49 protein-coding genes and 1 riboswitch (1 of these 50 running past the window's edge) are annotated in these 56327 nt (G+C 73.2%); of the genes, 21 read left to right on the top strand and 28 right to left on the bottom strand.

Going from position 1 to position 56327, the window contains the following annotated elements; translation table 11 throughout:
* Together ACFQSB_RS35945 and ACFQSB_RS35940 are read left to right on the top strand one after the other, a co-directional pair.
* Window positions 1–707, top strand: the 3' portion of a protein-coding gene (locus tag ACFQSB_RS35945) for an AAA family ATPase (RefSeq protein ID WP_380831441.1). The gene continues 601 nt to the left of window position 1, outside the view; the window shows 707 of its 1308 coding nt (coding positions 602–1308); the start codon falls outside the window, past its left edge; it ends in the stop codon at window positions 705–707.
* A 175-nt stretch (window positions 708–882) separates the two neighbouring features.
* On the top strand, window positions 883–1689 hold the full coding sequence (locus ACFQSB_RS35940) for an SDR family NAD(P)-dependent oxidoreductase (protein ID WP_354846612.1): 807 nt from the start codon (window positions 883–885) through the stop codon (window positions 1687–1689).
* 132 nt (window positions 1690–1821) lie between these two features.
* Here the strand turns inward: ACFQSB_RS35940 and ACFQSB_RS35935 are convergent, their stop codons facing one another.
* The 5 genes from ACFQSB_RS35935 to ACFQSB_RS35915 form a co-directional block, all read right to left on the bottom strand.
* Window positions 1822–2940, bottom strand: coding sequence for a 5-methyltetrahydropteroyltriglutamate--homocysteine S-methyltransferase (locus ACFQSB_RS35935; RefSeq protein ID WP_380831439.1), 1119 nt, complete (start codon window positions 2938–2940; stop codon window positions 1822–1824).
* A gap of 27 nt (window positions 2941–2967) precedes the next feature.
* Complete coding sequence (locus ACFQSB_RS35930) at window positions 2968–3570, bottom strand: hypothetical protein (RefSeq protein WP_380831437.1); 603 nt, start codon at window positions 3568–3570, stop codon at window positions 2968–2970.
* 159 nt (window positions 3571–3729) lie between these two features.
* On the bottom strand, window positions 3730–4662 hold the full coding sequence (locus tag ACFQSB_RS35925; RefSeq protein ID WP_354846621.1) for a Ppx/GppA family phosphatase: 933 nt from the start codon (window positions 4660–4662) through the stop codon (window positions 3730–3732).
* Window positions 4663–4752: 90 nt separating this feature from the next.
* Window positions 4753–5502: a glycoside hydrolase family 25 protein gene (locus ACFQSB_RS35920; RefSeq protein ID WP_380831435.1), complete on the bottom strand. Its 750-nt coding sequence runs from the start codon at window positions 5500–5502 to the stop codon at window positions 4753–4755.
* A 10-nt stretch (window positions 5503–5512) separates the two neighbouring features.
* Window positions 5513–5659: riboswitch (cyclic di-AMP (ydaO/yuaA leader) on the bottom strand.
* Window positions 5660–5935: 276 nt separating this feature from the next.
* Entirely contained in the window at window positions 5936–6613 is a 678-nt protein-coding gene (locus tag ACFQSB_RS35915; RefSeq protein WP_380831433.1) for a TetR/AcrR family transcriptional regulator, read from the bottom strand.
* An 85-nt stretch (window positions 6614–6698) separates the two neighbouring features.
* Between ACFQSB_RS35915 and ACFQSB_RS35910 the strand changes: the two genes are divergently transcribed.
* A complete protein-coding gene (locus ACFQSB_RS35910) occupies window positions 6699–7283 on the top strand; it encodes a TIGR03086 family metal-binding protein (protein WP_380831432.1) in 585 nt (194 codons plus the stop codon).
* A 174-nt stretch (window positions 7284–7457) separates the two neighbouring features.
* Here ACFQSB_RS35910 and ACFQSB_RS35905 read toward each other — a convergent pair whose 3' ends face one another.
* Window positions 7458–8318 (bottom strand): NlpC/P60 family protein, encoded by an 861-nt coding sequence (locus ACFQSB_RS35905; RefSeq protein WP_380831430.1) that lies wholly within the window; start codon window positions 8316–8318, stop codon window positions 7458–7460.
* Window positions 8319–8627: 309 nt separating this feature from the next.
* On the opposite strand from ACFQSB_RS35905, the gene ACFQSB_RS35900 reads away from it, so the two are divergent.
* Entirely contained in the window at window positions 8628–9155 is a 528-nt protein-coding gene (locus ACFQSB_RS35900; protein WP_380831429.1) for a vitamin K epoxide reductase family protein, read from the top strand.
* Here the strand turns inward: ACFQSB_RS35900 and ACFQSB_RS35895 are convergent.
* Entirely contained in the window at window positions 9152–10168 is a 1017-nt protein-coding gene (locus ACFQSB_RS35895; protein ID WP_380831427.1) for an SDR family oxidoreductase, read from the bottom strand. The genes ACFQSB_RS35900 and ACFQSB_RS35895 overlap by 4 nt on opposite strands.
* A gap of 237 nt (window positions 10169–10405) precedes the next feature.
* Window positions 10406–12016: an MDR family MFS transporter gene (locus ACFQSB_RS35890; protein ID WP_380831426.1), complete on the bottom strand. Its 1611-nt coding sequence runs from the start codon at window positions 12014–12016 to the stop codon at window positions 10406–10408.
* Window positions 12017–12142: 126 nt separating this feature from the next.
* Here ACFQSB_RS35890 and ACFQSB_RS35885 point away from each other — a divergent pair, with 126 nt between their 5' ends.
* Window positions 12143–12712, top strand: a complete 570-nt coding sequence (locus ACFQSB_RS35885; RefSeq protein WP_380831424.1) for a TetR/AcrR family transcriptional regulator — start codon at window positions 12143–12145, stop codon at window positions 12710–12712.
* Window positions 12713–12758: 46 nt separating this feature from the next.
* Here ACFQSB_RS35885 and ACFQSB_RS35880 read toward each other — a convergent pair whose 3' ends face one another.
* On the bottom strand, window positions 12759–13526 hold the full coding sequence (locus ACFQSB_RS35880; protein WP_380831423.1) for a TetR/AcrR family transcriptional regulator: 768 nt from the start codon (window positions 13524–13526) through the stop codon (window positions 12759–12761).
* Between the two features lie 152 nt (window positions 13527–13678).
* Between ACFQSB_RS35880 and ACFQSB_RS35875 the strand changes: the two genes are divergently transcribed.
* Window positions 13679–15268, top strand: coding sequence for a sensor histidine kinase (locus ACFQSB_RS35875; RefSeq protein WP_380831421.1), 1590 nt, complete (start codon window positions 13679–13681; stop codon window positions 15266–15268).
* Here ACFQSB_RS35875 and ACFQSB_RS35870 read toward each other — a convergent pair.
* Window positions 15198–17210, bottom strand: a complete 2013-nt coding sequence (locus tag ACFQSB_RS35870) for a beta-galactosidase (RefSeq protein ID WP_380831419.1) — start codon at window positions 17208–17210, stop codon at window positions 15198–15200. The genes ACFQSB_RS35875 and ACFQSB_RS35870 overlap by 71 nt on opposite strands.
* 187 nt (window positions 17211–17397) lie before the next feature.
* Here ACFQSB_RS35870 and ACFQSB_RS35865 point away from each other — a divergent pair, with 187 nt between their 5' ends.
* The 4 genes from ACFQSB_RS35865 to ACFQSB_RS35850 are packed head-to-tail and all read left to right on the top strand — an operon-like array spanning window position 17398 to window position 21540.
* Window positions 17398–18723 (top strand): ABC transporter substrate-binding protein, encoded by a 1326-nt coding sequence (locus ACFQSB_RS35865; RefSeq protein ID WP_380831417.1) that lies wholly within the window; start codon window positions 17398–17400, stop codon window positions 18721–18723.
* The gene (locus tag ACFQSB_RS35860) at window positions 18720–19646 is read left to right on the top strand and encodes a carbohydrate ABC transporter permease (protein WP_380831415.1); all 927 of its coding nucleotides are present in this window, start codon (window positions 18720–18722) and stop codon (window positions 19644–19646) included. Before ACFQSB_RS35865 ends, ACFQSB_RS35860 begins: the two co-directional genes overlap by 4 nt.
* Window positions 19643–20530, top strand: a complete 888-nt coding sequence (locus ACFQSB_RS35855) for a carbohydrate ABC transporter permease (RefSeq protein WP_380831413.1) — start codon at window positions 19643–19645, stop codon at window positions 20528–20530. The genes ACFQSB_RS35860 and ACFQSB_RS35855 overlap by 4 nt, the downstream gene beginning before the upstream one ends.
* Before the next feature lie 5 nt (window positions 20531–20535).
* The gene (locus ACFQSB_RS35850; protein ID WP_354846664.1) at window positions 20536–21540 is read left to right on the top strand and encodes a LacI family DNA-binding transcriptional regulator; all 1005 of its coding nucleotides are present in this window, start codon (window positions 20536–20538) and stop codon (window positions 21538–21540) included.
* Between the two features lie 108 nt (window positions 21541–21648).
* Here the strand turns inward: ACFQSB_RS35850 and ACFQSB_RS35845 are convergent, their stop codons facing one another.
* The 5 genes from ACFQSB_RS35845 to ACFQSB_RS35825 form a co-directional block, all read right to left on the bottom strand.
* The gene (locus tag ACFQSB_RS35845; RefSeq protein ID WP_380831411.1) at window positions 21649–22146 is read right to left on the bottom strand and encodes a S26 family signal peptidase; all 498 of its coding nucleotides are present in this window, start codon (window positions 22144–22146) and stop codon (window positions 21649–21651) included.
* Entirely contained in the window at window positions 22143–23972 is a 1830-nt protein-coding gene (locus ACFQSB_RS35840) for an ABC transporter ATP-binding protein (RefSeq protein WP_380831409.1), read from the bottom strand. Before ACFQSB_RS35840 ends, ACFQSB_RS35845 begins: the two co-directional genes overlap by 4 nt.
* Window positions 23969–24481, bottom strand: coding sequence for a TlpA family protein disulfide reductase (locus tag ACFQSB_RS35835; protein WP_380831407.1), 513 nt, complete (start codon window positions 24479–24481; stop codon window positions 23969–23971). The genes ACFQSB_RS35840 and ACFQSB_RS35835 overlap by 4 nt, the downstream gene beginning before the upstream one ends.
* A complete protein-coding gene (locus tag ACFQSB_RS35830) occupies window positions 24481–24987 on the bottom strand; it encodes a MauE/DoxX family redox-associated membrane protein (protein ID WP_380831406.1) in 507 nt (168 codons plus the stop codon). Before ACFQSB_RS35830 ends, ACFQSB_RS35835 begins: the two co-directional genes overlap by 1 nt.
* Window positions 24988–25057: 70 nt before the next feature.
* Complete coding sequence (locus ACFQSB_RS35825) at window positions 25058–25216, bottom strand: hypothetical protein (RefSeq protein ID WP_354920783.1); 159 nt, start codon at window positions 25214–25216, stop codon at window positions 25058–25060.
* A 284-nt stretch (window positions 25217–25500) separates the two neighbouring features.
* Here ACFQSB_RS35825 and ACFQSB_RS35820 point away from each other — a divergent pair, with 284 nt between their 5' ends.
* Both ACFQSB_RS35820 and ACFQSB_RS35815 read left to right on the top strand, forming a co-directional pair.
* The gene (locus ACFQSB_RS35820) at window positions 25501–26514 is read left to right on the top strand and encodes a ketopantoate reductase family protein (RefSeq protein WP_380831404.1); all 1014 of its coding nucleotides are present in this window, start codon (window positions 25501–25503) and stop codon (window positions 26512–26514) included.
* A gap of 37 nt (window positions 26515–26551) precedes the next feature.
* Complete coding sequence (locus tag ACFQSB_RS35815) at window positions 26552–27313, top strand: MOSC domain-containing protein (protein WP_380831402.1); 762 nt, start codon at window positions 26552–26554, stop codon at window positions 27311–27313.
* A gap of 63 nt (window positions 27314–27376) precedes the next feature.
* Here ACFQSB_RS35815 and ACFQSB_RS35810 read toward each other — a convergent pair whose 3' ends face one another.
* From ACFQSB_RS35810 to ACFQSB_RS35800, 3 genes are all read right to left on the bottom strand, one after another.
* The gene (locus ACFQSB_RS35810; protein ID WP_354846688.1) at window positions 27377–27610 is read right to left on the bottom strand and encodes a hypothetical protein; all 234 of its coding nucleotides are present in this window, start codon (window positions 27608–27610) and stop codon (window positions 27377–27379) included.
* A complete protein-coding gene (locus ACFQSB_RS35805; RefSeq protein WP_380831400.1) occupies window positions 27597–27845 on the bottom strand; it encodes a DUF6400 family protein in 249 nt (82 codons plus the stop codon). Before ACFQSB_RS35805 ends, ACFQSB_RS35810 begins: the two co-directional genes overlap by 14 nt.
* Before the next feature lie 170 nt (window positions 27846–28015).
* Window positions 28016–28552, bottom strand: a complete 537-nt coding sequence (locus ACFQSB_RS35800; RefSeq protein ID WP_354846694.1) for a MarR family winged helix-turn-helix transcriptional regulator — start codon at window positions 28550–28552, stop codon at window positions 28016–28018.
* Between the two features lie 304 nt (window positions 28553–28856).
* Here ACFQSB_RS35800 and icmF point away from each other — a divergent pair, with 304 nt between their 5' ends.
* Window positions 28857–32081: a fused isobutyryl-CoA mutase/GTPase IcmF gene (icmF, locus tag ACFQSB_RS35795; RefSeq protein ID WP_380831398.1), complete on the top strand. Its 3225-nt coding sequence runs from the start codon at window positions 28857–28859 to the stop codon at window positions 32079–32081.
* Between the two features lie 139 nt (window positions 32082–32220).
* Here the strand turns inward: icmF and ACFQSB_RS35790 are convergent, their stop codons facing one another.
* Window positions 32221–33045, bottom strand: coding sequence for a DUF1206 domain-containing protein (locus ACFQSB_RS35790; RefSeq protein ID WP_380831396.1), 825 nt, complete (start codon window positions 33043–33045; stop codon window positions 32221–32223).
* Between the two features lie 119 nt (window positions 33046–33164).
* Here ACFQSB_RS35790 and ACFQSB_RS35785 point away from each other — a divergent pair, with 119 nt between their 5' ends.
* The 4 genes from ACFQSB_RS35785 (at window position 33165) to ACFQSB_RS35770 (ending at window position 36492) form a co-directional block, all read left to right on the top strand.
* Window positions 33165–33995: an ABC transporter permease subunit gene (locus ACFQSB_RS35785; RefSeq protein WP_380831395.1), complete on the top strand. Its 831-nt coding sequence runs from the start codon at window positions 33165–33167 to the stop codon at window positions 33993–33995.
* Window positions 33992–34690 (top strand): ABC transporter ATP-binding protein, encoded by a 699-nt coding sequence (locus ACFQSB_RS35780; protein ID WP_380831394.1) that lies wholly within the window; start codon window positions 33992–33994, stop codon window positions 34688–34690. Before ACFQSB_RS35785 ends, ACFQSB_RS35780 begins: the two co-directional genes overlap by 4 nt.
* A 161-nt stretch (window positions 34691–34851) precedes the next feature.
* Window positions 34852–35004 carry a hypothetical protein gene (locus ACFQSB_RS35775; RefSeq protein WP_380831393.1) on the top strand — a complete coding sequence of 51 codons (153 nt, stop codon included), beginning with the start codon at window positions 34852–34854 and terminating at the stop codon, window positions 35002–35004.
* A gap of 93 nt (window positions 35005–35097) precedes the next feature.
* Window positions 35098–36492: a HAMP domain-containing sensor histidine kinase gene (locus ACFQSB_RS35770; RefSeq protein ID WP_380831392.1), complete on the top strand. Its 1395-nt coding sequence runs from the start codon at window positions 35098–35100 to the stop codon at window positions 36490–36492.
* A gap of 28 nt (window positions 36493–36520) precedes the next feature.
* Here ACFQSB_RS35770 and ACFQSB_RS35765 read toward each other — a convergent pair whose 3' ends face one another.
* Window positions 36521–37864 carry a lanthionine synthetase LanC family protein gene (locus tag ACFQSB_RS35765; RefSeq protein ID WP_380831391.1) on the bottom strand — a complete coding sequence of 448 codons (1344 nt, stop codon included), beginning with the start codon at window positions 37862–37864 and terminating at the stop codon, window positions 36521–36523.
* Between the two features lie 376 nt (window positions 37865–38240).
* On the opposite strand from ACFQSB_RS35765, the gene ACFQSB_RS35760 reads away from it, so the two are divergent.
* Window positions 38241–39581, top strand: a complete 1341-nt coding sequence (locus ACFQSB_RS35760) for a translation initiation factor eIF-2B alpha/beta/delta subunit family protein (protein WP_380831389.1) — start codon at window positions 38241–38243, stop codon at window positions 39579–39581.
* A gap of 28 nt (window positions 39582–39609) precedes the next feature.
* On the top strand, window positions 39610–40650 hold the full coding sequence (locus ACFQSB_RS35755) for a nucleoside hydrolase (RefSeq protein ID WP_380831388.1): 1041 nt from the start codon (window positions 39610–39612) through the stop codon (window positions 40648–40650).
* 94 nt (window positions 40651–40744) lie between these two features.
* Here ACFQSB_RS35755 and ACFQSB_RS35750 read toward each other — a convergent pair whose 3' ends face one another.
* Genes ACFQSB_RS35750 through ACFQSB_RS35725 form a run of 6 tightly spaced genes read right to left on the bottom strand, consistent with a single transcriptional unit; the run spans window position 40745 to window position 50962 of the window.
* Window positions 40745–41956 carry a tryptophan 7-halogenase gene (locus ACFQSB_RS35750; RefSeq protein WP_380831386.1) on the bottom strand — a complete coding sequence of 404 codons (1212 nt, stop codon included), beginning with the start codon at window positions 41954–41956 and terminating at the stop codon, window positions 40745–40747.
* Complete coding sequence (locus tag ACFQSB_RS35745; RefSeq protein ID WP_380831384.1) at window positions 41953–43683, bottom strand: LodA/GoxA family CTQ-dependent oxidase; 1731 nt, start codon at window positions 43681–43683, stop codon at window positions 41953–41955. The genes ACFQSB_RS35750 and ACFQSB_RS35745 overlap by 4 nt, the downstream gene beginning before the upstream one ends.
* A 17-nt stretch (window positions 43684–43700) precedes the next feature.
* Window positions 43701–44945 (bottom strand): ferritin-like domain-containing protein, encoded by a 1245-nt coding sequence (locus ACFQSB_RS35740; protein WP_380831382.1) that lies wholly within the window; start codon window positions 44943–44945, stop codon window positions 43701–43703.
* Window positions 44942–47269, bottom strand: coding sequence for a hypothetical protein (locus ACFQSB_RS35735; RefSeq protein ID WP_380831380.1), 2328 nt, complete (start codon window positions 47267–47269; stop codon window positions 44942–44944). Before ACFQSB_RS35735 ends, ACFQSB_RS35740 begins: the two co-directional genes overlap by 4 nt.
* Window positions 47266–50736, bottom strand: coding sequence for a hypothetical protein (locus ACFQSB_RS35730; RefSeq protein ID WP_380831379.1), 3471 nt, complete (start codon window positions 50734–50736; stop codon window positions 47266–47268). The genes ACFQSB_RS35735 and ACFQSB_RS35730 overlap by 4 nt, the downstream gene beginning before the upstream one ends.
* Window positions 50737–50773: 37 nt before the next feature.
* Window positions 50774–50962 carry a hypothetical protein gene (locus ACFQSB_RS35725; RefSeq protein ID WP_380831377.1) on the bottom strand — a complete coding sequence of 63 codons (189 nt, stop codon included), beginning with the start codon at window positions 50960–50962 and terminating at the stop codon, window positions 50774–50776.
* 127 nt (window positions 50963–51089) lie between these two features.
* On the opposite strand from ACFQSB_RS35725, the gene ACFQSB_RS35720 reads away from it, so the two are divergent.
* The gene (locus tag ACFQSB_RS35720; protein WP_380831375.1) at window positions 51090–53942 is read left to right on the top strand and encodes a helix-turn-helix transcriptional regulator; all 2853 of its coding nucleotides are present in this window, start codon (window positions 51090–51092) and stop codon (window positions 53940–53942) included.
* Between the two features lie 117 nt (window positions 53943–54059).
* On the opposite strand, the gene ACFQSB_RS35715 is transcribed toward ACFQSB_RS35720, so the two are convergent.
* On the bottom strand, window positions 54060–54290 hold the full coding sequence (locus ACFQSB_RS35715) for a hypothetical protein (RefSeq protein ID WP_354846744.1): 231 nt from the start codon (window positions 54288–54290) through the stop codon (window positions 54060–54062).
* 329 nt (window positions 54291–54619) lie between these two features.
* Between ACFQSB_RS35715 and ACFQSB_RS35710 the strand changes: the two genes are divergently transcribed.
* A complete protein-coding gene (locus ACFQSB_RS35710) occupies window positions 54620–55771 on the top strand; it encodes a baeRF10 domain-containing protein (protein ID WP_380831373.1) in 1152 nt (383 codons plus the stop codon).
* 42 nt (window positions 55772–55813) lie between these two features.
* On the opposite strand, the gene ACFQSB_RS35705 is transcribed toward ACFQSB_RS35710, so the two are convergent.
* On the bottom strand, window positions 55814–56327 hold a 514-nt coding region (locus ACFQSB_RS35705), incomplete at its 5' end, for an anti-sigma factor (protein WP_380831371.1).

The raw sequence follows: 56327 nt of genomic DNA, 5'->3' as shown, positions 1-56327 counted from the left end.
ACCGGCTGCCGGTGTCCTGGCGGCTGCCCGCCTCGGCGGCGCCGGTGGTGTCGGAGGCGTTCTACCCGTTCACCGGATTCCGGGCGGGCACCGCGCCCGGCGAACGGCGGCTGGCGTACACCGCCGACGGCATGCGCACCGCCTACGACCACGCTCTGGAGGAGGCGGCGCGGTCGGGGTGGGCGCTGTACGAGCTGCCGAGCCGGCACACGGTGCGCACCGACGCCGAGGCCGTCCAGGCGGTGGCCGTGCTGGCCACCCGGCTGCTGCAACGCGCGCCGGTCGCCTTCTCCGAGCGCGGCGAGCGGCCGGTGACCCCCGACCGGGTCGCCGTCGGCGCCGCCCACCGCGACCAGGTGGCGGCGATCCAGGCGGCGGGCCTGCCCGAGGGCGTCACCGTGGACACCGCCAACCGGCTGCAGGGCCGCGAGTACGACGTCACGATCATCCTGCACCCGCTGTCGGGACGCAGGGACGCCACCGCCTTCCACCTGGAGTCCGGACGGCTGTGCGTGCTGACCTCGCGGCACCGGCACGCGTGCGTCGTCGTCGCCCGCGCGGGCATCCCCGAACTGCTGGACGCCCATCCCTCCGCCGAGACGGTGCAGCTCAACGTGCCGGTGAAGTTCCCCGACGGCTGGGAGGCCAACCAGGCCGTGCTCGCCCACCTGTCGAAGCACCGGGTGGAGGCGGCCCCGCTCCGCTGACGGCCCTGCGTGAATGGGCGGCCCTGCGTGGGCGGGCGGCGCGCCGGCGCCCGCCGCCTCCGGCGCGAACGCGAGGTCCGGAAGCCGCTCGCATGACAGGGCCGATCGCCGCCGGTCCTCGCACGGGCGTTCGAACTACCTTCGTGGGCGTCACACCGACGAAGGGAATCTCATCGTGGATCTGCAGCTTTCCGGCAAGGTCGCCGTCGTCACCGGCGCCTCCAAGGGGATCGGCCTGGCGGTCGTCCGCGTCCTGCTGGAGGAGGGGGCCCGCGTCGTGGCCGCCTCCCGCAAGAGCGGCCCGGAGCTGGAGGAGCTGGCCGGGCCCCGCCTCGCGCACGTCGCGGCCGACCTGATGGACCCCGGCGCTCCCGCGCAGGTGGTCGCCCATGCCGTCGAACGGTTCGGCGGACTGGACATCCTGGTCAACAACGCCGGCGGCCCGCCCCCCGGCGCCCGCCTGCCGCGCTTCTCCTTCGAGGGGCCGACCGACGCCGACTGGCGGGAGATGTTCGAGTTCAACCTGTTCGCGGCGGTCAGGGCCATCCGGGCGGCGATCCCGCATCTGGTCGCCCGGGGCGGCGGCGCGATCGTCACCGTCTCCTCCGGCGGCGCCCGCCAGCCGGCGCCGATGAACGTGGACTACAACGCGGCCAAGGCGGGGCTCAACACGCTGACCAAGGCGTTGTCGGAGGAGTACGGCCCGCGGGGCGTCCGGGTGAACACCGTCTCCCCCGGGCCGGTGCGCACCGCGTGGTGGACCGAGGAGGGCGGCGCGGCCGACATCATCGCCGCGCAGGCCGGCACCGACCGCGACACCGTGATGGACACCGTCGCGCCGCAGATGATGAAGCTGGTCACCGGCCGGCTCGTCGAGCCGCGGGAGGTCGCCGACATGGTGGCGCTGCTGGCCTCCCCGCGCTCGGCGAGCACCACCGGCGCCGACTTCGCGGTGGACGGCGGCTTCCTCAAGGAGCTGTGACCTCCCCGCCGTCCCGGCGGGCGGCCGACGCGGGCCGCCGACGCGGGCGGCCGGCACACGCGGCGGACCAGGCGGTGGGAGACGCGGCCGGCGTCCGTCGCGGGCGCCGGCCGTTCGCGGCCGCCGGGGCGGTCAGGAGCCCCAGATCTCCTCGGCGGTCTCCACGATCAGGCGGAGCTTGGCGAACTGCTCCTCCCTGGTCAGGGAGTTGCCCTCCACCGTCGAGGAGAACCCGCACTGCGGCGACAGGCAGAGCTGGTCGGCGTCGATGTACTTGGCCGCCTCCTCGACCCGCCGCTTCAGGTCGTCCTTCGACTCCAGCGCGCCGCGCTTGGTGGTGACCAGGCCGAGGACCACCGCCTTGCCCTTGGGCACGAACCGCAGCGGCTCGAACCCGCCCGAGCGCTCGTCGTCGAACTCCAGGAAGAAGCCGTCCACGGCCAGCTCGCCGAACAGGGCCTCGGCCACGAAGTCGTAGCCGCCCGAGGCCACCCACGAGGAGCGGAAGTTGCCGCGGCACATGTGCGTGGTGACCGACAGCCCTTCGGGCTTGCCGGCGAGGGCGTCGTTGATCTGCTTGATGTACCGCAAATGCAGGTGCTCGGCGTCGTCCCCGCGCTCGGCGATCTCGGCGCGCTGCGAGGGGTCGTTGAGGTAGGCGAGGCTGGTGTCGTCGAACTGCAGGTAGGTGCAGCCGAGCGCGGCCAGCCGGCGGACCTCCTCGGCGTAGGCGGCGCTGAGGTCGCTCCAGAACGCCTCCATGTCGCCGTACACCGCCGGGTCGACGGAGGCGCGCCCGCCGCGGTAGTGGACCATGTTGGGCGAGGGGATGGTCAGCTTGGGGGTGGCCGTGGTCGCCTGCTGGCGCAGGAACGCGAAGTCGTCGCCGAAGATCGTCTCGTCCAGGCGCACCCGGTCGTGGACGCGCAGCGCGGCGGGGGCGAACTCGATGACCCCCTGCTCGTTGCGGAACTGCACGTTGATGCGCTCGTCGGCGGCCTGGCCGATGCCGCCGAGCCGGTAGATGAAGTCCATGTGCCAGGACGCCCGGCGGAACTCGCCGTCGGTCGCCGAGCGCAGGCCCACCTCCTCCTGGGCCCGCACCACCTCGCGGATCGCCTCGTCCTCGACCTCTCTGAGCCGCTCGGCGGGGATGGCGCCGGCGGCGAAGGCCTCGCGCGCCTCCAGCAGGGCGGCGGGACGGAGCAGGCTGCCGACATGGTCGGCGCGGAATGGGGGTCTTGTCCGCATGGCGATCCTCCAGATGATCTAGCGCGACTACCGTCCTATCAGCTTTTGAGCGGTTTCGCCGTAGCGACGGAGCGGATAAAGCCATGCGTCGCGCGCGTAGGCCACTCCGTGCGGCACCCATCCCGGCCGGGGCATCCCGAACGGCCACAACAGCCGCTGCCCGCCCTCCCGCCCCGTCCTGCCGGCTCCGGCGTCCGGCGTCGTCCCCCCTCCCCCGGCGCCGCGCCCGGGGACGCCGGGCACCGGACCGCGGGCGGGCGGCTCAGGGGCCTTGGCCGGCCTCGGAGCCTCGGACGGCTCAGTAATCGCGGAGGGCCGGGGAGCCTTGGACGGCCCAGAAGCCTTCGACGGCCTGGGAGCGGCGTCGGACGGCGTGGGAGCCTCGGAGGGCGCAGGGGTGTCGGACGGGCGGGGAGCCTTGGACGGCTCGGGGGTCTCGGACGGCTCGGGGGCGGCGGCCGGGGTGCGGGGGACCGGGCGGCCGTCGGCGCCCAGTTCGGGCTCGGGGCTGGTGGTCGAGGCGAGCAGCGCCAGCGAGATCAGCCCCATCACGGCGATCAGCACCAGAGCGAGTCCCATCAGCGCCAGGACGACCAGCAGCGTGTAGACCGCTCCGATGAGCGCCATCATCGCCGTTCCTCCTTTTGTGCCGCCGCGGTGGACACCGTGCCCGGGACGGGCATGGTCACACGTTTCATCACGCAGGTGGACGTATCGATTCTCCCGTGTGCGCGGAGCGATCGCGCACACGGCCGGGCACGGTGACCCCGGCGGCCGTGATCGCGGACCTCAGGCGCCGGGCATGGTGTCCAGGCGGCGCAGGATCACCCCTTCGCGCAGGGCCCACGGGCAGATCTCCACCTCGGGGACCTCGAACAGGTCCATCGTCGCGTCGGCCACGATCGCCCCGGCGAGCAGTTGCGGGGCGCGACCGGCGGAGACGCCCGGCAGGCCGGCCCGCTGGGCGTTGTCCATCGTGGCCAGGCGCCCGGTCCAGTGGGAGAGGTCATCCTGGCGCAGCACCCGCTTCACATAGGACCCCTCGCTGGAGGGCGCGGCGCCGGCGATGCGCGCGAGCTGCTTGAAGGTCTTGGACGTGGCGACCGCGTGGTCGGCGTGCCCGTACTTCACCACATCGCCCACCACCCTGCCGATCTGCGCGCGCACCTGCCGGCGCATGCCACGCACCTCCTCGGCGGGGGGCGGGGCGCCGGTGAACCACTGGCGGGTCATCCGCCCGGCGCCCAGCGGGAGCGAGATCGCCACGTCGGGCTCCTCCTCCATGCCGGAGGCGATCTCCAGGGAGCCGCCGCCGATGTCCAGGACCAGCAGCCGCCCGGAGGACCAGCCGAACCAGCGCCGCACCGCCAGGAACGTCAGCCGCGCCTCGTCCTGCCCGGACAGCACCTGCACGTCGATCTCGGTGGCGGCCCGCAGGCGGTCCAGGACCTCCTCGCCGTTGGCGGCCTCCCGCACGGCCGAGGTGGCGAAGGCCATGATGTCCTCCACCCCCTTGTCCTCGGCGATGCGCAGCGAGTCCTCGACGAAGCGGCGCAGCTCGCGCTCACCCTCGGGGGACAGGACGTCGCCGTCGTGCAGGTGCTCGGCCAGCCGCAACTCGACCTTGTGCGAGTAGGCGGGCAGCGGCTGCGCGCCCCTGTGGGCGTCCACCACCAGCAGGTGCACCGTGTTCGAGCCGATGTCGAGAACGCCGAGTCGCATGAGCAGACGCTACTACCCGCGCCCGCCCGGGAGATCCTCCCGGTCCTGCCGGTCCTGCCGGTCCTGCCGGTTCCGCCGAGGCGCCGTCGCTCAGGGGCGGCCGAGCGCGCGCAACTGGCCGGTGGTCAGCGCGGAGACGTTCTGGTCGATGGGGACGTCGGTGTACTGGTGGATCGCCCAGCTCTTCCAGTCGGCGGGCGGGGTGACGTCGCCCTTTTCCCTGCCGTAGTAGGCCACCCACAAGGGGTACTCGGCCAGGCCGTGGCCGTAGGTGTCGGCGAAGTTCCAGCCGCTGTAGAACAGCGGGGTGACGCCGGTCTCGTCCTTCACGTGGGCCAGCCAGGTCTTGGCCCAGGCGTTGACCTGCGCGACCGACCGGCCGTCGCTGGTCTCCAGGTCCAGCACGAGCAGGTCGCCGGTCTCGGCGGGCTGGGCGTCCACCACCGACAGGAAGTGGTCGGCCTCGGCGATGGGGTCGTTGCCGGGGTGACCGTAGTGGTAGGCGCCGCGCACGATGCCCTTCTTGCCGAGTTCGGCCCAGTGGCGGGCGAACGCGGAGTCGCGGAAGGTCAGGCCCTCGGTGGCCTTGATGATGCCGAACTGCGCCTGGCTGGCGTTCCAGTCGTGGTCGGACTCGTAGGCGGACACGTCCTGACCGTAGGGGCGCTCCGAGGAGGCGCTGCTGGGGGCGGCGTCCGCCGGGCCGGTCACCACGACGGCCGCCACGATGGCGAGCACGGCCACGATCACCCCCGCCATGGCGGAGTAGAGGCGCGCGCCGGACAGGTCCAGCCGGTTCTTGAGGTGGGAGAAGATCGAGGAAAGCCGGTCGATGGGCATGAAGGGCTCGCTCCTTGCTTCCACGCGCCTACCGGGTCGGCTGATGGGTTCGGGCGGAAGTGCCCTGTGGGTCCGTCCCTTCGAGGGCCGGTGCTCCGATTCACTCCGCGAAGGGGGTCCCCGGTTCCGCGAGGTGTGGATGAGGCGGGCGTGTCTCCGCGGCGGGACGCCGTCCCGCCGGGTACGCGCGATGTGGGCAACGGACGGCAACGGGCACGACGGCGTGGGACCATCGGCACGCATACCGCTTCCCAACAAGGTACATACCACATCAAAAGAGCACAAATGCGACAAAGTACGCGCCGTCGGCGTCACGCGGGCGGACACGACCGGCCTCCCCCGACGTGATCACCCCGAGGAAGCGCATCCGGCCGGAAACGACCCGGTCAGGCGTCCCGGTCCCGGCGGGCCAGAGGCGCACCCGAGGATCCGGTCAGCGGCGGGGCGGGGGCTGCGAGGAGCGGGATGACTCGGCGTGCCGCCAGCGCCGTCCGAGCTCCTCGCCGGTCGGCGCGGAGGCGGGCAGCGGGGTGGCCGGCGCGCCGGCGCGCAGCCCGTCCAGCAGCAGGGTCAGATAGCGGTGGCGCAGCACGGCGGTGCGATCGGCGTCGCCGGCACGGACCGCGGTGATCTGGTCGAAGATCATCGGAATGTCCTCGGCGACCACGTCCGGCCGTAGCGCGCCGGCGGCCTTGGCCCGGTCCACGACGCGCCCGGAGAGCGAGCCGGCGTGCGCGGCCAGCTCGTGCATCTCCCGCGTAGGGGTGAACGTGCCGGCCAGGTGCACGGTCAGCGAGTGCACGTCGGAGTCGACGACCTCGCGCAGGAACGTGGCGAAGGCCTCCCACGCGTCGCCGTCGCTCGCCAGCGCGGACTCGGCGATCGCCGTGAACCGGCGCAGGCCGTCCTCGCAGAGGGTGCGCAGCAGCTCCTCCTTGCCGGCGTAGCGCCGGTACAGGGCGCCGACGCCGACGCCCGCCTCGTGCGCCACCGCCGAGATCGGCGCTTTGGGGTCGGCGACGAACACCGCTCGCGCGGCGTCGAGGATCGTGCGGTCGTTGCGGGCGGCCTCGGCCTTGCGTCCCCTCATGCCTGCTGTCGTGGGCTCCATGCGTCCATTCTAGCTTGAACGGAAGGCTCCGTTCCGATATAGTTTGAACAGAACGATCCGTTCCGCTTCAACTCGGAGGTTTCGCATGACCACCACGTCTTGGTCGCTGCTTGAGCAGGCCCACAACGCGCTGCGCACGACCATCGCCGAGGCCGCCGAGGCCGACTGGGCCGCCAAGACCCCGTGCGAGCAGTGGAACGTGGCGCAGGTGCTGCGGCACGCCGCCGGCGACCAGCGCGCCTACGCCGCCGCGATCACCGGTGCCGGCGGCCCGAAGGAGAACCCGTTCGCCCCGGCGGCGCAGGCCCCCGGCGCCCCGAAGGACCTGCTCGAAAGCGCCCTGGAGGTCGCGGCACGGGGATTCGCCACCGTGGCGCCCGGCGCGGAGGCCGTACCGACGCCGCTGCCGCAGGGCGCGCTGCCCGCCGAGGTCGCCGTCGGCGCCGCCGCGCTGGACGCCGCCGTGCACGCCTGGGACATCGCGGTCGCCACCGGCCGTCCGTCGCCTCTGGACGCCGAGCTGTCCGAGCGCCTGCTGCCGGTGGCCCGCGTCCTCGCCGAGCCGCTGCGCGGCTTCGCCTACGCCCCCGCCCTCGACCCGCACCCGGCCGACGACGCCACCGCCGAGCTGCTGCGCTACCTCGGCCGCGACCCGCAGTGGACCCGCTGACCCGGGAACCCGCCGACGGCGCGGCCTCCTCCCCCCGAGGCAGGCGGCGCCGGCACGGAAAACGTCCCGCCGGTCATTCGACCGGCGGGACGTTCTGCCGCCGTCCACCTCTTCTCTCCGTTATCGAGCGACGCCGCCGGTCAACCCGGTGAATACGCGGTGTTCACGGAATGCTCAGCAGTTCGGGATATCTCTGCCGTTATTGTCCTTCGCCTCGTCGTTGCCCCATTTGGCGAGATAATAGGCGGAAACGTAGGCGCCGCGGCCGTTCTTACCGGGGTTCGTCCGGTCGAGGTCGGTGCGCAGCCACCAGTGGTTGAACGCGGACCCGTGCCGGACTTCGGCGCCCCGGACGCGGCAGTAGACGTAGTTGGTGCCCTTGTCGAGCGTGCCCTGCGGGTCGCCGGTGTTCGGCTCGCGGTAGCCCGTCGCGTCGGCGAAGGTGTCGACCCAGACCTTGCCACCGGGCGACGGGGTCCCGCCGCCGCCGAAAACCCGGGGCCGGCGGGCGTGGAACTCGCTGCCCGGCCGCAGGCCGTAGGTGAGGACGCGATGGTCGGTTCCGTAGCCGCCGCGCTGCTCGTAGGCCCAGTAGGACGTGCGCCCGGGGTTCGCCCACTGCTCGAAGATCACGACGTGCCGGTTGTTGTTGTCGCCGATGGCGTCGATGACCAGGTCGCCGGTGAGCAGCTCGGACATCGCGATCGGGCTGCTCGCGCCCGGCGAGGCGAGGGCCACGGTGTTCAGGCCCGGAGCGCTCAGCCCGAGCGCCATCGAGGCGTAGCCGGAGCAGTCGGTGCGGTAGCCGTTGTGGTACTTGCCCTGGCTGTACGGCACCCGCTGCGGGGTGCCCGGGTTCCAGGTCTTGGCCCGGTCGATGACGCTCTGCCGGGTCACGTCCGCCGGACGGGCGTGGGCGGCGCGAGAGGGAGCGGCGGCGGACTGGGCGAAGGCGCCGGCCACGGCGAGCGGCGTGGGCGAGGCGACGGCGACACCAAGGATAGCGAATTTGATGAATATCTGCTTACTGGACATACCACCCCTTGTAAATCCGTGTTGTCGGCCGCCAAGACTAATGGCGGCGACACATGGTTCGCAGGGGTGAATTCCAGGATCCACGCCGGCCGGTGGAGCGATTTCCCCCCGAAAGGAAACGGGCACCGTCGCGGGCACAAGAAATCACGCCGCGCCGACCGGTCGCGAGTCGGCGTGGACGTGGCGGCGCGCGCATCCGGGAAAGCTCCGTGCCTTTCCCGCCCATTCCCCGCCCATTCCCCACACGGGACGCCGGCCGGGAGGAAGGCGCGGGGCTTGCCCGGCCCCGGCACGGGTAGGGGCCTCGGCGTGCCCGAAGGTCCGAGTTCTTTCCGCAGCAGAATCCCGGTCGCCGCCCTCGCCCTGTGCGGGTGCGCCATATCGGTCTATCTGGCGCTGTTCCAGTACGGAGTGGTGCACTCCGTGTGGGACCCCATCTTCGGGGACGGCTCCCGCAAGGTGCTCACCTCCGCCGTCTCCCGCGTGCTCCCGGTGTCGGACGCGACCCTCGGCGCCGCCGCCTATCTGGTGGAGGCGGTGCTGGAACTGTCGGGCGGACGGCGGCGCTGGCACGACCGGCCCTGGATCGTGGTGCTGCTCGGCCTGACGGCCGCCGTGCTGGCCCTGACCGGCGTCGGCCTGGTGATCGCCCAGCCCATCCTCACCGGCACCTTCTGCACGCTCTGCCTCACCTCGGCCGGCATCTCCTGGCTCGTCGCCCTGCTGGTCGCACGCGAGGTCGGAGCGGCCGTGCGGCGGGTGCGGGAACTGCGCGACGCCGGACTCCCCCTGCCCGCGGCCCTGCGAGGACGCGAGCCGCAGCGCTTCGCCCGCTAACGGCGCGCGGCCCGCCAGGCGAGGGCGGTGACGCCGGCGGCCACCGCCAGGGCCGCGGCCAGGGTCGCGTGGTGCTGGGAGGCCCACACCTGGACGCTGCGGCTCTTGGCCCTGCGGTCGAAGGAGCCGTGCGCCCCCTGATCGGTGTTCGGGGGCGCGTCCGCGGGCCGCCAGAGGTTGGGCGGCAACCGGCGGGTCACCTTGGAGGTCTGCTGGGAGGAGTAGCCCTTCCAGGCCAGATAGCGGTCCAGGACGCCGGGGACCACCGCGTTGGCGATCAGCGTCGCCGCCGTCGACCCTCCGACCCAGTACTCCCGGCGGCGCGGGTGGTCGGCGGCGTAGACGATGGCGTCGGCGGGGATCTCCGGCTGGTAGATCGGCGGCACCGGCTGCGGATGGCCGGGCAGCCGCGACAGCACCCAGTCGAACTGCGGGGTGTTGACCGCCGGCATCTGAACCATCGTGACCTTGACCTTGCTCCTGTCGTGCAGCAGTTCGCACCGCAGCGCCTCGTTGAAGCCCTGGACGGCGTGCTTGGCCCCGCAGTACACCGACTGCAGGGGGATGCCCCGGTAGGCGAGCGCCGATCCGACCTGGACGACCACTCCCCTGTTCCTGGGGAGCATCCGCTCGAGGGCGGCCCGGGTGCCGTTCACGAACCCGAGGTAGGTGACCTCGGTCGCCCGGCGGAACTCCTCCGGTGAGACCTGCGTGAACGGGGCGAAGACCGAGGAGAAGGCGACGTTCACCCAGACGTCGATCGGGCCGAGTTCGCTCTCGCACCTGCCGGCCGCCGCCTCGACCTGTTCGTGGTCCGCCATGTCCGTCTCGATGGCCAGCGGCGCCCCTCCGGCCTCGCGCACATCGCGGGCGGCGCCTTCCAGGCCGTCGGCGCCGCGGGCGAGCAGCGCGACCGCGTCGCCCCTGGCGGCGAAGCGGCGGGCCGTCGCCCGTCCGATGCCTCCGCTGGCGCCGGTCACCACCACGACGCGTCTTCCGTCTCGTGTCGTCATGCCGAACTTCCGCGTCCGAGTCGTCGGGTCAGCCAGGGGCCATGATCAGTCCTCGCACCCCGGCACGAGTCCCCTACCCGACGAAAGCCGACGAACCACTACAAAAGTTGCAATCTCCAGCACAACTCCTGCCGGACGGAAGGCGGGCCTGCGTCCGGACACCCGCCTCCGCGCCCCCACCGAACGTACCGACGGCCGTGACCCACGGGGGTCACGGCCGTCAGGCGTCGCGCCGGGTCAGTCGAACGCCGCCACGGGCGTCGCCGCCGGGGTCTGGTCGCCGTCCTTGGGACCGGCGCCGGGGGCGGACGGCCCGCTGCGCAGCGGGATCTCCTTGATCAGGGCCGACAGGACCGGCACCAGCACGGCGAAGAAGATCGCCCAGAAGAAGATGCTGGAGATGGAGGACGCCAGCGAGTCCAGGAAGCCCTCGCGCACCTGGGCGGGAAGCCGGGCCAGCGACGCGGGGTCGAGCCGGCCGCCGCCGCTCTCGGCCATCCGCGCCGCCTGCGGGCCGAGCTTCTCGGTCAGGTTGGAGGTGAGCTGGTTGTTGAAGATGGCGCCGAAGAGCGACACACCGAAGGAGCCGCCGATCGAGCGGAAGAAGGTCGAGGCGCTGCTGGCCACGCCCAGGTCCTTCTGCTCGACGCTGTTCTGCGCGATCAGCATCGTGGTCTGCATCAGACCGCCCATGCCGAGGCCGAGCACGGCGATGAACAGGCCGGTCTCCCAGCGGGCGGTGTGGGCGTCCATGAGCGAGAGCAGCCACATGCCGACGACCATGACGGCGCCGCCGGCGATCGGGAAGATCTTGTACTTGCCGGTCTTGGTGATCGCCTGGCCGACGAAGAGCGAGACCACCATCATGGCCGCCATCATCGGCAGGAGCAGCAGGCCGGAGTTGGTCGCCGAGGCGCCCTGGACGGTCTGCTGGAACAGCGGCAGGAAGTTGATCACGCCGAACATCGCGAAGCCGAGCAGGAAGCCGATCAGCGAGATCAGCGTGAAGTTGCGGTCGCGGAACACGTGCAGCGGCATGATCGGCTCGGCGACCCGGCGCTCGACCGGGATGAACAGCGCGAGCGACACCACGGCGACGGCCACCAGGCCGAGGATCTGCCAGGAGCCCCAGTCGTACTCGTTGCCGCCCCAGGTGGTGATCAGGACCAGGGCGGTGATGCCCACCCCGAGCAGGCCGGCGCCCAGCCAGTCGATGCGGTGCTCGGTGCGGTACTTCGGCAGGTGCAGCCGGAAGACCAGCAGGATGAACGCCACGGCGCCGATGGGCAGGTTCACATAGAAGGCCCAGCGCCAGTTGAGGTGGTCGGTGATGAACCCGCCGACCAGCGGGCCGGCGACCATCGCCAGCGACATCATGGCGGCCATGATGCCCTGGTAGCGGCCGCGCTCACGGGGCGGCACCAGGTCGCCGATGATGGCCATGGCGTTGACCATCAGGCCGCCGGCGCCGAGGCCCTGAAGGGCGCGGAAGCCGATGAGCTCCATCATGCCGTCGCCGGTGCCGCCGAACAGGTCGGACCCGGCCATGCCGCACAACGCCGAACCGACCATGAAGATCGCGATCGACGACAAGAAGATGGTCTTGCGGCCGTAAAGGTCGCCGATCTTGCCCCAGATAGGGGTGGAAACGGTGGTCCCCAGGACGTACGCGGTGACCACCCACGAGAGATGGGTCAGGCCGCCGAGCTCGCCGACGATGCGGGGCATCGCCGTGCCGACGATCATGTTGTCGAGCATCGCCAGGATCATCGCGAGCATCAGCCCCGGCAGGACGACCATGACCTCCCGCCGACGGCCGGGAACTGCCTCGGCCTCGGTCTCCGTCATTCTTTTACGCCCCCTTGGTGAACGGTCACTTACTTGCCGACCGGCTAGTGACTATACTGCCCAAGGTAGAGTGCCTACTTACCGGCCGTCAAGTTAAATAGGGGACCAGGGAGCGTCTGAAGACATATGAGGCCACACACCGACACGCGGGCCCGCATCCAGGAGATCGCCTTGCAGCTCTTCACCGAGCAGGGCTATGAGGCGACCTCGCTGCGGGAGATCGCCGAGCTGCTCGGGGTGACCAAGGCGGCACTTTACTACCACTTCAAGACCAAGGACGACATAGTGGCGAGCCTCGCCGAGGACCGGCAGGCGGCCATCGAACGCCTGGTCGCCTGGGCCAAGGAGCAGCCCCGGACGATCGAGAGCCGGCGCGAGCTCATCCGGCGCTACGCCGCCGAGGTCTACAGCGGCCAGCACCACGCGTTCATGCGGTTCATGGAGCGCAACCAGACGGCGCTGCGCGGCCACCCGAAGTTCGACAAGATGCGCAACCTCATGACCACCCTCAGCGGCGTCCTGTGGGACGAGGGCGCCAAGGTCGACGAGCGGCTGCGGTGCTCCATGGCGATCTTCACGCTGCACGCCGCCTGGTTCGTGCTGAAGGACGAGAAGCTCTCCGACGACGAGCGCAAGGACGCGGCGCTCGGCCTCGCCCTCGAGCTGCTGGAGTCCGCCCAGCCCTCCGTCTCCTGACAGGGGACGGCTCGGAGCGCCGGGCGTTCTCACCGGCGTGAACGGCTCAGGCCAGGGCGCCGTGCACGAAGACCTCGGCGAGCTCCTGGGCGCGCACCGGTTCGCGGTCGCCGCCGCCCAGCCCGGGACGGGCGTACAGCATGCTCAGGTAGATGGCCGCCAGCCGCTCGGGCGGCAGGCGCAGCGAGGCGCGCTCGGGCTCGAACAGCTCGGCCACGGCGGCGATGGTCCGCGCGACGGACGCCTCCCTGCCCGAGGTCCCGGCCGGACGGTCCCGCCCCTCGACGGCGCCCGGCTCGTCCCCGCCGGCGGCGCCCGCTCCATCCCCCGCCCCGGCGGCATCCGCCTCACCTCTCCCCCGGCCGGCATCCGGCCCGCCCCGTCCTGCGGCGGCGACGGCCTCGCCTTCACCTCGCCGCCCGTCCCCGGCGGCGTCGCCTCCGGGAGCGGGACGGCCGGCCCTGCCGGTGGCGTGCAGGGCTCCGATGACCGCTCCCATGCGGTCGAGGTGGGCCCGCAGGGCCTCGGCGGCCTCGGCCAGCCGGGCGGCGAGCGGCTGGTCGAGCGGCACCTCGGCGATCTCGCGCAGCGCATGGGCGGGATCGAGGGCCTGCAGCACGCAGGCGTCCAGTAACGCGTCCTTGTCGGCGAACACCCGGAAGATGGTCGCCTCCCCGATGGCGGCCGCCCTGGCCACCTGCGCGGTGGTCACGGCGGCTCCGTGCTCGGCGACGAGCGGCAGCGCCGCCTTGACGATCATGTCGCGCCGTTGTTCCGGTGTCATCCCCGGCGCTCTGCGCCGTGTCTCTGTCATGACTCCCAAGCTACGGAGTGAGCACTCACTCCGTCAATGGGATAACAGTGGCGGGCGGCACATCACACCGGCCAACAAGTGCCGCAAGGCGGGTTAGACCAGGCATTCCTCGGTAAGTTCATGGCAGCTGGGCGATAGAGCAAGGAGGACACGTGGGCGTTTCCGGCGAGGGCCGTGCCGCCGCAGAGCCCCGGCTGAGCACACGTTCCTGGTTCACCATGACGCTGGCGATCATGGCGGTGCTGCTGGCGGTCTCGGCGGTGCTCGGCACCTGGGCGCTGAGCCGCAGCACCTCCACCTTCGACCAGATGACCACGCGGATCTCCCCCGGCCTGCTGTGGGCCGAACGCCTGCGCGGCGCCCTGCTGGACCAGGAGGCCGGCGTCCACGGCTACATCGTCAGCGGGCGGCGGGAGTTCGCCGACGGCTTCGACGAGGGCCAGGTCACCGAGCGGACGGCGGTCGCGGAGCTGCGGCGCTCGCTCGCCGGAAGCCCGCTGCTCGCCGACCTCGACGCCGTCGAGCTGCGGGCCGGCGACTGGCGCGCCGCCTACGCCCGCCCCACCATCGAGACGGTGCGCACCCGAGGGCCGGGCACGACCGACCCCGCACAGGTCGGGAACGGCAAGGCCCTGTTCGACCGCATCAGGGCCGCCATGGACGAGCAGACGGGGAACCTGACGCTGGCGCAGCGGCGGGCCACCGCCGACATCGGCCAGGCGCGCATGTGGCGTAACACGGTACTCACCGGCGTGCTGGTGATGTTCGTGATCACGCTGATCGCGGTGGCGCTCCTGCTCCGGTACGCGGTGCTGGGTCCCCTGGACCGGCTGGGCACGGCCGCGCGGCGGGTCGCGGACGGCGACTTCGGCCACGAGATCGACATCCGGGGGCCGAAGGACCTGAGGACGCTGGCCTCCGACGTCGACGCGATGCGGCGGCGCATCTCCGAGGCGCTGGGGGTGTCGCGCGACGCCCAGCGGCTGCTGCAGGAGCAGGCCGACGAGCTGCGCCGCTCCAACTCCGAGCTGGAGCAGTTCGCCTACGTCGCCTCGCACGACCTGCAGGAGCCGGTGCGCAAGGTGACGGCCTTCTGCCAGCTCCTGCAGCGCCGCTACGCCGACAAGCTGGACGAGCGCGCCAACGAGTACATCGCCTTCGCGGTGGACGGCGCCAAGCGCATGCAGTCGCTGATCGCCGAGCTGCTGACCTTCTCCCGGGTGGGACGCGACGACGCCGAACGGGTGCCCGTCCCGCTGGATCGGCCGCTCGACCAGGCGCTGGCCAACCTGGAGTCGCTGACCGAGGACACCGGCGCGGTCTTGATCAGGTCCGAGCTGCCCGAGGTCGTCGGCGACCCCGCCCTGCTCGCCATGCTGTGGCAGAACCTCATCGGCAACGCGATGAAGTTCCGCTCCCCCGACCGCCCGCCGCAGGTCCAGATCACCGCGGAGCGCGCTGGCGACATGTGGGAGGTGGCGGTGGCCGACAACGGCATCGGCGTGGAGGCGCGGTTCGCCGACAAGATCTTCGTGATCTTCCAGCGGCTGCACAACCGCGCGGAGTACGAGGGCACCGGCATCGGGCTGGCCCTCTGCAAGAAGATCGTCGAGTACCACGGCGGGGAGATCCGCCTGGACGTCGAGCGCGGCGAGGGCACCCGCTTCGTCTTCACCCTGCCCGCGGTCCAGGTTCCGGGCGAGATCGCCGCGGCCCCCGGTCCGGTCGGCGTTCCCGGATGACGGTGACCCCGCCGGCCGGGACGGTCGCGGCGCCGGCGTACTCCGCCCCGTCCAGGACGCCGCTGCCCGTCACGCCAGGGACGGTCACCGGCTCATCGGCGTGGTTGATCAGGAACAGGTGCCCGGCCCGCCGGACGACCTCCAGGGTCTCGGGCAGGTCGCGCGGCCGTTCGACCCCCGCGGCGTCCAGCGCCTCGGCCAGCGCGGGACGCGGGTCGGCGACCCCGGTGGCCAGGTACCAGGCGGCCCCGGCCCCGAGGTCGTGGCGGGTGAAGGCGGGGTGCCCGGCGTCCGGTCCTGCGGCGAACCTCCACAGCACGCGGGCCCCGGCCGGGCGGACGCGCTCGGACCAGACGCGCCCGGCCAGGTCCCGCCCGGGCGTCAGGGGGACGGTCTCGTTCTCGCGCAGCGGGTGGAACTCCTCGACCGACAGGCCCAGCACGTCGCGCAGCGCCCCCGGGTACGGCCCGGCGTGGACGGCGTCGTGCTCGTCCACGATGCCGGAGAAGTAGGACACGAACAGGTGGCCGCCCGCCTCGACGTACCGGCGCAGGTTCTTGGCCCCGGCCTCGGTGAGCAGGTAGAGGCTCGGCGCCACCACGAGCCGGTATCCCGACAGGTCAGCGGCCGGGTGGACGAAGTCGACGGTCACGTGTGAGCGCCACAGCGCCTGGTAGTAGGCGTCCACCCGCTCCCGGTAGGCGAGGTCGACCGACGGGCGCCACTCCAGCTCCAGCGCCCACCACGACTGCCAGTCCCACGCGATGGCGACCTCGGCGCGCACCCGCCCGCCGCGCACGCCGCCGAGCCGGGCGAGGTCGACGCCGAGGCCGACGACGTCGCGCCACACGCCCGAGTCGGCGCCGGCCTGCGGGACCATCGCCGAGTGGAACTTCTCGGCGCCGAACCGTGAGGCGCGCCACTGGAAGTACAGCACCGAGTCCGAGCCCCGGGCCACGTGGGCGAGGCTGTTGCGGCGCATCTCCCCGGGCCGCTTGGCGATGTTGCGCGGCTGCCAGCTCACCGCGCCGGTGGAGTGCTCCATCAGCATCCACGGTCCCCCGGCCAGCGACCGGGCGAGGTCGGCGGACATGGCCAGGTCGATGTGGTTGTCGGGCCGCTCGGCCGTCAGGTAGTGGTCGTTGGAGACGACGTCCACCTCACGGGCCCAGGCCCAGTAGTCCATCGACTTGCAGTTGGTGGTCATGAAGTTGGTGGTCACCGGGACCGACGGGGTGAGGCGCCGCAGGATGTCGCGCTGGAGGCGGAAGCAGTCCAGGTGCTCGTCGGAGGTGAAGCGCATGAAGTCCAGCCGCTGGGCCGGGTTGACCACGGTGTGGTTGGCCCGCGGGGCGTCGATCTCCTCCCAGGCGGTGTAGCGCTGGCCCCAGAAGGTGGTGCCCCAGGCGTCGTTGAGCGCGGGCAGGTCCTGGTAGGTCCGCCGGAGCCAGCGGCGGAACGCCTCGACGCTGTTGTCGCAGTAGCACTCGCCGAGCGGGGCGCCGTACTCGTTGTGCACGTGCCACAGCGCGAGGGCCGGGTGCCCGGCGTAGTGCTCGGCGAGCGCGGCGGCCAGCCCGGCGGTCGCCTCGCGGTACTCGGGTGAGCTGGGGCAGGCCGACTCCCGGCCGCCCACGCCGATGCGGTGGCCCTCCCGCGTGACCGGCAGGGAGGAGGGGTACAGGCGGGAGAACCAGGCGGGCGGGGCGGCGGTGGGCGTGCCGAGGCCGACCTGGACGCCGGAGGCGTGCAACCGGTCGACGATCTCGTCCAGCCAGCCGAACTCGTAGGCGCCCGGCGCGGGCTCCATCAGCACCCAGCCGAAGATCCCGACGTTGACCAGGTTCACCCCGGCCTCGCGCATGAGCCGCAGATCCTCGCGGCGGGTCTCCTCCGGCCACTGCTCGGGGTTGTAGTCCCCTCCGTAGGCGATGCCCCGCATCGGTCCCCCTCGATCTCTGTCTGTGAACGTGCACAGTAATCCAAGAGCGGGTCACCCGGAAGCACCGGCCAGACCGAAGTGCTGTTTAACGACCCCGTAACGGCCCTTGACGGAGCCGTATCGGTTTTCTCACTCTGTGAACGTTCACAGACATGTGGGCATCCGAATCTCGGACTTGGAGCTACGCATGGGTACACGACGGCTCTCGGCGGTGGCGGCGGTCGCGCTCGCCGCCGCGCTCGCCGCGGGATGCTCCGGAGGGACGGCCGGCGAGACCGGATCCCCCACCGCGTCGTCCGGCGCAACGGGCCGGCCGGCCCAGCCGGTCAAGCTGACCTACTGGACCTGGGTCCCGAACATGGACAAGATCGTCCAGGCCTGGAACGCCGCCCACCCCGACATCCAGGTCACGGTGAGCAAGCAGGCCGGCGGGGACGACGCGGCGGCCAAGTTCCTCACCGCCGCCAAGGCCGGCAACCCGCCGGACCTGGTGCAGGCCGAGTACCAGATGCTGCCCTCCTTCGTGGCCGCCGACGCCGTGGCCGACATCAAGGCCGAGGCCGAGCCCGCGAAGGCCGCGTTCGGCGACGGCCTGTGGGGGCTGGTCACCCTGGGCACCGACGCGGTCTACGCCATCCCGCAGGACAGCGGGCCCATGATGCTCTACTACCGCGAGGACCTGTTCGCCAAGTACGGCCTGAAGGTGCCCACCACCTGGGAGGAGTACGCCGAGGCGGCCCGCGCCGTGCACAAGAGGAACCCCAAGGTGCTGCTCGGCACCTTCTCCAGCAAGGACCCGGGCTCGTTCGCGGGACTGGCCCAGCAGGCGGGCGCCCAGTGGTGGTCCATCGCCGGGGAGTCCTGGAAGGTGAACATCGCCGACGAGGCCACCCTGAAGGTCGCCGACTACTGGGGCGGCCTGGTCAAAGAGGGCGTGATCGGCGACAAGCCGTACTTCACCCCCGAGTGGAACAAGGCGCTCAACGACGGCACGCTGCTCACCTGGCCGTCGGCCGTCTGGGGTCCAGGGGTGCTGTCCAGCAACGCCCCCGACGGCAAGGGCAAGTGGGCGATCGCGCCGCTGCCGCAGTGGAGCGCCGGCGAGCGGCACACCGGGTTCTGGGGCGGCTCCTCCACCGCCGTCGCCGAGAAGTCGCCCAGCAAGGCGGCGGCCGTGCGGTTCGCCACCTGGCTCAACACCGACCCGGCGGCCCTGGCACTGCTGGTGGAGCAGGGCGCGGTCTACCCGGCCGCCACCAAGGGGCAGGCGTCCCTGACCAAGGCTCCCGAGTACTTCGGCAACCAGCCCGACTTCTGGAAGACGGCCGCCGCGATCAGCGCCACCGCGCGCGGCTTCACCTTCGGGCCGGACGTCAACGTCACCTACAGCGCCTTCAAGGACGCCTTCGACAAGGCCGTCCAGGACGGATCCGCGTTCTCCGGTGCCGTGCGCACGATGCAGGACGCGACCGTCGCCGACATGCGCAAGTCCGGGTTCCAGATCGCCCCATGAGCCCCCGGCGGACGGCAGGCGCCCGCACCCACCGTGCGGGCGCCGCGCCCTACCTGTTCCTGGCCCCGGCGATGGTGCTGTTCGTGCTGTTCATGGCGCTGCCCATCGCCTACACCGTCTATCTCAGCCTGCACCGGACCAAGGTCTCGGGGCTCGGGCTCGGCAGGGGCGCCAAGAAGGAGATCTTCGCGGGTCTGGAGAACTACGCCTCCGCGCTGGGCGACGGCGAGCTGTGGGCCGGGTGGGCCCGCGTGCTGGTGTACGGCGCGCTGGTGCTGGTGGTGATGCTCGGGCTGGCGCTGGTCTTCGCGCTCCTGCTCGACTCGCTGCACGTCCGCTTCGCCCGCTTCTCCCGCGTCGCGATCTTCCTGCCGTACGCGGTGCCGGGGGTGGCGGCGTCGCTGCTGTGGGGCTTCCTCTATCTGCCGAGCCTCAGCCCGGTCAACGACGCGCTGTCGGCGCTCGGGGCCGAGGTGAACCTCCTCGGGGCGGGCACCGTCACCTTCTCCATGGCCAACATCGCCGTGTGGGGCGGCGTCGGGTTCAACATGCTGGTGCTGTACACGACGCTGCGGGCCGTGCCGCGCGAGTTCTACGAGGCCGCCCGCATCGACGGCGCGAGCGAGACCCAGATCGCCCTGCGGATCAAGATGCCCATCCTGACCCCCGCCATCGTCCTCACCACCGTGTTCTCGGTCATCGCCACCGCCCAGGTGTTCACCGAGCCGATGACGCTGCGCCCGCTGACCAACACCATCAGCACGACCTGGAGCCCGCTCATGAAGGTCTACCGGGACGCCTTCGTCACCGGCGACCTGTACTCGGCCGCGGCCACCGCCGTGGTCATCGCCGCCATCTCGGTGGTGCTCTCGTTCGGGTTCCTGCGCCTGGTGCGCGACCGCGCCTTCAGGGAGGGCTCATGACACCGGCCACCGCCGCCGTGCCCGCCGGCAGGAGGGCCGCCTCCGGCCGGCGCCGCGGGCCGCTCGGCGCCGTGCCGACGGCCGTGCTGGTGCTCGGCGCGCTGTACTGCCTGTTCCCGGTGGGCTGGGTGGTGATCGCCGCCGGCAAGTCCACGGCCGAGCTGTTCTCCACCTCGACGCTCGCGCCGGGCACCGGCCTGCTGTCCAACCTGGCCGACCTGGCCGCCTACCGCGACGGGGTGTTCTGGCTGTGGATGCTGAACACCGTCCTGTACGCCGGCGCCGGCGCGCTGCTGTCCACCGCGGTGTCGGCCGTCTCGGGGTACGCGCTGGCGAAGTTCCGCTTCCCCGGCCGCGACCTGGCGTTCAACCTGCTGCTCGGCGGCATCCTGGTGCCCGTGGTCGTGCTGGCCGTCCCGCAGTACCTGCTGCTGTCCAAGGCCGGGCTGGCCGACACCTACTGGTCGGTGCTGCTGCCGCAGATCCTCAGCCCCTACGGCGTCTACCTGGCCCGCGTCTACGCCGCCGCGGCGATCCCGGACGCGCTGCTGGAGGCCGGGCGTATCGACGGCGCCACCGAGGGACGGCTCGCCCGCGACGTCGCCCTGCCGCTGATGCTGCCCGCGATGGTCACCATCTTCCTGTTCCAGTTCGTCGCCATCTGGAACAACTTCCTGCTGCCGTTCATCATGCTCGGCGACGACCACAGGTTCCCGATGACGGTGGGCCTGTACACGATGCTCGCCGCCGGGGCCAACCAGCCGTCCCTGTACAACCTGATCATCACGGGCACGCTGCTGTCGATCATTCCGCTGGTCGCGTTGTTCCTGACCATGCAGCGGTACTGGCGGACCGACCTGTCCAGCGGCGCCGTGAAAAACTGATGCGCGTGTCCAGAAGACGTCCCACCATCCACGACGTGGCCGCCGCGGCGGGCATCTCGCGCGGCACCGTCTCGCGCGTGCTCAACGGCGACCGGTACGTGAGCACGGCGGCCCGCGCCGCGATCGAGCGGGCCATCGCCGAGACGGGCTACGTGGTCAACCGCAACGCCCGCAGCCTGGTCACGCAGCGCACCGGTTCGGTGGCCCTGGTGCTGTCGGAGCCCCAGGAGAAGCTGTTCGAGGATCCGAACTTCAGCGTCATGCTGCGCACCGCCACCCAGCGGCTCGCGCAGCGGGACGTGTGCGTCGTGCTGATGATCGCCGGGGACGCGGGCGACCGCGAGCGGGTGGTGCGCTACCTGCGCGGCGGGCACGCCGACGGCGTCCTGCTGTTCTCCACGCACGCCGGCGACCCGCTGCTGGACGCGCTGGAGCGCTCCGGGGTGCCCGCCGTGGCCTGCGGCGCCGTCCTCGGCCGTGAGACCGTCATTCCCTATGCGGCCGCCGACGACCGCGAAGGGGCGCGGCAGATGACCCGTTACCTCGCCGGCCAGGGCCGCAGGCGCATCGCCACGATCACCGGGCCGCTCGACACGCCCGGCGGCCTGCGCCGGCTGGAGGGCTTCGCGGACGTCCTCGGCAGGCGGGCGACCAAGAAGCTCATCGCCCACGGCGACTACACCCGCCGCGGCGGCGAGCTGGCGATGGCCGAGCTGCTCGAACGCTCGCCCGCCATCGACGCGGTGTTCGTCGGGTCCGACCTGATGGCGGCCGGGGCGCTCGCCGCGTTGCGCGCCGCCGGGCGGCGGGTCCCCGAGGACGTCGCGGTCGGCGGGTTCGACGACTCGGCCGTCGCCGTGTCCACCCACCCGCCGCTGACCACGATCCGCCAGCCTCTCGAACAGGTGGCGAAGGAGACCGTCCGCCTCCTGCTGGACCTGGTGGACGGCGCCGAGAGCGTCGAACCGGTGATCCTGCCCACCGAGCTGGTGATCCGCGAGTCCGCCTGACAGCCGGGCAGGGCGCCTCGGCGAGGGCCGTCCGCGAGCGAAGGCACCGCCCCGTACGGCGCGCCGGAGCGGCGCCGGGCGGGCCGCCTCGCCGGACGTCGCGCGGGGTCAGGCGGAGGGCAGGGGGCGGACCATGACGCCGATGAACTGGTCGTCTCGTACGAAACCGAAGTCGCGGGAATCCCAGCTGGTGTCCGGGTTGTCGCCCAGCACGACCAGGGCGCGCGGAGGCACGACGGCGCCGGGCACATCGCGGAGGGCCGGGAACGCCCGTCTCGGCACGGGGTCGCCGGCCACCGCGACCACCCGTTTGACGAGCAGATGCCAGCCGGGGTCGGATCTCTCCGGCACCTTGTCCGCGTCCCCGGGGTCCAGGCCCGGCGGCAGGCCGTCCACGGCCGGAGGGTTGGGGATCTTGACGACCACGATCTGCCCGGCGCGGACCTGCCTGGTCCTGCGGACGAGCAGCCTGTCGCCGGAGCGCAGGGTGGGTTCCATGCTGGGCCCCTCGACGGTGGCGACCAGGTAGCGCCGGCGGATCCACCACAGCGACATCCCCAGCGCCAGCAGTCCGGACGCCGGAACCAGGAGCTTGCCGATCTTCACTGCGCCTCCTGGTATCCCGCGGCCTGGAGCCGGAACAGGCGGGCGTAGTGGCCGTCCGCGGCGAGCAGCACCTCGTGCGGTCCCCGTTCGGCGATCCGCCCGTCGTGGAGCACGGCGATGAGGTCGGCGTCCCGCACGGCGCTCAGCCGGTGGGAGATCAGCAGGCTCGTGCGGCCCGCCCGGTGCTCCCGGATGCCGGCGTGGACCTCGTGCTCGGCCTCGGGGTCCAGACCGGAGCTGGGCTCGTCCAGGATCATCAGGTCCCTGCCGTCACGGACCAGGGCTCTGGCCAGCGCGAGGCGTTGCCACTGCCCGCCGGACAGCACCACTCCCGTCTCCGGATCCCCCTTGTCGGCCTCGGAGAAGAAGACGCGGGTGAGCAGCGTGTCGTAGCCGCGCGGCAGGCCCGAGAGCGTCTGGTGCACCCCCGCCCGGACGGCCGCCTCCTCGATCCGGGCCGGGTCCTCCAAGGCGGGCAGGTGGCCGAGCCCGATGTTCTCGGCGGCGGACATGTCGTAGTTCATGTGGTCCTGGAACACGGCGCTGATCCGCTCCCGGAGATCGGCGGGCGGGATGTCCCGCAGATCGACGCCGTCCCACAGGATCCGGCCGCGGGTCGGGTCGTACATCCGCGACAGCAACCTGATGAGGGTGCTCTTGCCGGCGCCGTTCAGCCCCACGAGGGCGACCGACCGCCCGTGCGGGATCGTCAGGTCGACCCCGCGCAGCACCCAAGGGTGGTCGTCGCTGTAGCGGAACCAGACGTCCCGCAGTTCGATGCCCTGGCACAGCGCGGGGGCCGTGCCCCGGTCCGCGCTGGGCAGGTCCGGCTCGGCCCTGATCACCGCCACGTAGTGGGAGAAGGTGAGGAGCCGCTGGTGGACGGACGCCAGGGACGAGACGAGCGTGTCGAGCGCGGCCTGCACCCCTGCGACGGCCGCGACGAACATGGCGACGTCGCCGACGCTGAGGGAGCCCCGGCGGGCCGCCGTGACCGCCCACCACAGGCCGGCGCCCGCGACCGCCGCGCTCAGCGTGGTGAGGCCCCCCTGGGTGACCAGCTCCCGGCGGTCCATCCGCGCTTCGGCGACGTCGGCCCTGCGCCGCTCGGCCATCATCCGGGCGCGCAGGAACGCGCCGATGCCGAACAGCCGGATCTCCGTGGCGGCCTGGACGCCGGTGAGCAGCCGGGAGTAGAAGAACTCGCGGCGGTGGATCCGCTCGATGTCCCATTGCATGGTGGCCCGCCTGCGCGACAGCAGCAGTTCGGCGATGAGGGCCGGGACGGCGGCCAGCAGCACCAGCGCGGTCATGGCGGGACTGAGGATCAGCAGGGAGGCGACGAACCCGGCGAGCGACAGCACGCCGTTCAAAGTGCCGCAGACTCCGCTGACGAGGTCGCCGGTGGTTCCGGCGCCCTCCTGCGCGAGCCGCAGCCGGTCGAGGAACACCGGATCCTCGAAGCGCCGCAGGCCGACCTGCCGTTCGGCCGCCGCGAACAGCCGGTCGATCGCGTCGGCGCGCGCGAGGCGTCCGGTCTGGGCGCGCAGGTAGCGGCCGATCCCGGGGAGGGCGGCGGCGGCCAGCCCGGCCGCCGCCAGCCCGGCCGCGAGGCCCGCGACCGCGCCGCCGGGAGTGGTCAGCCGGTCGATGACCGTCTTGGTCAGCCACGCCGTGGCGATCGGGGCCGCCGCCTCGGCGAGCGTCAGGAAGCCGTAGCCGGCGACCCCTCCCGGCGCCGCCCGCCAGGTCAGCGCCATGGCCTCCACGGCGGCCGGGGCCAGTTCGCGGGTCCCGGTCCGCCGGCTCGCGCCGGGATCGCTCATGCGGTCGAGGCGAGGGGAAGGTCCTCCAGGCGTCCGCCGGCGGCGACGACGTGGTGATCGGAGCCGAGCAGGTAGAGCGCGGGGGTCCACGTGTTCTGGAACGCGCCCGCCACCGGGCCGTCGAAGTCCTCCACGATCACGCGGGCCACCGGCGCGAGCGCTTCGACCGCCTGCGCGTCGTCCCCGCCGACCACCGCCAGCACGTTCTCCCGCCCGAGGGCGCGGGCGTGCTCGGTGAAGCGGGGAAGCAGCTTGTGGCAGGGCTCGCATCCGGCGGAGAAGAACCCCACCAGACCGGTGACCGTGTCGTGGGACACCGGTTCGCCGTCGATGGTCACGGCGGCGAACGCGCCGATGGGCGAGCCGGGCCCCAGGACGAGGGGAGGCCCGGCGTGCTGGACGCCTCCCCCGCCGGTCCGCCGCATCTGACGGACGAGGCCGAGGGTGAGGATCAGGTTGAGCACGCACAGCACGCCGATGAGCACGACGGCGGCGGTCAGGTAGGGCATCAGGCGTTCCTCGCGAAGAGATCGGCGATGTCGTCGAGGGAGGCGATCAGGAGCGCCCCGATGAGTCCCGCCGCACCTGCGATGACCGCCCCGGCGAGGGCGGGCGCGCCGCCCGGCGACAGCCCGCCGAGGACGGCCGCGGTGATCAGCAGGCCGTTGCGCACCAGGTGCCGGGGGCCGAGGGGGGCCGCGGACGCACCGAAGCAGCGGCAGGGGGCGGTCTGCCCCCGTCCCAGCGCGCGGGCGATCGCCACGGTGAACGCGACGAGCAGGGCGCAGGCCAGCGCGAGGCCGTAGGAGGTGGTCGGCGGCACCGCGACCATGATCGGGACCAGCGCCTCCAGCACGACGACCGCCATCGCCAGCGGCCGCAGGAGTTCACGCCGGGCAGGGACGAGCGCGGGCAGGGAACGGCGGAATCCCTCCAGATCCCGCAGCTTCGACACCGCGCTCATCGCGAAGACCAGTGCGACCAGGCAGGCGCATCCGATCCGTACGTACTCCATCCACGCACCTCCACCGCCATGGCGGGCGGCGGCGGCCGGCCGCCGCCCGCGGACGCTTATCGCGGCGACGTCAGCAGGTGCCGACCCTGACCGTCGTGCACCCCTCGTTCAGGCAGCACTGGCGAAGGTACCTGACCCCACCCGAGCAGTAGTAGTAGTTGCTGCACCCGGCCTCCACGGTCACCTTGTGGGCGACACGCGTCAGCAGACGGTCGACGAGACCCAGCATGATGTCTCCTCTCCGGCCCCGAGGGGCGAGATGATGGTGATCACGATGATCCGGTCTTCCGAATTACGGCGCAACGGTCGAGATCATTTTCATGAACGGTGCACAGGATGTCCAGGTTCGCCCGTTTTTGGCCATCAGATATCCCGCCGACGGAAGGGCCGGAACCCGGTCACCGGTTGGACACCGGCGTTCCGGCCCGGCACGGCCGCCCGGGTATCCCGTGTCCCGGCGGCAGGGCATGCCCCCTGGGCGGCCCGATGAGACGATCATGGGAGGATCGCATAATGCGCTATATCATCATCGGCGCCGGTGCGGTCGGCGGGACGATCGGCGGCCGGCTCGCGGAGAACGGGCACGACGTCGTCCTGGTCGCACGGGGCGCCCACCTGGAAGCCCTCCGCCGGGACGGCCTGCGCCTGATCTCCCCGCACGGCGCGGCGACCGTCGCGGTCACCGCCGCCGGTGGGCCCGAGGAACTCGACCTGCGCGAGGACGACGTGCTCGTGCTCGCCGTCAAGACCCAGGACACCGCCGCGATCCTGCAGGAGTGGGCGCCGCGCCCGGTCGCCGGCGGCGGCGCGGCGGCCGACGCGCTGCCCCTGGTCTGCGCCCAGAACGCCGTCGAGAACGAGCGGATCGCGCTGCGCCTGTTCCGCCGCGTCTACGGCATGTGCGTGTGGCTGCCGGCGCTGCACCTGGAACCCGGCACGGTCGTCTCCCACGGGGCGCCGCTGTCGGGGATGCTCACCCTCGGCCGCTACCCCCGCGGCGCCGACGAGACGGCCGAGCGCATCGCCGCCGACCTGCGCGGCAGCATGTTCGCCGCCCCGGTGGACCAGAACGTCATGCGCTGGAAGTACGCCAAGCTGCTCGGCAACCTCGGCAACGCCCACCAGGCGATCTGCGGCCCGGTTCCCGGCTCGCAGCCGCTGATGGAACGCCTGCTGGCCGAGGGCAGGGCCGTGCTCGACGCGGCCGGCATCGCCTACACCCCTCCCGAGGAGGAACGCCGCACCCGCGGCGACCAGGTCAACGAGACGGCGGTCGACGGGGCGGACCGGCCGGGCGGCTCGTCGTGGCAGAGCCTGGCCAAGGGCAGCGGCTCGATCGAGGCCGACTACCTCAACGGCGAGATCGTGCTGCTCGGCCGGCTGCACGGCGTGCCCACCCCGGCCAACGAGACGGTGCGCAGGGTCGCCGGCGAGTTCGCCCGCGAGCACCGGCCACCCGGTTCGATGACCATCTCCGCCCTGCTCAAGCTCGTCGAGGAGGAGGCCGCGGCCCCGCCGCTCATGTGACGGCCGGTCCAGCGGGCCGGTCGCCTAGGCTGCTGGTATGTATCGGGGAAGGATCGGCGGGCTGTACCGCTGGCCGGTGAAGTCGCTGCGCGGCGAGCGGGTCGCCGCCGCCCTGCTGGACGCCCGCGGGATGGCGGGCGACCGCGCGTACGCGCTCGTCGACGAGCGTCCCGAACGCGCGGGCACGCGGCTGACCGTGCGCCAGATCCCGCGGATGCTCGACTGGGAGGCCGCCTACCCGGCGACCTGTGACGGCTCTCCGGAACCTCCAGGGCCGCCGGTGCTGTACTCGGCGAGCGGTGCGGCCTGGGCGTGGGACGACCCCGACCTGCCCGCCGCGCTGGCGGACGCCTTGGAGATGCCGGTGTCGCTGCGCGCGGCCGACGGGCAACAGGACCGCGGGCCGACGCTGCTGGTGACCTTCGAGGCCTCACGCCATGCCCTCGAGGTGGAGATGGGCGCCCCGGTGGAGATCGAACGCTTCCGTCCCAACCTGCACCTGGAGCTCGACGCCCCGGCCTTCGCCGAGGAGTCCTTCAGCGGCGCGGTCACGATCGCCGTCGGCGACGTCGTCCTCGGCACGACCGGCCGGCACACCGGGCCGTGCGTCAGGTGCGCGGTGCCGAGCTGGGATCCGCACGGGCGCGAGCGGTGGCCGGAGCTGCAGAAGCACTTGATCTCCGGCCACGACAACACGTTCGGCCTGATCATGCGGGTGGTACGCCCCGGCGCCGTCCAGGTCGGCGATCCGGTGACCGTGTCGCTCGAGGCACCCGCGGCGGACCACCACACCGGGTGAGAAGCCGAACCGCGTTCGGCGTCCGTGAGCGGTCACCGAACCGGGCAACGCCCCCAGAGGCGGTCAGAACGCCGGGCGGGGGCCGCCGGCGCCGAAGTGGGTCTCGTGGTCCCACAGGTGGGTGCAGCCCGGGCACTGCACGTGCAAGACGCTCCCCGTGGTGCTGAGCAGGTAGCGCCAGTGGTCGCGGCAGTTGCGGCCCGAGCCGCAGTCGGCGCAGTGCCGGTCGTCGCGGCATCGGGGGCAGGGGATCCAGGCGCGGCGGCCGATGTCGGCGTCGGGGTCAATCGGCAGCACGGCCGGCCTTCCGCCGCGGGAGCACCCCGGCGGCCACGAGCATGTCGTAGGTCTGCGACTGCCGCGCGTCCAGGCCCGAGTAGAGCAGATCGTAGGCCTCCCGCTCGCCCCGCATCGCCTCCAGCGGATCCCAGTCCGGGCCGAGCGCGGCGACCACCTCGGCGCGGCGGCGTACTTCGTGGAGCGAGAGGTCCATCTCGAAGAGGATGGGCGGATGACCGGTGTCGTGGCTCATGACGCGACTTCCCGTGGGCGACCGATGACAAGACATTTGTCCGTTTCAATACCATATGTCGCCTTTGGGGGTGATGCTAGCTCCTTTGCGTTGCCACGGCGTGACGCTCCTCACGCCACCGCGTGACCGGCCCCCGACGGGGACGGCGGGAACTGCGGGGACGGCGGAGCTCAGACCGGGCCGGCGGAGCCGTCCTGGGCCGCCAGGGAGTGGTCGATCGTCGTGAGGTACACGGACTTTCCGGGCCCGAGCGCCTCGCCGGCGATGCGCGCCAGCACGCGATGCGACAGAGAGGTCAGCATCAGCGTCTCTTCGGGGGTGAGCAGGTCGATGAACAGCCCGCGGACGACCTCGACGTACCCGGGCACCGCGGCCGCGATGGCGCCCGCGCCCTCCTCGGTCAGCCTGATGATCGTGCCGCGCGCGTCACCGGGGCAGTCTTCCCGGGCGAGCAGGCCCCGCTTCTCCATGCGCCGGAGCTGGTGGGAGAGCCTGCTGCGGTCCCAGTCGATCTTCAGGCGCAGCTCGCGGGCGCGCAGCCGCCGATCGGGGGCCTCCATCAGCGGCAGCAGCAGCTCGAAGTCGGCGGTCGAGAGGCCGGCCTCGGTGAGCCGGCGCTCGATCGCGGCGTCCAGCCGGTGACGCATGTCGCCGAAGGCCCGCCACATGAGCTGTTCCCGCTCGTCCAGCCACCCCTCACGCGTCACATCGCCGATCCTACCGACCACCGCCCCGCTCGCGTCCCGGACGGCCGGGCCGTCCCGCGGCCGCGCGCACCGAGCGGGATCGGGCGCGCATGCGGCCCGCTCGTCGGCACGGCCGTGTACGCGGGCGCGCCGAGGGCAGCAGGAACGGGGGCGGCGGCGTATGGGCGAGGGCGATCGGGAACACCGGGGAACACCGGGAAACACCGAGGGACATCGGGGAACATCGGGAACTCGGTGGCCGCGCCGGTAGTTGGACGTCCTAGAATTTATTAGGACGTCCTAGTAACTTGCCTGAGGAGATCCGGTGCACGTACCTGCCAACCCCGTGCGCGTGGTGACCGCTGCCGCGCTGTTCGACGGGCACGACGCCGCCATCAACATCATGCGCCGCATCCTGCAGTCCCAGGGCGCCGAGGTCGTCCACCTCGGTCACGACCGCTCGGTGCAGGAGATCGTCACCGCGGCCGTCCAGGAGGACGCCCAGGGCGTGGCGGTCAGCTCCTACCAGGGCGGCCACGTCGAGTTCTTCACCTACCTCGTGGAGCTGCTGCGCGAGCGGGGCGCCGGGCACGTCAAGGTGTACGGAGGCGGCGGCGGGGTGATCGTGCCCGAGGAGATCGCCCTGCTGGAGAGCCGCGGCGTGACCAAGATCTTCTCCCCCGAGGACGGCCAGCGGCTCGGCCTCGCCGGCATGATCAACACGCTGGTCGAGGCGTGCGACGTCGACCTCGCGGCCGACGGCGAGCCGCCCTCGGTGCTCGGCGGCGACCAGCGGGCCGTGGCCCGCGCGATCACCTACGTCGAGGCCGGTAAGGCCGGCGCGTCCTACCTGCAGGCGCTGCGCGAGGCGGGCGCGGCCCGCCGGGTGCCGGTGCTCGGCATCACCGGGACCGGCGGGTCGGGCAAGTCCTCCCTCACCGACGAGCTGGTCCGCCGGGTGCGCGCCGACTACGAGGACAAGCTGCGCGTCGCCGTCATCGCGGTGGACCCCACCCGGCGCAGGGGCGGCGGCGCCCTGCTGGGCGACCGCATCCGCATGAACAGCCTGGGCGGCGACCGGGTGTTCTTCCGCTCGATGGCCACCCGCGGCTCCCACGAGCTTCCCGATCACCTGAACGACGTGATCGCCGTCTGCCAGGCCGCCGGGTTCGACCTGGTGATCGTCGAGACGCCCGGCATCGGGCAGGGCGACGCCGCCATCGTCCCCTTCAGTGACGTGTCGCTGTACGTCATGACCCCGGAGTTCGGCGCGAGCTCCCAGCTCGAGAAGATCGACATGCTGGACTTCGCCGACGTGGTCGCGATCAACAAGTTCGACCGGCGCGGCGCGCAGGACGCGCTGCGCGACGTGCGCCGCCAGCTCGTGCGCAACCGCCAGGCCTTCGGCGCCTCCCCCGAGGAGATGCCCGTCTACGGCACCGTCGCCTCGCGCTTCAACGACGACGGCGTCACCGCGCTCTACCACCGGCTGCGCGACCTGCTCGCCGAGCGCGGCCTGCCCGACAGCTTCGGGCTGCTGCCGAGGACCCCGGTCACCACCTCCAGCCTGGCCTCGGCCATCGTGCCCCCCTCCCGGGCCCGCTACCTGGCCGAGATCGCCGACACCGTGCGCGAGTACCACCGCCGCACCCGGGTGGAGGCCGAGGCGGCGCGACGCCGCCAGCAACTGCGCCAGGTGCGCGAGCTGCTGGCCGCAGAGGGCGGCGACGCCGCGTCGCTGGACAAGCTGGACGCGCTGGGCGACCGGGCCGAGCAGGAGCTGTCGCCCGGCAGCCGCGCCCTGCTGGAGGACTGGCCGCGGACCGTGGCCGCCTACTCCGCCGACGAACTGGTGGTCACCGTCCGCGGCAAGGAGCAGCACACGCCGCTGTGGCGCACCACGCTCTCGGGCAGCCGCGTGCCGCGCGTGGCCCTGCCGCGCCACACCGACCACGGCGAGCTGCTGCGCTTCCTGCGCGCCGAGAACCTGCCCGGCCGCTTCCCCTTCACCGCCGGGGTGTTCCCGTTCAAGCGGGCCGACGAGGACCCGATCCGCATGTTCGCCGGCGAGGGCGACCCGTTCCGCACCAACCGGCGCTTCAAGCTGCTGTCGCAGGGCCAGCCCGCCGTGCGGCTGTCCACCGCGTTCGACTCGGTGACCCTGTACGGCAACGACCCGGCCGAGCGCCCGGACGTGTACGGCAAGGTGGGCACCTCCGGGGTGTCGATCGCCACGCTGGAGGACATGAAGGCGCTGTACGACGGCTTCGACCTGTCCTCGCCGGCCACCTCGGTGTCGATGACCATCAACGGGCCGGCCCCGACCATCCTGGCGTTCTTCCTGCACACCGCGGCCGACCAGGCGCTGGACCGCTTCCGCGCCGACAACGGCCGCGAGCCCACCGCCGAGGAGGCGGCCCGCGTGCGCGCCGCGACGCTGTCCACGGTGCGCGGCACCGTGCAGGCCGACATCCTCAAGGAGGACCAGGGGCAGAACACCTGCATCTTCTCCACCGACTTCTCGCTGCGGATGATGGCCGACGTGCAGGAATGGTTCATCGCCAACGACGTGCGCAACTTCTACTCGGTGTCGATCTCGGGCTACCACATCGCCGAGGCGGGGGCGAACCCGATCACCCAGCTGGCCTTCACCCTGGCCAACGGGTTCACCTACGTGGAGGCATACCTGGCCCGGGGCATGGCGATCGACGACTTCGCGCCGAGCCTGTCGTTCTTCTTCTCCAACGGCATGGACCCCGAGTACAGCGTGCTCGGCCGGGTGGCGCGCCGGGTGTGGGCGGTGGCCATGCGCGACCGCTACGGCGCCGGCGAGCGCGCGCAGAAGCTCAAGTACCACATCCAGACCTCCGGGCGGTCGCTGCACGCCCAGGAGATGAACTTCAACGACATCCGCACCACCCTCCAGGCCCTGATCGCCATCTACGACAACTGCAACAGCCTGCACACCAACGCCTACGACGAGGCGGTCACCACCCCGAGCGCCGAGTCGGTGCGCCGCGCCATGGCCATCCAGATGATCATCAACCGCGAGTGGGGCCTGGCGGTGAACGAGAACCCGCTCCAGGGCGGCTTCGTCATCGACGACCTCACCGACCTGGTGGAGGAGGCGGTGCTGGCCGAGTTCGAACGGCTGTCGGAGCGCGGCGGCGTGCTCGGCGCGATGGAGACCGGCTACCAGCGCGGGCGCATCCAGGACGAGTCACTGCTGTACGAGACCCGCAAGCACGACGGCTCGCTGCCGATCATCGGGGTGAACACCTTCCGCAACCCCGACGGCGCGGTCGAGCACGGCTCGCTGGAGCTGGCCCGCGGCACCGAGGAGGAGAAGCACGGCCAGCTCGAGCGGCTGCGCGACTTCCAGCGGCGGAACGCGGCCGAGGCGCCCGAGGCGCTGCGGCGGCTGCGGGAGGCCGCCATGTCCGACGGCAACGCCTTCGCCGCGCTGATGGACGCCGCCCGCGTGTGCTCGCTCGGGCAGATCACCGAGGCGCTGTTCGAAGCGGGCGGCCAGTACCGGCGCAACGTCTGAGCCACATGTGAGCCCCATGTGAGCCCCATGTGAGCCCCATGTGAGCCACGCCTGAGCCGCGGCGGCATGGCACGGCATGACGACGGACCCGGGCGGGGCGCCCGGGTCCGTCGTCGAGGTCCTCTACCGCGAAGGCGGCTCAGGTGTGGCGCCAGCGGGCCTCGCAGAAGCAGTAGGCGGCGAAGACGACCAGGCCGGCGGCCACCACGGCCAGCAGCCACGGGCCGAGCGGGGTGTCGGCGAACGACCGCAGCGTGGAGTCGATGCCCTTGGCCTCGTCGGGGTTGTAGGTGATCGCCGCGTGGACGAAGAAGACGCCGGCCGCCGCCGCGATCACGCCGCGCGCGCAGTAGCCGATCATGCCGAGCTTCTCCACGACGCCGCGGGTGGCCGGCGACATCTCGGCGGTGCTCAGGTGCTTGCAGAACTTATTGGTGACGCCTTCGTAGATCCAGTAGAGGCCGAGGCCGATGACGCCGAGGCCGACGGCGCCGACGATCCACTGCCCGCCCGGCCAGTCCATGACGGTGGCGGTGAGGTCCTTGGACTTCTCGTCGCTCGACTGCCCGGTGGTGCCGCGCAGCAGGAAGCTGAGGACGGTGCCGACGACCAGGCCGTAGACCACGGCGCGACCGACGGCCTCCACGCGGTGCCGGACGTCCAGGCCGCTGTTGACCACGGCCTCCGACAGCTGCCAGACGGCCAGGGCGAGGAACCCGAGCGCCATGAGCCACAGCAGGACGGTGCCGAACGGCTGCTCGGCGACCGTGCGCACGGCTCCGGTCTTGTCGGCCTCCTTCCCGCCGCCGCCGAAGGCGATCTGCAGGGCCAGGATGCCGATCAGGGCGTACAGGACGCCCCGGCAGGCCATGCCGAACCTGGCGAGACGGTCGAAGGTCCGGCTGTTGGTCGCCTGCCGCGCGGCTCCGCGCGCCTGGTGACCTGCTGAGGCCACGGAGTTCATGGGCCGCTCCTTTCGATTCGCCCTCCCTACTTCACATTTAGCCGGGAAGTAAACCTGTCATGCCGATCATGGACCCGGGCCCTCGCGTGGCGCGGCGGCCGGCCGGGGATGAAGGCGGCATGAGGGTACTGAAGACCACCCGCCGCAGGCTGACCGGCGCGGGCCGCGGCGCCGTCCACGACGGGCCCGCCGCGGTGCCGCTGGTGCTGGCCGCGCCGGCCGCCGCCGCCCTGGTGCTGCTGGCCCTTCCGGTGGCGGCACTGGTGCTGCGGGCGCCGTGGGCGGGGCTCGCCTCCCGCCTCGCCGAACCGGCCCTGCTGCGGGCGCTGTGGCTGTCGCTGGTCACCTCCGTGGCCGCCACGCTGGGCTGCCTGGTCACCGGGGTCCCGCTGGGGTGGATGCTCGCCCGCGTGGACTTCCGGGGCAGGCGGGCCGCGCGGGCCCTGGTCAGGCTGACGCTGCTGCTGCCGCCGGTGGCCGGAGGCGTGGCGCTGCTGCTGGCGCTGGGCGGAGGCGGCCCGGCGGGCGGGCCGGTCGCCTCCTACGCCGTGGCGGTGATGTGCGCACAGGCGTTCGTGGCGATGCCGTTCCTGGTCGCCACGGTGGAGGGCACGCTGAACCGGCAGGACGCGCGCGTCGAGGAGGCGGCGGCCCTGCTCGGCGCCTCCTCCTGGACGGTGTTCCGCCGCGTCGCCCTGCCGCTGCTGGCGCCCGGCGCCGCGGTCGGCGCCCTGTTGTGCTGGGCGCGGGCCCTCGGCGAGTTCGGCGCGACGATGGTGTTCGCCGGCGGCCTGGCCGCGGCCGCGCCCGCCGCGCCCGCCGCGCCGCCCGCGGTCTACCTGGCCCTGCGCGGGGACCCGCAGGCCGCCGTCGCGCTCAGCCTGGTGCTGCTGGCGGTGCCGGCGGCGATCCTCGCCTGCCTGCGGGGACGATGGGCGGGCCCGGCATGATGCTGGACGCCCACCTGGTCGCCGCGTACCCGCCGTTCTCGCTGGACGTGCGGCTGCGGGTCGCCGCCGGGGAGGTCGTCGCCCTCGCCGGCCCGAGCGGCGCGGGCAAGACCACCGCCCTGCGCCTGGTCGCCGGGCTCGCCGCCCCCGCGGGCGGGTACGTCCTGCTCGACGGCGCTCCTTTGTACGCACGCCCGCCGGGCCGCCGGTCGGTCGGCATGGTGCTGCGCGACCCGCTGCTGTTCTCCCATCTCAGCGTCCTGGACAACGTGGCCTTCGGGCCGCGCTGCCGTGGCGCGGGCACCGGCGAGGCCCGCCGCGCCGCGACCGCCTGGCTGCACGACGTGGGCCTGGGTGCCCTGGCGCGGGCGAGGCCGGGCGAGCTGTCGCGCGAGCAGGCGCAGCGGGTGGCGCTGGCCCGCTCGCTGGCCGCCGGCCCCCGGGTGCTGCTCCTGGACGAGCCGCTGGCCGGTGTGGCCGACCCCGCGCGCCCGGAGCTGCGGGACCTGCTGCGCCGCCACCTGTCGTGCTTCGCCGGGCCCTGCGTGCTGGTCACCCATGACCCGGCGGAGGCCGCGGCGCTTGCCGACCGGCTCGTCGTCGTCGAGAACGGCGCGATCGTGCAGGACGGCACGCCCGAGGAGGTCGCCCGCCACCCCCGCACCCGCTATGCCGCGCGCCTCACGACCTCCTAGGGGTCGCTCCCGGAGCACCGCGATGAGGTCACGTACGCTTATAGGGCCGGATGTGCTTTGCCACGCCCCTGTGTGGGCAGAGGTAAAGAGCTGGGATCGCGACGGACACCCCCCGCGTTACCAGGCCCGCGTTGTGAACTTCGTGGAAGGAGCGGCCGCCGATGCCGAGGCAGATCGTCGCCAACCAGCCCCCCAGCGCCGGCGAACTGGAAGCGCGGGTCCACACCCTCGAGGTCCAGGTCGCCCATCTGACCGAGGCGGTGCGGTCGCTGACGGCCAAGGCCGCCGAGACCGCCACGCGCGCCGCAGACTAGCGGCCCGCCTCCGGCCGGCTTCCCCCGCGACCCGTCGCACCCACGTGCGACGGGTGTGGTCCACTTGTCATGGGGGCAAGAGGGGGGATCACGGTGAGCGTGTGGCACCGCTGGTCGGTCAAGGGGCGTTTCACCCTGTTCGCAGGTCTGATCGCGGCCCTGCTGTCCACACTGTTGTCCGCGGTCATGCTGGTGGCCGTCAACCGGTACGCCAGCGGGTACCTCACCGAGGAGGTCGCCGCGGCGGCCCGCCGCGTCGCCGTGGTGTTCGAACAAGGCACGCTGCCCGCGCCGATCCCCTACGAACAGGTGCGCAATCTGCAGGTCGTCGACTCGCAGGGGCGGGTCGTGGCGTCCTCCGGCATCCTGCGCGGCAAGCCGCCCATGGCCTCCTTCGTCCCTCCCCCGGGCGAGGAGCAGGCGGTGCGCCGGGTGTGCGACCGCGTCTTCCCGCACGGCGAATGCCAGGTCGTCGTGGCCCGCCGGGCCTTCCGCGCCGGCCGCGAATGCATCGTCTACGCCGCCGCGCCGCCCATCCGTCCGTGGGTCCACCCGCTGCTGGCCGCCTTCGCGGTCGCCGCGGTGCTGTCGGTCGTCGCGGTGACCGTCTACGGCAGCCACCGGCTGGTGACCGGGTCGCTGTCGCCGGTCAACGCCATCCGCGCCGAGCTCGACGAGATCGTCGCCACCAGCCCGGGCCGGCGGGTGCCGGTGCCGCCCGCCAACGACGAGATCCACGGCCTCGCCGAGAGCGTCAACCACACGCTGGACCGGCTGGAGGAGGCGATGGAGCGTCAGCGGCGGTTCGCCTCCGACGCCTCCCACGACCTGCGCAGCCCGATCACCGCCATGCGCGCCGAGGTGGAGGAGGCCCTGCTCGCCCCCGCCGAGACCGACGTGAACGCGATGAGCCGCTCGCTGCTGAGCAGCCTGGACCGGCTGCAGGCCATCGTGTCCGACCTGCTGCAGGTGGCCCGGCTGGACGCCGGCACGCCCGTCACCCGCGAGCCGGTGGATCTGGCCGAACTGGTCGCCGGCGAGCTGGAGCGCCGTCAGAGCCGCCTGAGGATCGGCACGGATCTGGAGCCGGGCGTGGTGGTGATGGGCGACCGGGTGCGGCTGGCCCGCCTGTTCACCAACCTGATGGACAACGCCGAGCGGCACGCCGCGACCTCGGCCACCGTCAAGGTGTGCACGCGCATCGGCGACCGGCCCGGCGACCCGCGCTTCTCGCACGGCACGGCCATCATCGAGGTGCTCGACGACGGGGCCGGTATCTCCCCGGACAAGTGGGAGATCATCTTCCAGCGGTTCACCCGCCTGGACGCCGCGCGCAGCAAGGACGCCGGCGGCACGGGGCTCGGCCTGTCGATCGCGCGGCAGATCGCCGAGACGACCGGCGGCTGCCTGACGGTCGAGCCCAGCGAGCGCGGCGCCCGCTTCGTGGTCCGCCTCCCGCTCGGCCCGCGGCACGTCGAGCCGGTCTGAGGGCGCGGAAAGGGCCGGGCCCCGCGGCTCAGGAGGGGCCGCGCAGCGCCGAGGCGGGGACGGGGATGGCCGGGAAGGGATTGTCCGGGAGCAGGATGACCCGGCGCGGCTCGGCCACCGTCGTGGCGGCGTGCAGGTGCAGCAGCGCCGAGCCGATGCCCGCGGCGCCGATCATGTACCCGGTGTCGGCGGTGACCTCCCAGGGACGCAGCCGGCGGTAGGCCTGGTACCAGCGGTGGCCGGCGTCGTCGTGCCCGGTGGCGCGGCCTATCAGGTCGTCGGCCAGGAGCTGGGCGAAGTTGAGGTGCGACCGCGCGCCGGTGGCGGCCCACAGGCCGACGAACAGCTCCAGCAGCCCGGCCGCGCCGCAGCACTGACAGGCCACGTTCCAGAAGCCGGGGGTGCGGCGCCGCGGGACGCCGCTGCAGGCGATGCCGGCGGCCAGCCGCTCCATCCAGTCGAGGTGGCCCTGCTCGCCGGTCACGCGGTGCATCTCGTAGAACAGCCGGGCCACCCCCGCCGACCCCGAGCACAGACCGAGGTAGTGCAGGGTGCGTCCCTGCGGGACGTGGTGCGGCACGAAGACGTGCTTGTCGGTCACCACGCTGACGGTGCGGACGAAGTCGGCGCCCCGGCGCGCGGCCCGCAGGAACCGCTCGTCCCTGGTGACGCCGTACAGGCGGGCGAGCAGGAAGGCGGTGCCGGCCGTGCCGGACAGGAACCCGGGCGTGACCGCGTCCACCGGCAGGTCGGCGCAGCCCTCTTCGCCGAACCGGTGCCCGGGGACGACAAGGCCGGCGACGCGCTCGCCGGCCTCCACGGCGATCCGTTCGTACTCGGGAACCCCGAGGATGCCCGCGGCGTGCAGCAGGCCGAGGATGATGCCGCCGTCGCCGCGCTGCGCCGGGTCGCCCGTCCAGCCGACGCCGGAGGGCAGGCGGCGCGCGCGGCGCACCACCTGGTCGGCCGCGTCCCTGGCCGCGACCGAGAAGCTCTCCTCGCCGGTGGCCCACCCGGCCTCGGCCAGCGCGAACACGATGCCGGTGAGGCCGTGGTAGAGGGACAGGTCGGCCTCCTCCCGCCAGGTGGCGGCCAGGTAGCGCGCGCCGTTCCTGGCCTCCTCCAGGTAGGCCTCGTGACCGGTGGCCGCCGCCAGCTCCAGGAAGTACAGCACGACGCCTGCGGCGCCCGCGTACAGCGAGCCGGGCCGGCCGGACCGGGCCGAGCGCCGCCCGGGGTCGGGGTTGGCGCGCCAGTGGCGCCCGCGTTCGTCGTCGACGGCGGCCGACCGGATCCAGCGGCCGGTGGAGATGGCCGCGGCCAGCGGGGTCTCGCCTCGGGGCCACGACGGGTGGCTTGGGTCCGGGCTCATGTCGCCTCCTCTGCGCGGCCCAGTCTACCTATGAATTTGGTAGGAAAACTAGACAATGCTTCGGCATCCGGTCACGGCACACGGCCGGCCCCATCACCGCCCGCAGCAGAAACAATCTCACAGAGACCGGCCCCGCAGGAGCCTCCAGCGCTCCTCGTGAGCCATATTTCCCCGCGAACCCGGCCCGATCGGATGGGATGCCCCCTTATCCATGGTCTGCCAGGCAGGAGACTATGGATAATCGCCGGGGCGCTTGCGGCGTTCATCCCCTTCGGCGAGCCGGTCCGATCGGCCGGGGCCGCCGGCGCCGGGTGTGCAGCGGGGCGGGCGCCGGGCACTCTGGAACCCGACACGGTCTCGATGAAGGGATGGCCACGTGAGCGGCACGGGCGACACACCGATTCTGGCCGACTCGGTACAGACCACCGACGAGGGGGTGGACATCCTTGACCGCAGGGTCTACCCGTTCCAGCGCCGCTGGGTGCACTGCGCCACCGCCGAGGACGTCGCGGTGGCCATCGAGCAGATGGTCACCCAGAGCCACGGCCCGCTGTTCGCCGCCACCGCCGGCATGACCCTGGCCGCCCGCGAGGCGCGGCGCGCCGGGCCGGGAGCCGCCGCCGAGAGCCTGCGCGCCGCCGGCCGCCGGCTCATCGCCACCCGGCCGACCAACAACCACATCCGGGACGCCGTCACCGCCATCCTGGCGGCCACCGTGGACGGGCCGCTGGCGCTGGCCTCCGGGGAGGAACTGGTGAGGGCCGTCGCCGAGGCGGCGACCGCCCACGACGCCGCCTACCGCGCGGGCGCGGACGCGCTCGGCCGCAACGCCGCCGCCTTGCTGGAGGACGGCGCCCGCGTGCTCACGCACTGCTGGGGCGACGCCTACCTGGTCGCGGCCGTCCAGGCCGCCGAGCGCATGGGAAAGCGGCTGGAGTTCGTCTGCACCGAGACCCGCCCCTACCTGCAAGGGGCGCGGCTCACCGCGGCGACGCTGGTGGAGATGGGCTACCGGCCCACCGTCATCACCGACGGCATGGTGCCCTCGGCGCTGGCCGACGGGCTGGCCGACGTCGCGATGACCGCCTCCGACCGGGTGACCATGGACGGCCACGTGGTGAACAAGGTGGGAACGCTCGCGGTGGCGCTCGCCGCCCGGGCCTTCGGCGCGCCGATGTACGTGCTCGCCCATGCCCCCGACCCGCTGTCCCCCGGCATCGCGGACGTCGAGATCGAGCACCGTGACGGGGAGGAGGTGCTGCACGTCCTCGGCACGCGCACCGCGGCCGAGGGCACCCGCGGCTACTATCCGGCCTTCGACGCCACGCCGCCCCACCTGGTCACCCGCATCGTCACCGAGCACGGAGCCTTCGAGCCCGCCCGCGTGGCCGACCACTTCGCCGTCCCGCCCGGCGGCTCCGCCACCCCCGATGCCACCACCCCGCACGCCGCGGCTCCGAACGCCGCCGCGCCAGGTTCCGCCGCCCCAGCGTCCGCCACCGCAGGTTCCGCCGCTCCGAGTGCCGCCGCCTCCGGCGCCGTCGTCCCGCCCCGTTTCCCCGCGCCCGGCGTTCCCGCCATGCCCGGCGTTCCCGCCATGCCCGGCATCCCCGCAATACCCGGCGCCCCCGCCACCGGCGTGTTCGCCGCTCCCGGCGCCCGCACCCCGGCCGGCGGCTCCACACGCCCGGCCCCTCCCCCGCGCACGGCGACATGAAGGCCGACCGGGCGGGAGAACCGGGCGCATGACCGGCCCTCGCGGAGCGGACGTCACGCGGCACGTCGTCGTCGACACCGACGCCGGCATCGACGACGCCTGCGCGCTGCTCTACCTGGCCGGGCACCCGGGGGTGGAGATCACCGCCGTGACGTCCGTGGCCGGCAACCGCCCGGAGCGGGACGTCGCGCGCAACATCGGGTGCGTCACCCGCCTGCTCGGGCTCGCGCCGCCCGTGGCGCGCGGCGCGGCCCGGCCGCTGCCGGGCGCGCCCTCCGTCCCCCGGGGGACGCACGGGACCGACGGGCTCGGCGCCCCCCTCGCCCGTCACGGGCTGCCGCGGCCCATGCCGGCCGTGACCGGCGAGAGCGCCACGGAGCTGATCGTCCGTCTCGCCCGGGAACGGCCGGGCGACCTCGACCTGCTGGCACTCGGCCCGTTCACCAACCTCGCGCTCGCGTTGCGCATCGACCCGGCGCTCTTTACAAAGTATCGTTCGGTCGTGCTGATGGGCGGCTCCGGCCCCTACGACGTGCCCGGCGAGCGGCTGGTGCGCGACAGCAACATCGCCCGCGACCCCGCCGCGGCCCGGGCGGTCGCCACCGCACCGCGCGCCGACCTGGTCATGCTCGGGGTGGACGTCACCGCGACGGTCCTGCTGCCGACGGAGGCGATCGCCGCCCTGGACGCGGCGGGCACCCCCGTGGCCCGTTTCGCCGCCGCGATTCTCGGCGCCTACCCGCGCCTGGACGACGCCCCCGGGCGGCGCGGCGGCGTCCCGCTGCACGACCCGCTGGCGGCGGGCATCCTGCTCGATCCGTCCCTGGCGACCGGGACCACTATCGGGCCCGTCGCCGTACTCCCGGACGGGCCGCTCTGGCGGGCACGGCTGATGCGCACCGCCGAGGGCCTGCCACCGCCCTTCCCCTGCGAGCCCGCACCGGACACCCGCGTCGTCACCGCGGCCGACGCCGGACGGTTCGTGCGCGACTTCCTCCACACCCTCACACAGGGCTTCCCCCTCCCCCACGCCACGGACCCCGCCCCGCCCCGTCCCGGGGGCCGTTGACCCGGGAACCGGTGCGCGGCCGGCGGCACTCCACCGTGCCGCACCGGCGCCGTCCGGCGAGCGGCCGGCAGCGGCGGCGAGGAAGCGGAGGAGGTCAGGCCGGCGCGCGTCTGCGCCAGAAGGGCGCGCCGGGCCAGCGGGCCTCGGCCGCGTAGTGGTCGCGGCGTCGCAGCAGGTAGGACGTGTACTGGACCTGGGTGCGCCGCTGGAAGGCGGCGAGCGCGTCGAACCGGCCGTCGAGGGCGGCCAGCACCCCCGTCGCGGCGCCGAGGCCGGATCGCAGGGCGGCGACGACGCCGGCCGAGGACAGCGGGTCGAACGCGCTCGCCGCGTCCCCGGCCGCCACCCAGTTCCGGCCGTACAGGCGGGTGAGGCAGTGGGAGGCGGCGGGGACGGTCCGCACGGCGGGGGGTGGACCGGGGCGGCCGAGCAGGTCGAAGACGTGCCGGGTACGCCGGAGGAGGTCGTACCAGCTCCGCGCGCTCGCCGCCGACGCGCGGCGGAACACGTCGGCGTCGCTGAACAAGCCGACGGCCGTCCGCCCCTCGCCGGCGTCCGCGCCGTACCACCAGCCGTGCTCGGCCGACTCGATCACCGGCCGCCGGATCGCGCGCGGCTCCGCAGGACCGGTGGACCCCGTGAAGACGGTGAACGCGCACATCAGCCGGTCCGCGTGCAGCGGTGCGCCGTGCCGCCGGGCCAGCACGCCCGCCCGCCCGGCGGCGTCCACCACGAACCCCGCGCGCAGCCCACGCGGCCCGCGCGGGCCGGCCCGACTCTCCGCCGCCGGCCCTCCGCCCGGGCCCCGCGGCGGCGCGATCGACAGCCGCCAGCCCGCCCCCTCCGGGCGCACGGCGGTGACACGCGCTCCGTCGACCACGGTGACCCCCGCCGACCTGGCCGCCTCGACCAGGCTCGCGTCGAAGCGGCCGCGGTCGATGAGCCATCCGCCGCCGAGCGGGGCGGTGAAGGCGTCCCGCCAGGCCAGGTCCTCCCCCGCCCACGCGGAGGCCATGCCGGGCGACGGGGGGTGCCCGGCCCGCTCGAACTCCTCCCACACGCCGAGCCGGCGCAGCAGCGGACGGGCCTCCGCGGGGAGGGACTCGCCCATCCGGACCGGCTCATCGCGCCCCCCGCCGAGGAGGGTGACGGCGACGCCGGCGGACCGGAGCGCGATGGCCGCCGCGCACCCGGCGGGCCCGGCCCCGATCACGGCCACCTCGCCCGGTGCGGTCCCGCCGTCATCCGGCATGGGCAGGTCGTCCGCCGCGGCCGGGTCGCGCCGCGCGTCCACGTCGCGGCTCACGGACCCTCCGGCGGCGCGGTGTCGCGGGGCAGGGTCCGCTCGACCTCGACGAAGACCGGGTCGTCGGCGGTGCCCTTGTTGACCACGAACCCGAGCCGATGCCACAGCTCGACCATCTCGACGTCGTCGGCGAACCGCACGTAGTCGTCGGCGTTCTGGTCCCCGTCGGAGCCCACCCAGGCCACCTGCCGCAGGCCACCGGTGTCCTCGACGTAGACGAAGTCGGGGCGCTGCACCGGCCACCACCACAGGAACCGGTCGCCCACCTGCTGCTCGGAGCACTCGTTGAAGTCGGCCTGCCAGGGCACCGCCATGTACTTGGACAGGTCTCCCGGCTCCAGGCCCTGGTCCAGGTCCTGGCCCAGGGACAGCGGCGGCCGCACCCCGGTCTTGCGGCGGATGCGGTACGGCGCGGAGTACAGCCGGGGATTGCGGCAGATCCAGGTCATCTCGATGCCCGGGGAGAAGGCGCCGCCGACGCAGTTCTCCAGTGCGACGCGGTCCCGCAGCCCGCCGGGCGAGGGTTCGGGCGTCCCCTTGGTGGTGAAGTTCCCCGCGGCCCACTGCTGCAGGTAGAAGAACTGCGTCCGGGTGAGGGTCAGGTACCGCGAGGAGAGCGGGCCCGGTTCGAAGCAGTTGTCCCCGGCCAGGAAGGGCATGAGCGGCAGCCCGCTGTCGGGGGAGGCGAACCGGTCGGGCGCGTCCGGCGGCCGGATGAGGTCCAGGTAGAACCGCCGCATCCCGGCGTAGACCGGGGAGGGGTCGCCGAGCTTGCCGAAGTCCATGTCGTGCGGGTGGGTGGGGATCGCGACCACCCACCCGTAGTGGTGCGCCCGTTCCAGGATGGGCTTGATGTCGCCCTCCCAGTCGGGGGTGAAGTCCCGCTGCCACAAGCCGTCGGCGAAGACCTCGGGCCGGGTCCCGAGGTTGCGCACCGCCATGTCGCTGATCGTGTCGTACAGCGTGACGAGGTTGCTCAGTTCCGGGGCGAAGCGGGGCGGGACGGCCAGCACCCAGGCGGAGTCGTCCACGTCCACCTCCCGCCCGTCCCGCATGATCAGCCGCGCTGTCACCGGCCCGTCGGAGGTGTCGTCCCACCAGTTGTCGTTGTTGGCGTAGTCGTCGGCGACCGGGACGGCGTCGGCGCTGCCCGAGGAGCCGAACCCGCCGAGCACGATGAGCCGGCCCAGCTCGTCGGTGCGCATCTCGCCGAGGCTGTCGATCGTGGCCGGCCTCAGGTCCTCGGGCGGGAAGGTCATCGGATAGCCGCCGGGGTTGTCGGTCCGGGAGAAGGCCACCGACTCGCCCGGGCCCTTCAGGGTGCGCGGACCCGGATCGATGATCATCTTCTGGCGTTCGGCGGGGTCGGTGACCGCCGCGTTGCGCAGCGGGTGGTCGGGGGCGTACCCCGACTCGCCGGCGTTGACCATGAACTCGTACCAGATCGCCTTCTTGTTGGCGAGGTGGACGGTCCACTCGATGCGTTCCACCCCGTCCTCACCCGGCCGCACGGGACGGCCGGGATCGGCCTCGTCACGGTAGAGGTAGACCTCGAACCGCTCCCCCTGCCGCCGCAGCGCGCCCCGCGCGTCCCGGAAGTCGGCTGGGGTGAACGCGCCGCCGCCGGGCAGCACCGGCAGGGCGCCGGGCCGCTCAGGGGCCAGGTAGAACTCGGGGCTGTTGCCGACCCGGACGACGCCGACGGCCGGATGGATTCGATACGACATTGCTGCGGGTCTCCCTGTCATCCGTGCGCCGAGTTGAGGGTGAGGTCGTCCGCGGCCGCGCCGGCCAGCGCCCGGTGGGCGAGGCCGAGGTTGTGCCGCCAGGTCTGCCGGTAGTCGCCGCCGAAGGCCGACGGCGGACGCGCGAGCAGGTCGGCCGCCTCGGCCACGATCTCCTCCACGGGGCGGGGCCGGTACACGAAGGCCGGTCCGGCGTTGGGGCCGAGACCGGGATCGGCGGCCGGGTTCAGCGGAGTCCCCATCAGCAGGGTCGCCAGGGCCGGCAGGGCCGCCTGCATGACCGGGAAGGCCGTCTGGAAGAACGGGCCGGGGCGGGCCGTCTTGCCGACGGCCTCCCCGAGCGCGGTGAGCACGAGGGTGTAGCAGTTGTCGAACAGGTAGGACAGCCTGCGGAAGTCGCCGTCGAGGTCGGCGCCGGAGGGGTTGGCCTGCATCGGGTAGATCGGCGGCAGGCTCACCTCGCCGCGGGCGATGCGCTCGAACCTGCCATAGTGCGACAGCTCCCACGGTGTGCCGAGGATCGGCCCGTAGGTGCCGTCCAGCCGGTCGCCGTAGTGGTCGTATCCGCCGTACGGCTCCTCGTACGGCGCCGGCGGCCGCTGGACCTCGGCCCCCTCACCCTGCTGGACGATCTCGGTGATGGCGGCCTTCGCGCCGTCGAGGTCGTGCACGATGTGCAGCTCGCCGCCGCCCGGGCCGAAGTAGGTGTCGTCACGCTGGAACCCGGTGTCGTGCCCGAACACCTCCTTCTCGCCGTACCTGGCGACGCAGGTCTCGAAGCCCAGCTCGATGGCCTTGTAGAACTGGCCGATGGTGTGGTAGGGCTCGTCCTCGGCGGGCGCCTGCGGGCTGGACTCGGGCAGCTCTATCTGCATGAACACCGTGCGCGCGAGCATGGGTGACAGTGGCTGGAGCTGGATGAAGGGGCCGCCCTCCGCGTGGCCGAGCAGGTAGGCAGGGTAGACGGGCACATGCTCCTCCGCCAGCGAGGGGGGCGTGCCGATGGCGTTCATGAGGTTGGCCACCTGCATCATGTGCAGCATCTCCTCGACGACCACGCCTCTGATCAGGCGCGACGCCTCCGAGGAGGGGTCGGTGATCGAGTACAGGGCGCACAGGTAGGGCGGGATCGTGGAGAGCTCGATGGTCAGCGCCGTCTGCAGGTGGGCGGCCAGCCTCTCGATGGAGTCCAGGGGCCGGTGGGTCATGGTGAGCGGGAACAGCCTGGCGGCGGGGGGCGTCATGAGAGGTCGTCCGATCGTCGGTTCGGAAGCTGGGCGGGGGCGGGCCGGATGACGGCGCCGGTGTCGTCGCCGTCGGGGGTGAGGAGCACGACGGCGGTGCCGCCGAGGGCCGGGGTGCGGGGGTCGCGTGCCACCACGAGCACGGCGCATGGGGCGGGCACCGTGTCCGGGGCGGTGTAGCGGCCGTCCTGGTCGATCCGCCCGACCTCCGGCAGGACGCTCCACTCGGCCCGCACCGGGTCGCCGCCCAGGGCGGCGGTGAACGACCGGGCCGCGCCCGGGCCGAGCGGTGCGGGGGCGTACGGGGTGACCTGCACGGCGACCGGCGCCGCCGGGAAGACGACGATCCGCGCGCTGCCGCTCTCCTTTCCGATTCGCGCGGTGAGCGTCACGGCCACCGGCCGGTCCAGCTTCGCGGGCGGGGTGTAGTGGCCCGTGTCGTCCACCGTCCCGACGGCCGGGGATATCGACCAGGTGGCCTTCTCGGCGGACCCGGGCAGCCGCGCGGTGAAGGCGCGGGCCTGGTCACGGGCCTCGAAGACCGAGATGATCGGCGCGACGGTCACCTGGGCGGGGGTCACCACCACCGCCGCGTACGCCCGCCGGGCCGTCGCGAAGCCCTTCCCGGCGGCGTCGCGGACCACCTCGCCATCGGCGTCGTCCCCTTCCGCGGTGATGGGGTCCCGCGCCGTGGCCGTGACGACGACCACCTTGGGCCGGGAAAGCCCGGCGGGAGGCGTGTACACCCCGTCGGCACCGATGCGGCCGCCGCCGCGCGGGACCGACCAGGTGACCGGCCGGTCGGCGGCGAGCCGCACGGTCTCGGCGGTGGTCACGGCCGACAGCGGCGGGGACACGGCGAAGCCGGGCGCGTCCAGCGTGCCGAACGCGACCAGGTCGCCGGGCACGTGGGCCGACAGCAGCCGGGCGGTCTGCCGTCCGGGGAACAGCAGATTGGTCACGGCGAACGCGCCGATGTGCGGGACGGTGAAGCCGAACAGGCCGCTGAGCTGGTAGACGATCTCCTTCGCGATGAGGTCGCAGGTCAGCTGCCGGGCCTGCTCGTCCTGGAAAGGGTCGATCTTCGTGAAGAACGAGCCGTCGGGCGCCGGGAAGCTCACGCCGACGCCTCCGGAGGAGGTGAAGGTGATCTCGGCGGTGACCGGGTCGACGCCTGGCCGGTAGGTGGTGTCCAGTTCGACGGTCATGGTGACCTGGCCCTCGTCGCAGATCGTGGGCAGGGCCGGCAGGTCGGCCTCGACGCTCCATGCCTGCTGCCAGTCGTGCGACCAGGTGCCGGTGAGCGCCCCTCCGGAGGAACGGAAGGCGATGTCCTTCAGGGTGACGTAGACGTCCTGCCGTTTGCCGCACCAGCCCGCCTGCACGGTCCCGTACTCGCTGGTGTACCGGACGGGCACGCTGATGCTCCCCCCGGTGACCGTGAGCGACCAGGCGTCCGACGCGTCGCCGTCCGCGCCGACGTTGCCCGCGCCGACGACGCCGGCGACCAGGTCGCGCAGGATGCCGCCGAACAGCACCCTGCCGGACACCAGCAGCGTCGTGTCCATTCCGGTGGGGACCACGTCGGCCAGGGGAAGCGAGGTCTGCGTGCCGCCCTTGGGGTTGTAGGCCGTGGGCACGAACAGCAGCAGCCGCCCGGGGTCCGCGGGGTCGGCCTGGTCCCGCTGGGTCGCCAGCTCGAAGTCGCCGGCCGGGGTGAGGTCGGTGGCGTTCGGCGTGTAGTCCAGCGTGCCGAGCGCGTACCGCCCGTACCCGGCGCCGGGATCGGCGAGCAGGCGCAGGAAGTACGCGCCGAGCAGCGTGCCCGCCGCGCCGGGCACGCCGAGGTCGGCGAAGAAGTCCTTGCCGTCGCCGATCCGCAGGGACACGTGGGTCTGGTGCTCGACCTCTCCCTTCACCTTTCCCAGCGGCACGGTGCCGGTGATCGTGTAGCCCTGCGCGCCGGTGATCCACTGGGTGGAGACGACCTTGGCCGCTCCGCCCGCGGTGAGGACGGTGCGGGCGATCCCGGAGACGACCGGGATGGTGAGCCGCGCCGCCTGGGGGTCCCGTGCCGGGTCGAACGCGATCAGCGGATGACCGAGGACGACGTCGGCGAACTCGACCGCGTAGTCGTCGATGATCGGCACGGTGCCCGAGATGGGCGGCAGGTGGTCCCCGGACACGAGGTCCTGCACGAACTGCCGCTGGAACAACTCGTTGACCTTGTGCGCCGACAGGGCGCACACCACGTCCCAGCCCTGGGTCACGCCCTTGCCCCGCAGGTGACGCAGGACCTCTTCGACGCTCGCGTCCGCCGTCATGGGGTGCCCGCCCTGTCCCAGTCGAAGTCGCCGAGAGGGTCCAGGACTCCTATCTGCACGATGGGGGAGATCCCGTCGGTCCCGTCCACCGCTTCGGGCAGCAGGAGCGGCTGGCCCGCCCAGGGGAGCGGGCCCATGACGGCCTCGAAGACGTCCAGCCAGGAGACGCCGCGATCGCCGTCCTTCAGTTGCAGGGCGGCGCCCGTGACACCCGAGGCGATCAGGGCCAGCGCGAGAACGGCGTCGATGCTCGCGTTCACCGTGAACGCGATGCTCGTGGAGCCCGTTCCCCCACCTCCCTCCCCCGTCTCGGGCCCCGGGTCATCGCCCGCCGATCTGATCGCCTTGACCTGGTCGATCAGGTGGAAGACCCCGTCGGTCAGGATGGGCGCGAAGTAGCCGATCCAGGTGGCGTTGGTGATCTTCTGCCCTCTGGTCATGGCGGCCCAGTTCCAGTCGGCGCTCGGGGTGAACACGGCCTGGACGATGATGTTGGCCACGAGGTCGAGCCCGTTGACCAGCAGCGATCCCACGCTGTCGTCGCCGGACTGCGCGTCGGCCATGTTGACGCCGTCGGTCAGCATGTCGATGCCGATCAGGACCATGGAGGAGTAGTACTGCGCGTCCTCGATCGGCGTGTAGCTCTGCCCCGCGGCGTCCGGCGAGCCGGCCGCGACGCTCTTCGCGAGCACGCCCTTGCCCTGGGCCTTGGTGCGCGGGTCGTAGGGCCCGCGGCCGGTGGCGGCCAGGCACGCGAGGGTGACCGGCGCGGCGAAGGCGAGGCAGAACAGCCGGCCCAGCGTCATCGCGTCGCGGTTCCCGCTGGGCCTGGCCAGGTTTTCCCACATCCAGGTGAGCACCGGCGAATCGTCCATCGGCGCGGTGAGCAGGTCGTGGACCCACCGCACGGCCTCGGCCGCCAGCTCCAGCAGCGTCACGACGAGCACGTCGCAGGCGTCGAGCGCCAGGTCGATCAGGTCGCGCAACGCCGCCAGCAGGTCGGCGACGCGAAGCTCCCCGGCCTTGGCGGGGTCGCGGAACAGCGTGAGGCACACCGGCACCACGTCCCGCAGGGCCTTCCCGCCGTCCGCGAGGATGCCGGAGTCCTTGACGCCCTTGATCAGCTTGCCGGTGAAGCCGTCGGAGAGCGGGGACATCGTCCCGGCCGGCCGGTCCGGCACGTTGTCCAGGATCTTCGTGAGCACGTAGTTGTGCTGGGCGGGACTGCCCTCCAGCGCCGCCGCGAGGCCCGGTGACCGGCCGCCCGCGGGCTGGAGCCCGAGCCGCACCCGGCCGCGGCCGACGTCGTTGACGGTCGTACTCCCCAGCACGGCCGCGGCCTGGTCGAGCCCGGCGTTCAGCTCGGACTTCAGATCGGAGAAGAAGTGTCCCGTCGCGACCACCGCGGAGTCGCCCAGCCGCCGCTGGAACGAGGACAGGCCGGTGGTGATCTGGCCGTAGAACTCGTCCATGGTGCGCCAGATCGAGCGCCAGTGCAGGGCGTCCTGCCACAGGTCCTTCGCCTTGTCGAAGGCCAGCTCGATGGTGTTGAGCACGCTCTGCATCAGGGAGCCGACCTCGGCCAGGCCCTCCAGCGCGAGGCCCACCACGGTGGTGTAAACGCCCTTCGCGGACTCCACCAGCGCGGAGAAGGTCTCCTGGTCCGGATGGGCGATGAAGGCGACGAGCTTGACCGCGCCCGACTTCAGGGCCTGCCAGACGTCCACCAGCCAGTCCCCGAGGCTCTTGCCCAGGACGCCGGCCGACAGCGCCTCCGCCGGCGCGGGGCCCCGGGCCGTGAGGGTCGCGGACCCGGCCGCAGTGTGGAAGGCCGCCAGCCGTTCGGTGACGGCGTCGGCGGTGGCGTAGGCGATCAGCCGGGGCGCGCCGGGGTCGCGCAGGTCCACCTCGAACCCCCCGTCCGGCTTGGCACCCCCGGGCCCGAGGGCGGCGAGCCGCATGACGGCGTCGGCGGCCACCTTGGCGAGCCCGGGGGTCAGGCCGGGAAGCAGCGGGCCGTCCTTGCCCCGGGCGGCGCGCAGCATGTCCGCGCTCATCGGCGGGATGGTGGCGGTGCCGTTGAACAGGGGCGCCCTGCCCGCGAGCGTCTCGTACAGGTAGCCGTGCGGGGTGATCGGCAGATCCTTCGCCGCCCCTTCGACGCGCGCGGTGAACGTGACCGCGGTGAAGCCGGTGGCGGGCTGGCTGAACTCCACCGCGCCGGTCTCGTCGGTGGTGAGCGTCGCGGCCGTGCCCGGCCGCGCGAGCACCGTGCGCCCGCCGCTGTACAGGCCCACCAGCCGCGAGGAGGTCAGCTCGATCGCCCTGTGGCGCACGGGCAGGCCGTTCGCGTCGGTGACGGTCAGCCGGGTGCGGTACCGGGACACCACCATCGGCGCGTCCTCGGCGTGGCCGTGCACCGGCACGCGCGTCCATCCGCCGCCGGTACGCGGCCGGCTGAGCAGGTCGACGGTGCCGTCCGCCCGGGTCACCGCGAGCGCGCCCGCGCCGCCGGCGGGGGTTCTCACCTGCACGGCGTCGGTGTCGAGCGGGAAGATCGGCGCCCAGACCGGGACGTCATCGGCCGTCCAGGCGGTCTGCCGAAGCTGCCAGAGCCTGCCGTCCGGGGCGCAGCCGTAGCACCGGACCATCCCGTCGTCGTCGAGCACGGCCGTGCCCCGGACGATCTCGCCGAGCAGGATCCGGACGGGCGTGTCGCCGAACCCCGCCGAGGAGTACAGGTTGTTCGCGGTGTCGGTGAACACGACCATGGCGGAGTCCGCGTGCGGGTAGGTCGCGAGCAGCCGCGCCGCGGGGGCCGCCACCTTGACCACCTCGGGGTGCGCGGCCACCCGGTCCCCGGTGCCGGGCCAGATCCGCAGCACGCCACCGGCGGTGGCGAACAGCACCCAGGCGTCGGGTGAGGTGAAGGCCAGCCGGGCCTCTCCCCCGACCAGCTCGCCACCGAGGTCGACGCGGTCCGCGGTCCACTTCCCGCCGTCGGCGGTGCAGAGCGTCAGATCGCCGCGCGCGTCGATGCCGCTGACCGCGAAGTCCCCGGTCAGCGGGATCTCGGCCACGCCCAGCCCGGTGCAGGCGGCCAGCTCCACCGGCTCGCCCCATTCACCGCGGGCGTCGCGCACCGAGTGCAGCAGGGCCGGCTCGGTGGCGTAGAACGCGTTGACCAGGCCGTCCGCGTCCACCAGGGTCACGACCTCCTGGGCCCGCGCCCCCTTCGGCAGCGGGTGAAGGGTGTACCCCGACGCCGACTCCCCCGACGCCCGCACCTCGGCGAGCCCGGTCCCGGGCGTTATGGCGAGCAGCAGATGGGTTCCGTCATCGGTCGTCGCGATGGAGGTGTGGTTGTGCGCTTCGGGATCGACGCTCACCGGCTTGACCGGTAAGACGTCCTCCGACAGGCGTGAGTCACAGTCGACGCGCAGGGGCAGGGCATGGTCGATCGGCAAGGAGACCTCCGTGAGGCTCGGTCCATCGGATGGGGTGTCAGCCGGGCGGAGGCGGAGCGGGGCGGAGCCGTTCGTCGTCCAGGGCCAGCTCGAACGCGCGGATGAGCGACATCCAGCCCGCGAACGGCTTGTCGGCGCCGTGCTCGTGGAGCACGACGCCTTCGATCGGGTCGGCGAGCAGATCGACTTCCACGGTCAGCCGGACGCGGTGCCCAGAGTCGCTCACCCGCGCAGTCTGCCGCCGTCGCCCGGTGCCCGGCGTCAGGGTCGACACCCTGATATTTGGCGATATACGCCACCCTTACCGGGCGGTATTCGTGGCCGGTGCGCGTTCGCGGTCTTACGGTGGGGGCGTGACGAAGCGCGTGGCGGAATCGTTGCTGCTGGAACGTGACAGCGAGCTGACGGCACTGGCGGCGGCGCTGGAGGCCGTACGCATGGGGAGCGGGTCCCTGGTGGTGGTGCAGGGGCCGCCCGGAGTGGGCAAGACGCGGCTGCTGGCCGCCGCCACCGATCAGGCCCAGGCGAACGGACTGCTCGTGCTCGCGGCCCGCGGGCACGAACTGGAGCGGGCGATAGCGCTGGGCGTGGCACTCGACCTCCTCGCCCCGCCGCTGACCGCCGCCCGCCCGAAGGAGCGCGCCCGGCTGGCGGCGGGCCTCGCCGCACCGGCCGCGCCGCTGTTTCCCGGGCTTCTTCGCCAGGAGCTCTCCCCGGCGGCACCGGGCAGCGACGACATGCTGCGGGGACTGTGCCGGCTGGCGGTCAACCTGACCGGATGGGGAACCGAAGGCGCCGCGGTCCGCCCCATGCTGCTCACCGTGGACGACGCGCAGTGGGCGGATGAGGCGTCGCTGCGGTTCCTCGCCATGCTCGCCGACCGAGTCGGCGCGCTCCCGCTCGCCTTGGTGGTCGCCGTGCGCGACGGCGGGGACGGATCGGAGGTCTCGGCGCTGCGCCGGCTGACCGTCCAGCCCCCGAACCGCCTGCTGGCCCCCGCGCCCCTGTCCGCCGGCGCGGTCGAACGGCTGGTGGCCGGCGTGTTCCCCGCCGCCGGGGACGACCTGGCCGCCGCCGTGGCGCATGCGAGCGGCGGCAACCCCTTCCTGGTCGGCGAGTTGCTGCGGTCCCTGCAGGCCGACGGGCACGTCCCGCCCGCGAGCGCCGTCGCCGGCATGGTGCCCGGCACCGTGCTCCACTCGGTGCTGGCGCGGCTGGCCAGGCTGCCCGCCGAGGCCGGCCGCCTCGCCACCTCGCTCGCCGTCCTCGGCGATCGCACCCCGCTGCGCCGGGCGGCCCGTCACGCCGGCCTCGGCCTCCCGGCCGCCGAGCGGGCCGCCGATGTGCTGGCCGGCGCCCACCTGCTGCGCCCCGGCGACCCGCTCGGGTTCCTCCACCCGCTCATCGCCGCGGCCGTCCACGCCGACCTTCCCGCCTTCGCCCGGGCCCGCGCCCATCGCAGGGCCGCCGACCTGCTCGCCGAGGACGGCGAGGGGGTGGAGAAAGTGGCCGGCCACCTGCTGGTCTCCCAGCCCGAAGGCGATCTCGCCGTGGCCCGCACACTGCGCGAGGCGGCCGGCCTGGCACTGCGCCGGGGCGACCCGGCCGCGGCCACCCGGCTGCTTCACCGGGCGCTCGCCGACGCGACCGCCGGGCGCTACTCCGGCGAACTCATGCTCGAACTGGCCCGCGCCCAGATGACCGCCGGCGACATGGCCGCCCACGACACGGTCACCGAAGCGCTCCCCCTGCTCGACGACGCGCCCGCCCCTGTCAGGGCCGAGGCGCTCACCCTGCTCGCCCGGCTGCGGAACTCGCGCGGGGACTTCTCCGGCGCCGCGGTCGCCCAGGACGCCGCACTCGACCTGTTCGAGGCGGGCGACCCGCGCTCTGAGGATGTTCTCGCCGAGTACCTGATGATCGCCCGCTTCCATCCTTCGCTGCGCCGCCACGCCGCCCGGCGGTTGGCGCCGGTGCTGCGCGAGGCCCGTCAGGGGCGCCCGCCCGGCAGGCCGGGCCTGCTGGCGCACCTCACCCTGCAACTCGCCCTCGACGGCGACCCGGTACCCGAGGTACTGCGCGCCGCCTCCGGCGCGCTCGCCCACGACCCCCTGGTGGACCCGGTCGGCCACGGCTCACTGATGGGGATCGTCGTCCACGCCCTGGTCATCGCCGGTGAGCTGGTCGCGGCCGAGGCCGCGGCCGACGCCGCGCTGTCGGCGGCACGACGCAGAGGAGACGTGCTCGCCTACGGTTACGCCGGATACCACCGGGCGCTGGCCCGCTACCACCAGGGGGCGCTGACCGCGGCGCTGGCCGACCTTGAGGCGGCTCGCGGGCCGCACGACGAAGGCTGGAACTCCGCGGGCGGCTGGATAGCCTTCCTGCTCGCCTGGGTGCACCTCGAACGGGGCGAGGAGGACGCCGCGGAGGAGGCGCTGCACCTGGCCGACCCACATCCCCCTGACGGCATGTACTCCCCGCTCGTCCTCGACTGCCGCGCCCGGCTGTCACTGCTGCGAGGCGACCCGGCGGCGGCGCTCCGAGCCGCCCGCGACGCCGGCCACCTGCTCGAACGGCTCTACGAGATAGACCACCCGGGCCTGCTGCCCTGGCGGGGCACGGCGGCCATCGCCGCGCACCACCTCGGCGACCACCCCGCCGCCCAGGAACTGGCCGGCCAGGCCGTCGCCCGCGCCCGGACCGTCGGCGTGGCGCAGGCCGTCGGCGCCGCGCTGCGCGTCGCCGGCCTGGTCGCCAGGCCGCGTCCCGACCTCTCGCTGCTCGCCGAGGCGGCGAAGATCTTGCAGGGGACCCCCGCGGCGCTCGAGCACGCCCGCGCCCTCGTCGACCTCGGGGCCGCGCTGTGGCGGGCGGGGCGTGGCCGCGACTGCGGGCCACCGCTCCGACAGGGGCTGGCGCTGGCGGACCGCATGCACGCCCGCCCGCTCGCCGAACGGGCCCGCGCCGAACTGCACGCCGCCGGCATGCGCCCGCGCCGGACCGCCGTCGCCGGCATCGACGCCCTCACTCCGGCCGAGCGCAGAGTGGCCCTCCTCGCCCTCCACGGGCACAGCAACGGCCAGATCGCCCAGACCCTGTTCATCTCCACCAAGACCGTGGAGACCCATCTCGCACGGGTCTACCGCAAACTCGCGATCGTCAACCGCAGGCAGCTCAGCGAGGCCTTCGGCTCTCCCACCTGAGGCGTCGAGCGGGCCGGTGCGCGCGGAGCGTCGTCCGGCCACGGGCCGCCTGAATGCGGCCGTCCACGCCCGGCTCGCGGCGGACCCCGATCCGCGCGCCGGGCCGGGGTCAGGCGTTCACGCGGCGCCGGCGGACAGGCGGTTGAACAGGGCGAGCGCGGCCTCCCGCACGTCGGGCGGTGTCACCCCGTACAGGACGGCGCGGGCCTCGGCGATGTTGCGCGTGGTGGCGCAGGTGATCGCCACCGACGTGGCGGCGGCGTGGTTCAGCGACCCGGCCGGCTCGCGGTCGGCCATCTCCCTGGCGCTGGTGGCAAGATCGAGGTTGTCGGCGGATGCACTGCTCAATGGGTCCTCCTCGGGTCGCGGATCGAGGTCGTCGCCGGTCAGGCAGGCCGTGGCGGAGGCTGGAGGCGGCCCGGCGGGACAGGCCGCGCCCCGGGCCGTCACGCGGGCCCGCGGCGCCTGCTCATGACGCCAACTGTAGAGCAGCGCGAGGCGGCCGCTCCCGGCGGCCACGCGATCCGTCCCTGATCTCCCTGATTCCACCGGCCTCGGCGGTCGCCCCATGTCCGCCTTGTCGTTTCTTGTCCCCCTGATCGCGCCACCCGGCCACCTCCCCGGTCCGTGGATGGGAACGAATACAGAGGTCACAGGAGCGACGACGGGGGCGATGCATGATCACCGCAGAGACGATCGACCGGATCATCCGCTTCAACGGGGGCGACGTGCCCGTGGTGTCGCTGTACGTGAGCGTCGGGGCGGACGGGAACACCACTCTGTCCACGCGCGTCAACAGCCTGTTGCACGAGATCCGCCCGCTCGGACAGGACGGCTCCCTCGGGCGCCAGGCCCGCATGTCCATCCGCGGCGACATCGAGCGCATCGCCGGCATGGAGGGCCTGGAGCGGGCCGAGGCCGGCGCCGTGGCGGTGTTCTCCTGCAGCGGGGCCGACCTGTTCGAGCAGGTCCCGCTGCCACGGACCGTGCGCGACCGGGTCATGGTGGACGCCGCCCCGTGGGTGCGCCCGATGCTGGCGGTGCTCGACGAGTACCACCGCTCATGCGTCCTGGTGCTCGACCGGCGCTCGGCCGAGGCATGGGAGCTGTACCAGGACGAGATGCGCGAGGCCGGCAAGGTGGAGGACCCCACGCTGCGCAAGTCCAACTACGCCGGCTGGTACGGCTACACCGAGCACCGCGTGCGCAACCGCGCCGACGACCTGACCCGGCGGCACTACCGCAATGCCGCGCGACTGGTGGACGAGCTGTTCCGCACCGGCAGGTACGAGCTGATCATCCTGGGCGGGCATCCGGAGGAGGTGCCGGGTTTCGTCGACTTCCTTCCCCGCCATCTGCGTCCGAGGGTCGCCGGCACCTTCTCGGTCGACCCGCGCACCGCGACCCCGGCCGACATCCGGCACAGCGCCGAGCGCATCCTCGAACGCTACGAGCGCGAGGAGGAGCGTCGCTGGGTCGCCGAGGTGCTGGAGCGGTCGGCGACGCGCAGGCCGGCGGCCCTCGGGCTGGAGGACTGCCTGTGGGCGGGGTCGGTCGCCGCGGTGCAGGCCCTTCTGGTCCAGGAAGGGGCGACGGCGCCGGGCGTGGTGTGCGACGAGTCGGGCTGGCTCGGCACCGGCGGGGACGCCTGCCCGCTGTGCGGCAAGGCGACCCGGCGCACACCGGACGTGATCGGCGAGCTGGCCGACGCGGTGATCGAGGAGGGCGGCTCGGTGGAGCACGTGCAGGCCGACACCGAGCTCAAGGAGCACACGGTCGCCGCCTCCCTCCGCTTCCCCGCACCGCCCCCGCCCGGCCCCCCGGCCTGAAAGACCGGGCAGGTCAGGCCGGGAAGGGCAGGGCAGGTCAGGTCAGGCCGGGGGCAGCGGCATCACCAGGAGCGGATCACCGGAGGGCCGGCGCGACCCGCCCGCGGGCTCGACCGTGACGCCGACCTTGGTGGCGTCCCCCGGCGTGCCGAGCACCACCGGCGGCGTGCGGCCGTCGGCGCCGGGACGGGTCAGCCCGTCGGGGACGGCGCCCGAGGGCCCGATGCGCCACAGCTGGTAGGTGCGCCCCTCGGGCAGGGCGGACAGCCCGGCCGAGACGAACACCATGCGGCCCTGGGAGCGCGAGACCACCAGCGTGCCGGTGACCCCGTCCGCCGTGCGGGTGACGGTGCGGGCGTCCGGCGCGGCCAGCACGGCGGCGAGCCGCTCGCCGCCCGCCCGGGCCCGGTCGAGCTGGTCGCCGGTGCGAACGGCCACGACGCCCAGGCCCACCGCGGGCGCCAGGAAGGCGGCGGCCAGCGCGGTCGCCACGCGCCACTCGCCGAGCGAGCCGTTGTCCACCGGGCTCTCGGCGTAGCCGACCTTCTGCAGGTTG

The sequence above is a fragment of the Sphaerisporangium rhizosphaerae genome (assembly GCF_042665155.1).
Taxonomy (GTDB): domain Bacteria; phylum Actinomycetota; class Actinomycetes; order Streptosporangiales; family Streptosporangiaceae; genus Sphaerisporangium; species Sphaerisporangium rhizosphaerae.
Note: the sequence above shows the minus strand (reverse complement) of the source record. Positions and strands in the feature narration are given on the sequence as shown.

Bases quoted from the DNA above. Each gene is read 5' to 3' on its own strand.
- ACFQSB_RS35935 (WP_380831439.1), bottom strand. From the start codon at position 2,940: ATGCGGACAAGACCCCCATTCCGCGCCGACCATGTCGGCAGCCTGCTC.
- ACFQSB_RS35930 (WP_380831437.1), bottom strand. From the start codon at position 3,570: ATGATGGCGCTCATCGGAGCGGTCTACACGCTGCTGGTCGTCCTGGCG.
- ACFQSB_RS35925 (WP_354846621.1), bottom strand. From the start codon at position 4,662: ATGCGACTCGGCGTTCTCGACATCGGCTCGAACACGGTGCACCTGCTG.
- ACFQSB_RS35920 (WP_380831435.1), bottom strand. From the start codon at position 5,502: ATGCCCATCGACCGGCTTTCCTCGATCTTCTCCCACCTCAAGAACCGG.
- ACFQSB_RS35915 (WP_380831433.1), bottom strand. From the start codon at position 6,613: ATGGAGCCCACGACAGCAGGCATGAGGGGACGCAAGGCCGAGGCCGCC.
- ACFQSB_RS35910 (WP_380831432.1), top strand. From the start codon at position 6,699: ATGACCACCACGTCTTGGTCGCTGCTTGAGCAGGCCCACAACGCGCTG.
- ACFQSB_RS35905 (WP_380831430.1), bottom strand. From the start codon at position 8,318: ATGTCCAGTAAGCAGATATTCATCAAATTCGCTATCCTTGGTGTCGCC.
- ACFQSB_RS35895 (WP_380831427.1), bottom strand. From the start codon at position 10,168: ATGACGACACGAGACGGAAGACGCGTCGTGGTGGTGACCGGCGCCAGC.
- ACFQSB_RS35890 (WP_380831426.1), bottom strand. From the start codon at position 12,016: ATGACGGAGACCGAGGCCGAGGCAGTTCCCGGCCGTCGGCGGGAGGTC.
- ACFQSB_RS35885 (WP_380831424.1), top strand. From the start codon at position 12,143: ATGAGGCCACACACCGACACGCGGGCCCGCATCCAGGAGATCGCCTTG.
- ACFQSB_RS35880 (WP_380831423.1), bottom strand. From the start codon at position 13,526: ATGACAGAGACACGGCGCAGAGCGCCGGGGATGACACCGGAACAACGG.
- ACFQSB_RS35870 (WP_380831419.1), bottom strand. From the start codon at position 17,210: ATGCGGGGCATCGCCTACGGAGGGGACTACAACCCCGAGCAGTGGCCG.
- ACFQSB_RS35865 (WP_380831417.1), top strand. From the start codon at position 17,398: ATGGGTACACGACGGCTCTCGGCGGTGGCGGCGGTCGCGCTCGCCGCC.
- ACFQSB_RS35860 (WP_380831415.1), top strand. From the start codon at position 18,720: ATGAGCCCCCGGCGGACGGCAGGCGCCCGCACCCACCGTGCGGGCGCC.
- ACFQSB_RS35855 (WP_380831413.1), top strand. From the start codon at position 19,643: ATGACACCGGCCACCGCCGCCGTGCCCGCCGGCAGGAGGGCCGCCTCC.
- ACFQSB_RS35840 (WP_380831409.1), bottom strand. From the start codon at position 23,972: ATGAGCGATCCCGGCGCGAGCCGGCGGACCGGGACCCGCGAACTGGCC.
- ACFQSB_RS35835 (WP_380831407.1), bottom strand. From the start codon at position 24,481: ATGCCCTACCTGACCGCCGCCGTCGTGCTCATCGGCGTGCTGTGCGTG.
- ACFQSB_RS35830 (WP_380831406.1), bottom strand. From the start codon at position 24,987: ATGGAGTACGTACGGATCGGATGCGCCTGCCTGGTCGCACTGGTCTTC.
- ACFQSB_RS35825 (WP_354920783.1), bottom strand. From the start codon at position 25,216: ATGCTGGGTCTCGTCGACCGTCTGCTGACGCGTGTCGCCCACAAGGTG.
- ACFQSB_RS35820 (WP_380831404.1), top strand. From the start codon at position 25,501: ATGCGCTATATCATCATCGGCGCCGGTGCGGTCGGCGGGACGATCGGC.
- ACFQSB_RS35815 (WP_380831402.1), top strand. From the start codon at position 26,552: ATGTATCGGGGAAGGATCGGCGGGCTGTACCGCTGGCCGGTGAAGTCG.
- ACFQSB_RS35805 (WP_380831400.1), bottom strand. From the start codon at position 27,845: ATGAGCCACGACACCGGTCATCCGCCCATCCTCTTCGAGATGGACCTC.
- ACFQSB_RS35790 (WP_380831396.1), bottom strand. From the start codon at position 33,045: ATGAACTCCGTGGCCTCAGCAGGTCACCAGGCGCGCGGAGCCGCGCGG.
- ACFQSB_RS35785 (WP_380831395.1), top strand. From the start codon at position 33,165: ATGAGGGTACTGAAGACCACCCGCCGCAGGCTGACCGGCGCGGGCCGC.
- ACFQSB_RS35780 (WP_380831394.1), top strand. From the start codon at position 33,992: ATGATGCTGGACGCCCACCTGGTCGCCGCGTACCCGCCGTTCTCGCTG.
- ACFQSB_RS35775 (WP_380831393.1), top strand. From the start codon at position 34,852: ATGCCGAGGCAGATCGTCGCCAACCAGCCCCCCAGCGCCGGCGAACTG.
- ACFQSB_RS35765 (WP_380831391.1), bottom strand. From the start codon at position 37,864: ATGAGCCCGGACCCAAGCCACCCGTCGTGGCCCCGAGGCGAGACCCCG.
- ACFQSB_RS35755 (WP_380831388.1), top strand. From the start codon at position 39,610: ATGACCGGCCCTCGCGGAGCGGACGTCACGCGGCACGTCGTCGTCGAC.
- ACFQSB_RS35745 (WP_380831384.1), bottom strand. From the start codon at position 43,683: ATGTCGTATCGAATCCATCCGGCCGTCGGCGTCGTCCGGGTCGGCAAC.
- ACFQSB_RS35740 (WP_380831382.1), bottom strand. From the start codon at position 44,945: ATGACGCCCCCCGCCGCCAGGCTGTTCCCGCTCACCATGACCCACCGG.
- ACFQSB_RS35735 (WP_380831380.1), bottom strand. From the start codon at position 47,269: ATGACGGCGGACGCGAGCGTCGAAGAGGTCCTGCGTCACCTGCGGGGC.
- ACFQSB_RS35710 (WP_380831373.1), top strand. From the start codon at position 54,620: ATGATCACCGCAGAGACGATCGACCGGATCATCCGCTTCAACGGGGGC.